The 57,671-nt window shown below is 38.2% G+C and carries 50 protein-coding genes; 25 read left to right on the forward strand and 25 right to left on the reverse strand.

Going from position 1 to position 57,671, the window contains the following annotated elements:
• Window positions 1–165: 165 nt before the first annotated feature.
• Window positions 166–879: a response regulator transcription factor NblR gene (nblR, locus tag IQ226_RS08865; protein ID WP_193894631.1), complete on the reverse strand. Its 714-nt coding sequence runs from the start codon at window positions 877–879 to the stop codon at window positions 166–168.
• Window positions 880–1,562: 683 nt separating this feature from the next.
• Entirely contained in the window at window positions 1,563–1,709 is a 147-nt protein-coding gene (locus tag IQ226_RS08870; RefSeq protein ID WP_157749952.1) for a hypothetical protein, read from the reverse strand.
• A gap of 373 nt (window positions 1,710–2,082) precedes the next feature.
• On the opposite strand from IQ226_RS08870, the gene IQ226_RS08875 reads away from it, so the two are divergent.
• A complete protein-coding gene (locus tag IQ226_RS08875) occupies window positions 2,083–3,324 on the forward strand; it encodes a lipid-A-disaccharide synthase (RefSeq protein WP_193894633.1) in 1,242 nt (413 codons plus the stop codon).
• Window positions 3,325–3,353: 29 nt separating this feature from the next.
• Window positions 3,354–6,398, forward strand: a complete 3,045-nt coding sequence (locus IQ226_RS08880; RefSeq protein WP_193894635.1) for an N-6 DNA methylase — start codon at window positions 3,354–3,356, stop codon at window positions 6,396–6,398.
• Between the two features lie 2 nt (window positions 6,399–6,400).
• Here the strand turns inward: IQ226_RS08880 and IQ226_RS08885 are convergent, their stop codons facing one another.
• On the reverse strand, window positions 6,401–6,778 hold the full coding sequence (locus IQ226_RS08885) for a hypothetical protein (protein ID WP_193894637.1): 378 nt from the start codon (window positions 6,776–6,778) through the stop codon (window positions 6,401–6,403).
• Window positions 6,779–6,984: 206 nt separating this feature from the next.
• Between IQ226_RS08885 and IQ226_RS08890 the strand changes: the two genes are divergently transcribed.
• Window positions 6,985–7,182, forward strand: a complete 198-nt coding sequence (locus tag IQ226_RS08890; RefSeq protein ID WP_193894721.1) for a hypothetical protein — start codon at window positions 6,985–6,987, stop codon at window positions 7,180–7,182.
• Between the two features lie 69 nt (window positions 7,183–7,251).
• Here the strand turns inward: IQ226_RS08890 and ftsH are convergent, their stop codons facing one another.
• Window positions 7,252–9,159 (reverse strand): ATP-dependent zinc metalloprotease FtsH, encoded by a 1,908-nt coding sequence (gene ftsH, locus IQ226_RS08895; RefSeq protein ID WP_193894639.1) that lies wholly within the window; start codon window positions 9,157–9,159, stop codon window positions 7,252–7,254.
• Window positions 9,160–9,422: 263 nt separating this feature from the next.
• Here ftsH and aroC point away from each other — a divergent pair, with 263 nt between their 5' ends.
• Window positions 9,423–10,511, forward strand: a complete 1,089-nt coding sequence (aroC, locus tag IQ226_RS08900) for a chorismate synthase (RefSeq protein WP_193894641.1) — start codon at window positions 9,423–9,425, stop codon at window positions 10,509–10,511.
• A gap of 323 nt (window positions 10,512–10,834) precedes the next feature.
• Window positions 10,835–10,984, forward strand: a complete 150-nt coding sequence (locus IQ226_RS08905) for a hypothetical protein (protein WP_027402426.1) — start codon at window positions 10,835–10,837, stop codon at window positions 10,982–10,984.
• 92 nt (window positions 10,985–11,076) lie between these two features.
• Here IQ226_RS08905 and IQ226_RS08910 read toward each other — a convergent pair whose 3' ends face one another.
• On the reverse strand, window positions 11,077–11,757 hold the full coding sequence (locus IQ226_RS08910) for a tetratricopeptide repeat protein (protein WP_193894643.1): 681 nt from the start codon (window positions 11,755–11,757) through the stop codon (window positions 11,077–11,079).
• Window positions 11,758–12,016: 259 nt separating this feature from the next.
• Between IQ226_RS08910 and IQ226_RS08915 the strand changes: the two genes are divergently transcribed.
• Together IQ226_RS08915 and IQ226_RS08920 are read left to right on the forward strand one after the other, a co-directional pair.
• Window positions 12,017–12,343 (forward strand): YbjQ family protein, encoded by a 327-nt coding sequence (locus tag IQ226_RS08915; protein WP_027402424.1) that lies wholly within the window; start codon window positions 12,017–12,019, stop codon window positions 12,341–12,343.
• 331 nt (window positions 12,344–12,674) lie between these two features.
• Window positions 12,675–13,310 carry a hypothetical protein gene (locus IQ226_RS08920; protein ID WP_193894645.1) on the forward strand — a complete coding sequence of 212 codons (636 nt, stop codon included), beginning with the start codon at window positions 12,675–12,677 and terminating at the stop codon, window positions 13,308–13,310.
• 8 nt (window positions 13,311–13,318) lie between these two features.
• On the opposite strand, the gene IQ226_RS08925 is transcribed toward IQ226_RS08920, so the two are convergent.
• The 10 genes from IQ226_RS08925 to IQ226_RS08970 form a co-directional block, all read right to left on the reverse strand.
• Window positions 13,319–13,867, reverse strand: coding sequence for a carbonic anhydrase (locus tag IQ226_RS08925; RefSeq protein WP_193894647.1), 549 nt, complete (start codon window positions 13,865–13,867; stop codon window positions 13,319–13,321).
• A gap of 24 nt (window positions 13,868–13,891) precedes the next feature.
• Window positions 13,892–14,131 (reverse strand): SulP family inorganic anion transporter, encoded by a 240-nt coding sequence (locus tag IQ226_RS25570; RefSeq protein ID WP_255539955.1) that lies wholly within the window; start codon window positions 14,129–14,131, stop codon window positions 13,892–13,894.
• Window positions 14,132–14,364: 233 nt separating this feature from the next.
• The gene (locus IQ226_RS08935) at window positions 14,365–14,625 is read right to left on the reverse strand and encodes a hypothetical protein (RefSeq protein ID WP_193894649.1); all 261 of its coding nucleotides are present in this window, start codon (window positions 14,623–14,625) and stop codon (window positions 14,365–14,367) included.
• Between the two features lie 143 nt (window positions 14,626–14,768).
• Complete coding sequence (locus IQ226_RS08940) at window positions 14,769–15,416, reverse strand: Uma2 family endonuclease (RefSeq protein ID WP_193894651.1); 648 nt, start codon at window positions 15,414–15,416, stop codon at window positions 14,769–14,771.
• Between the two features lie 252 nt (window positions 15,417–15,668).
• The gene (locus tag IQ226_RS08945) at window positions 15,669–15,827 is read right to left on the reverse strand and encodes a type II toxin-antitoxin system HicA family toxin (RefSeq protein WP_193894653.1); all 159 of its coding nucleotides are present in this window, start codon (window positions 15,825–15,827) and stop codon (window positions 15,669–15,671) included.
• Window positions 15,828–15,994: 167 nt separating this feature from the next.
• Window positions 15,995–18,460 carry an ATP-dependent DNA helicase RecG gene (gene recG, locus IQ226_RS08950; RefSeq protein ID WP_193894655.1) on the reverse strand — a complete coding sequence of 822 codons (2,466 nt, stop codon included), beginning with the start codon at window positions 18,458–18,460 and terminating at the stop codon, window positions 15,995–15,997.
• A 113-nt stretch (window positions 18,461–18,573) separates the two neighbouring features.
• Window positions 18,574–19,440: a hypothetical protein gene (locus tag IQ226_RS08955; RefSeq protein WP_193894657.1), complete on the reverse strand. Its 867-nt coding sequence runs from the start codon at window positions 19,438–19,440 to the stop codon at window positions 18,574–18,576.
• Between the two features lie 231 nt (window positions 19,441–19,671).
• Complete coding sequence (gene tsf, locus IQ226_RS08960) at window positions 19,672–20,616, reverse strand: translation elongation factor Ts (protein ID WP_193894659.1); 945 nt, start codon at window positions 20,614–20,616, stop codon at window positions 19,672–19,674.
• A gap of 447 nt (window positions 20,617–21,063) precedes the next feature.
• Window positions 21,064–21,837 (reverse strand): 30S ribosomal protein S2, encoded by a 774-nt coding sequence (gene rpsB / locus IQ226_RS08965; RefSeq protein ID WP_193894661.1) that lies wholly within the window; start codon window positions 21,835–21,837, stop codon window positions 21,064–21,066.
• A gap of 282 nt (window positions 21,838–22,119) precedes the next feature.
• A complete protein-coding gene (locus tag IQ226_RS08970; protein ID WP_193894663.1) occupies window positions 22,120–22,350 on the reverse strand; it encodes a hypothetical protein in 231 nt (76 codons plus the stop codon).
• A 258-nt stretch (window positions 22,351–22,608) separates the two neighbouring features.
• Here IQ226_RS08970 and IQ226_RS08975 point away from each other — a divergent pair, with 258 nt between their 5' ends.
• Both IQ226_RS08975 and IQ226_RS08980 read left to right on the forward strand, forming a co-directional pair.
• Entirely contained in the window at window positions 22,609–23,670 is a 1,062-nt protein-coding gene (locus IQ226_RS08975) for a D-alanine--D-alanine ligase family protein (protein WP_193894665.1), read from the forward strand.
• Window positions 23,671–23,761: 91 nt separating this feature from the next.
• On the forward strand, window positions 23,762–24,256 hold the full coding sequence (locus IQ226_RS08980) for a hypothetical protein (RefSeq protein ID WP_193894667.1): 495 nt from the start codon (window positions 23,762–23,764) through the stop codon (window positions 24,254–24,256).
• Window positions 24,257–24,927: 671 nt separating this feature from the next.
• Here IQ226_RS08980 and IQ226_RS08985 read toward each other — a convergent pair.
• On the reverse strand, window positions 24,928–26,079 hold the full coding sequence (locus IQ226_RS08985; RefSeq protein ID WP_193894669.1) for an alanine--glyoxylate aminotransferase family protein: 1,152 nt from the start codon (window positions 26,077–26,079) through the stop codon (window positions 24,928–24,930).
• Window positions 26,080–26,503: 424 nt separating this feature from the next.
• Here IQ226_RS08985 and IQ226_RS08990 point away from each other — a divergent pair, with 424 nt between their 5' ends.
• Entirely contained in the window at window positions 26,504–26,887 is a 384-nt protein-coding gene (locus tag IQ226_RS08990; protein ID WP_193894670.1) for a hypothetical protein, read from the forward strand.
• A gap of 158 nt (window positions 26,888–27,045) precedes the next feature.
• Here IQ226_RS08990 and IQ226_RS08995 read toward each other — a convergent pair whose 3' ends face one another.
• The gene (locus tag IQ226_RS08995; protein WP_193894671.1) at window positions 27,046–29,238 is read right to left on the reverse strand and encodes a recombinase family protein; all 2,193 of its coding nucleotides are present in this window, start codon (window positions 29,236–29,238) and stop codon (window positions 27,046–27,048) included.
• Between the two features lie 124 nt (window positions 29,239–29,362).
• On the opposite strand from IQ226_RS08995, the gene IQ226_RS09000 reads away from it, so the two are divergent.
• The 3 genes from IQ226_RS09000 (at window position 29,363) to IQ226_RS09010 (ending at window position 34,294) form a co-directional block, all read left to right on the forward strand.
• Entirely contained in the window at window positions 29,363–30,610 is a 1,248-nt protein-coding gene (locus IQ226_RS09000; RefSeq protein WP_370567109.1) for a proton extrusion protein PcxA, read from the forward strand.
• A 399-nt stretch (window positions 30,611–31,009) separates the two neighbouring features.
• A complete protein-coding gene (locus IQ226_RS09005; RefSeq protein WP_193894672.1) occupies window positions 31,010–31,333 on the forward strand; it encodes an RNA-binding protein in 324 nt (107 codons plus the stop codon).
• 354 nt (window positions 31,334–31,687) lie between these two features.
• Window positions 31,688–34,294: a chloride channel protein gene (locus tag IQ226_RS09010; protein ID WP_193894715.1), complete on the forward strand. Its 2,607-nt coding sequence runs from the start codon at window positions 31,688–31,690 to the stop codon at window positions 34,292–34,294.
• A gap of 112 nt (window positions 34,295–34,406) precedes the next feature.
• On the opposite strand, the gene IQ226_RS09015 is transcribed toward IQ226_RS09010, so the two are convergent.
• Complete coding sequence (locus IQ226_RS09015) at window positions 34,407–35,657, reverse strand: hypothetical protein (RefSeq protein ID WP_193894673.1); 1,251 nt, start codon at window positions 35,655–35,657, stop codon at window positions 34,407–34,409.
• 1,355 nt (window positions 35,658–37,012) lie between these two features.
• Between IQ226_RS09015 and fmt the strand changes: the two genes are divergently transcribed.
• Window positions 37,013–38,014: a methionyl-tRNA formyltransferase gene (gene fmt, locus IQ226_RS09020; RefSeq protein ID WP_193894674.1), complete on the forward strand. Its 1,002-nt coding sequence runs from the start codon at window positions 37,013–37,015 to the stop codon at window positions 38,012–38,014.
• An 83-nt stretch (window positions 38,015–38,097) separates the two neighbouring features.
• Here the strand turns inward: fmt and IQ226_RS09025 are convergent, their stop codons facing one another.
• On the reverse strand, window positions 38,098–38,448 hold the full coding sequence (locus tag IQ226_RS09025) for a DUF6464 family protein (RefSeq protein WP_193894675.1): 351 nt from the start codon (window positions 38,446–38,448) through the stop codon (window positions 38,098–38,100).
• 951 nt (window positions 38,449–39,399) lie between these two features.
• Between IQ226_RS09025 and psaC the strand changes: the two genes are divergently transcribed.
• Window positions 39,400–39,645, forward strand: coding sequence for a photosystem I iron-sulfur center protein PsaC (gene psaC, locus IQ226_RS09030; protein ID WP_015080270.1), 246 nt, complete (start codon window positions 39,400–39,402; stop codon window positions 39,643–39,645).
• Window positions 39,646–39,672: 27 nt separating this feature from the next.
• Here psaC and IQ226_RS09035 read toward each other — a convergent pair whose 3' ends face one another.
• On the reverse strand, window positions 39,673–39,876 hold the full coding sequence (locus IQ226_RS09035; RefSeq protein ID WP_193894677.1) for a hypothetical protein: 204 nt from the start codon (window positions 39,874–39,876) through the stop codon (window positions 39,673–39,675).
• Window positions 39,877–39,965: 89 nt separating this feature from the next.
• Here IQ226_RS09035 and glmS point away from each other — a divergent pair, with 89 nt between their 5' ends.
• Window positions 39,966–41,861 (forward strand): glutamine--fructose-6-phosphate transaminase (isomerizing), encoded by a 1,896-nt coding sequence (gene glmS / locus IQ226_RS09040; protein WP_193894679.1) that lies wholly within the window; start codon window positions 39,966–39,968, stop codon window positions 41,859–41,861.
• Window positions 41,862–41,974: 113 nt separating this feature from the next.
• Here glmS and IQ226_RS09045 read toward each other — a convergent pair whose 3' ends face one another.
• From IQ226_RS09045 to IQ226_RS09055, 3 genes are all read right to left on the reverse strand, one after another.
• Window positions 41,975–43,498, reverse strand: a complete 1,524-nt coding sequence (locus IQ226_RS09045) for a lipopolysaccharide biosynthesis protein (protein WP_193894681.1) — start codon at window positions 43,496–43,498, stop codon at window positions 41,975–41,977.
• 461 nt (window positions 43,499–43,959) lie between these two features.
• Complete coding sequence (locus tag IQ226_RS09050; protein ID WP_193894683.1) at window positions 43,960–44,523, reverse strand: glycosyltransferase; 564 nt, start codon at window positions 44,521–44,523, stop codon at window positions 43,960–43,962.
• A complete protein-coding gene (locus IQ226_RS09055; protein ID WP_228039334.1) occupies window positions 44,520–45,602 on the reverse strand; it encodes a glycosyltransferase in 1,083 nt (360 codons plus the stop codon). The genes IQ226_RS09050 and IQ226_RS09055 overlap by 4 nt, the downstream gene beginning before the upstream one ends.
• A 149-nt stretch (window positions 45,603–45,751) precedes the next feature.
• Between IQ226_RS09055 and IQ226_RS09060 the strand changes: the two genes are divergently transcribed.
• On the forward strand, window positions 45,752–46,852 hold the full coding sequence (locus IQ226_RS09060) for a glycosyltransferase family 1 protein (RefSeq protein ID WP_193894685.1): 1,101 nt from the start codon (window positions 45,752–45,754) through the stop codon (window positions 46,850–46,852).
• A gap of 107 nt (window positions 46,853–46,959) precedes the next feature.
• Here IQ226_RS09060 and IQ226_RS09065 read toward each other — a convergent pair whose 3' ends face one another.
• Complete coding sequence (locus IQ226_RS09065; protein ID WP_193894687.1) at window positions 46,960–48,540, reverse strand: B12-binding domain-containing radical SAM protein; 1,581 nt, start codon at window positions 48,538–48,540, stop codon at window positions 46,960–46,962.
• A gap of 243 nt (window positions 48,541–48,783) precedes the next feature.
• On the opposite strand from IQ226_RS09065, the gene IQ226_RS09070 reads away from it, so the two are divergent.
• From IQ226_RS09070 to IQ226_RS09085, 4 genes are all read left to right on the forward strand, one after another.
• Window positions 48,784–49,092 (forward strand): type II toxin-antitoxin system HigB family toxin, encoded by a 309-nt coding sequence (locus IQ226_RS09070; RefSeq protein ID WP_193894689.1) that lies wholly within the window; start codon window positions 48,784–48,786, stop codon window positions 49,090–49,092.
• Complete coding sequence (locus IQ226_RS09075; RefSeq protein WP_193894691.1) at window positions 49,067–49,474, forward strand: type II toxin-antitoxin system HigA family antitoxin; 408 nt, start codon at window positions 49,067–49,069, stop codon at window positions 49,472–49,474. Before IQ226_RS09070 ends, IQ226_RS09075 begins: the two co-directional genes overlap by 26 nt.
• A 176-nt stretch (window positions 49,475–49,650) precedes the next feature.
• Window positions 49,651–50,655, forward strand: coding sequence for a tryptophan--tRNA ligase (gene trpS / locus IQ226_RS09080; RefSeq protein WP_193894692.1), 1,005 nt, complete (start codon window positions 49,651–49,653; stop codon window positions 50,653–50,655).
• A 123-nt stretch (window positions 50,656–50,778) separates the two neighbouring features.
• Complete coding sequence (locus IQ226_RS09085; RefSeq protein WP_193894693.1) at window positions 50,779–51,693, forward strand: methylenetetrahydrofolate reductase; 915 nt, start codon at window positions 50,779–50,781, stop codon at window positions 51,691–51,693.
• 54 nt (window positions 51,694–51,747) lie between these two features.
• Here the strand turns inward: IQ226_RS09085 and IQ226_RS09090 are convergent, their stop codons facing one another.
• Complete coding sequence (locus IQ226_RS09090; RefSeq protein ID WP_193894694.1) at window positions 51,748–53,181, reverse strand: carotenoid oxygenase family protein; 1,434 nt, start codon at window positions 53,179–53,181, stop codon at window positions 51,748–51,750.
• Window positions 53,182–53,217: 36 nt separating this feature from the next.
• On the opposite strand from IQ226_RS09090, the gene IQ226_RS09095 reads away from it, so the two are divergent.
• The 4 genes from IQ226_RS09095 (at window position 53,218) to IQ226_RS09110 (ending at window position 57,406) form a co-directional block, all read left to right on the forward strand.
• A complete protein-coding gene (locus IQ226_RS09095) occupies window positions 53,218–54,531 on the forward strand; it encodes an AAA family ATPase (protein ID WP_193894695.1) in 1,314 nt (437 codons plus the stop codon).
• Window positions 54,524–55,006 carry a hypothetical protein gene (locus tag IQ226_RS09100; RefSeq protein WP_190383898.1) on the forward strand — a complete coding sequence of 161 codons (483 nt, stop codon included), beginning with the start codon at window positions 54,524–54,526 and terminating at the stop codon, window positions 55,004–55,006. The genes IQ226_RS09095 and IQ226_RS09100 overlap by 8 nt, the downstream gene beginning before the upstream one ends.
• Before the next feature lie 113 nt (window positions 55,007–55,119).
• Entirely contained in the window at window positions 55,120–56,637 is a 1,518-nt protein-coding gene (locus IQ226_RS09105) for a DNA cytosine methyltransferase (RefSeq protein WP_193894696.1), read from the forward strand.
• 10 nt (window positions 56,638–56,647) lie between these two features.
• Window positions 56,648–57,406, forward strand: coding sequence for a thioesterase II family protein (locus tag IQ226_RS09110; protein WP_193894697.1), 759 nt, complete (start codon window positions 56,648–56,650; stop codon window positions 57,404–57,406).
• The last annotated feature ends 265 nt before the right edge of the window (window positions 57,407–57,671 follow it).

Genomic DNA, 57,671 nt, shown 5'->3' on the forward strand with positions numbered 1-57,671 from the left:
GGAGTGGGGGAGTAGGGGAGAAATCTATCTTTACTCTTTACTCTTTACTCTTGCCTCTTGCCTATTGCCCATTAAATTATTTACTGCAATTTAGATTCTGACTATCTTACTTAATTTCTGCAAAATTGCCCACAAATTTAGATATTATTTCTGATTTTATGGATTTTAGGAGTCTCTGAGTACATAACCTACACCGCGGATAGTTTGAATTAGGCGTTTTTGACCTTCTTCTTCAATTTTGAGTCGCAGGTAACGAATATACACTTCAATAACATTGGACTCACCCATAAAGTCGTAACCCCAAACATTTTCTAAAATCTGTTCACGGGTTAATACTTCACGGGGATGTTCCATTAAGAACTTTAAGAGTTCAAATTCTTTCATGGTCAAGTCAATGACCTTACTGTTGTAAATAACCCGGCGGGTTCCTATATCCAAAATCAAATCACCAAAGCGTAATTGTTCGGTGGTATCAACATCTGGTTTGAGATAGAGACGAATCAGCTTTAAAAAATCTTCCGAACGGTAAGGCTTGAGGATGTAATCATCAGCACCAGCATCTAAACAAGCTATGCGATCATCTACGGTGTCTCTAGCCATCAAAACTAGTATAGGAGAACGATTACCAATATTTCTGAGATTTTTACATAAAGATAGTCCTGATTCACCGACAAGCATTCGGTCTACAACAATTAAAGCAGGTTGGCGATGGGTTGGATTACTGGAAGCACCGCCACAGTATTTTAATCCATTGGCTGCATCGTGAGTCACAATGGCATCATAGCCAGCTTCTTGCAAATCACCAGCTAATTGATGAGCTAAAGTTTCATCTGGTTCAATCACCAAAACAAAAACAGCGGGATTGTGGGTAGCTATCATAGCAGTTGGGCTAAAAAGAAAACAAATTTGGATTGGTAATTAGAAAAAACCCTCTCCCCTGAGTTATAACCTAGTATGTTAATTTTGTGTGTTTTGGAGCGATTTTCTGGGAAATTATTGGTGTTACCGTAGTTTACACCGAAAGCATCTGTTCCAGGCACTTTCTCATAAAAATATGCGACACATTTTGTGCATGAAGTCTTATGGGATAAGGGATTCAGAATTAACACACTAGTTATAACCTATTACCGTGTTACTGATATTTCAAACAATACTAACTCAAGTTACTAATTTTCCGGTTGTACTTATATACAAGTTGCTACAACTCAATCAGAACAATAATAATTTTTGCTTAAATGCTATTATACTCAAAATAATGCCAAACTACCTTTTTGCCCTGGACGGGTCGTCATAATTTTACCATTTGAGTGAATAAAATCAAGATAAACTCACCCAAACCCTCTTCACTTTTGCCTCTTGCCTTTTTACTCTCTGCGTCTCTGCGCCTCTGCGTGAGGTAAAATCATATTCTGCTGAATCAATTTTTTTTAGCTTAACTGATCAGTATGGAAATCAAATGGGATTATCCATGTATCATAGATAACCCCATTAAATCTGTCAAAAGCTGAAAGCCTAAAACCCCTATTATACCCTACCAGAAACTTTTATGAATTTGCTCTTGATTACTTACCTAAACCATCATATCTATTTGGGTCTTTTTTCTCTTTTTTGTCCTTGGGATCTTTCTTAGGCTTTTTAACTTCTTTATTACCTTTTTTTTCCTTAGACATCAGTATCACCCAACTAGGTTTACCCGTCAAAGCTGCCACATTCTGCTATGAGTAAATCAGGGCGTAGCTTACCTGATATCCTTTAAAAACAGGAAGGGAAGCATTGCACATTTACGCTACTAATTACTATGATACATTGTTATTTGATTTTGTTATGAATTTGATTAACTACGATACAAAACTTTAGATACCTTGTCACTATATCTAATTGAGATTTGTTGCCTTAATTCATTATATCAGTATAATCATATAGGAATAATATTTGATTTATGAAAAGATACGTAAGGTGCGTTAGATATTACAAATCTGTTTATTGATAGAATTTATGCAGTCTGACGCACCCTACAATAGCTAATTTTTTTCAAGAATCAAATATGAGTTCTATATTTTATAACTTATTGGTAATAATTAAATGACTACACCCGTAGATATTCTCATTCTTTCCAATGGACCTGGAGAGGTTACAACTTGGGTACGTCCTGTTGTTAAAGCATTGAGGGAAGAATTAGGACATGATGTTTCTCAACTGAGAATTTCTGTAATATTGTCACCTTGTCCCCATGCTAGTGGTAAAGAAACTGATATAGCGTTAGGTTATCCAGAGGTTGATAGAGTTCAAGCACCGGAATATTTTTGGCAATTTTTACTGTGGGGAAAAACCGCGCAAAATTGGGAATGGAGAAATCAAGGTGTAGTCATATTTTTAGGTGGTGATCAAATTTTTCCGGTAATTATTGGTAAAAAATTAGGATATAAAACTGTAGTTTATGCGGAATGGGAAGCGCGTTGGCACAATTTTATAGATAAATTTGCCATTATGAAAGCTCAAGTTGCGAAAAATGTCTCTGCTAAATATGCTGATAAATTCACTGTTGTTGGTGATTTGATGTTAGAAGCAGCAAAGAATGAAATCACACCTAAAATAGCAAATCCTCAATCTAAAGTTGAACTAATTGGAATTTTACCGGGATCAAAATCTGCAAAATTAACCCAAGGTGTACCTTTAATGTTAGCAATTGCTGAATATATTTATCGTCAAAACCCAAAAACGAAGTTTTTTATTCCCGTTGCACCAACTTTAGATTTACCAACTTTAGCTAGTTTTGCTAATCCTGAAACTAATTCATTTACAAAAGTTTTTGGGTTTCAAGGTGCATCTTTATCAGGTAATTTTCTGGCAACTACTACTGAATTAAGAGTGGAATTAAAACAAGAAAATCCAGTTTATGATTTATTATCCCAATGTTCTATTTGTTTAACTACGGTTGGTGCAAATACCGCAGAATTAGGTGCTTTGGCTGTACCGATGATTGTCCTATTACCAACTCAACAATTAGATGCAATGCGTTCTTGGGATGGTTTACCAGGAATATTAGCAAATTTACCGGGAGTAGGTTCTAGTTTTGCTAAATTAATTAATTGGTGGGTGTTGAGACGTAAGGGTTTATTTGCTTGGCCAAATATTTGGGCGCAAGCAGAAATTGTCCCGGAATTAGTAGGTAAATTGCAATCTGAAGAAGTGGGAGAAATGGTTTTAGATTTGTTAGCAAATCCAGAAAAATTAGAGGCTATGCGGGATAAATTACGCAGTGTTAGAGGTGAAGGTGGTGCTGCGGATAAGTTAGCAATTTTGGTAAAACAAGAGTTATTATAGATTTAGATAAAATTGGGATTTTTCTAGATATGAAAGCACCTGATAGCATTATTCAACTGGTTAAACATTTTCACTCTTCAATAGAATTGTATCGGGCGGGGGGAATTAATGAAACACAAACTAGAATTGAATTTATTAATCCTTTGTTTGCGGCTTTGGGATGGGATATTGGCAATGAACGACAAATTTCTGATATTTATAAAGATGTTGTTCATGAAGACTCTTTAAAAATTAGTGATGCAAATAAAGCCAAAGCACCTGATTATAGTTTTCGGGTGGGGGGAGTGAGGAAGTTTTTTGTGGAAGCGAAAAAACCCGCTGTTAATGTGGGTCAAAACATGAGTGCAGCTTTTCAAGTCAGACGTTATGGGTGGTCTGCAAAGTTAGCTTTAAGTATTTTAACAGATTTTGAAGAATTTGCAGTTTATGACTGTCGAATTATGCCAAATAAAAATGATTCAGCATCAGTGGCTAGAATCAAACATTTTAATTATACAGAATATATTGATAAATGGGCAGAGATTTATAATCTTTTTTCTAAGGAAGCTGTGTTAAATGGTTCTTTAGAAAGGTTTGCGGAAACTAAAGTTAAGTCTGGGATTACTGTTGATCAAAAATTTCTCCAAGAAATTGAAGTTTGGCGAGAAAATTTAGCTGCTAATATTGTTTGGCGAAATCCGCAAATTCAACAAAGAGAGTTAAATTTTGCTGTGCAAATGACAATTAATAGAATTGTCTTTTTACGCATTTGTGAAGATAGGGGAATTGAACCTTATCAACAGTTATATAATTTATTAAAGTTTGAAAATTTTTATCAAGAGTTAGGTCGGTTATTTATCAATGCAGATTATCGCTATAATTCTGGTTTATTCTATTTTCAAGATGAGAAAGGACGAGAGAATCCTGATGATTTTACTTTGAATTTAACTATAGATGATTCTATTTTAACCTTAATTATTAGAAAACTTTATCCTCCAGAAAGTCCTTATGAGTTTTCTGTGATTCCTGTGGAAATTTTAGGACAAGTGTATGAACAATTTTTAGGGAAAGTCATTCAAATATCTGCAAGTCGTCAAGCAGTTATTGAAGATAAACCGGAAGTAAGAAAAGCTGGAGGTGTTTATTACACTCCTAGTTATATTGTTGATTATATTATTAAACAAACTATTGGTAAGGTTTTAGAGGGTAAAAAACCAGAAAAAATCCAAGATATGACAATTCTTGATCCTGCGTGTGGTTCTGGTTCTTTTTTAATTGTGGCTTATCAATTTATCCTAGATTGGTATTTGGAACAATATCTGCAAAATCCCAAGAAATACAAAAATAAATTCTATCAAATTTCGGATCATCAATGGCGTTTAACTGCAAGTGAAAGAAAGCAAATTTTATTAACTCACATTTATGGTGTTGATATTGATCAACAAGCGGTAGAGACAACTAAGTTATCTTTGTTATTGAAGGTATTGGAGGGAGAATCAGGAGAAACAATTACCAGACAATTACAGTTATTTAAGGAAAGGGCTTTACCTGATTTAGATTATAATATTCAATGTGGTAATACCTTGATAGATGGAGAATTTTATCAACAGACTCAATTAGATTTTTTAGATGAGGATACGGCTTATAGGGTTAATATTTTCGACTGGGAATCAGCTTTTTCTGCTATTATGAAACGAGGTGGTTTTGATGTAGTTATTGGTAATCCTCCCTATATTAGAATTCAAGCTTTAAAAGAATGGGCTGCATTGGAAGTTGAATTTTATAAACAACAATATGTTTCTGCTAGTAAGGGGAATTATGATATTTATGTTATCTTTGTGGAAAAGGGATTGAAGTTATTAAGAAAAGATGGCTATTTAGGTTTTATTTTACCTCATAAGTTTTTTAATGCTCAATATGGGGAGTCTATCAGGAAGTTAATTTCTGAGGGTAAATATCTGAATAAAATAGTGCATTTCGGAGATCAACAAGTTTTTCCCAAGGTTTCAACTTATACTTGTTTGCTTTTTTTGAAAAAATCACAACAATCTGATTTAGAAATGGAAAAAGTAATTGATTTAATGGATTGGAAAATCAACAATAATAGTCAAACAGGAATTATTCATCATTCATTAGTTTCAGGTTCAGAATGGAATTTTATTTTGGGAGAAGATGCTAAAATATTTACCAAGTTACAACAAATTAAATCTACACTAGAAGATGTAACAGAGAGAATTTTTCAAGGAATTAAAACCAGTGCTGATAGAATATATATCGTAGAAGAATTATCACGGGAAGATAATTTAATTCAAATTTCTTCTAAACAAAAACAAATAGCATACTGGTTAGAGTCTAAGTTACTACATCCTTTAATCAAAGGTGGTGATAGTAAAAGATATTATTTGTCTAAAACCAATAAGTTGATTATTTTTCCCTATATGCTTAAAAATAATGGTTTAATGGAATTAATTCCTATGAATACCTTTGAGAAAGAATATCCTTTAACCTGGAATTATTTACTAGATAATAAAAATTATTTAGAAAATAGAGAAAATAGCAAGATGTTAGGAGAAAATTGGTATGGATATAGTAGATTTCAAGCTTTAAATGTCATGGCTTTACCAAAAATATTTACTCCTGATATTGCTACAGGTTCATCATTTACATGGGATAAAACAGGGGAAATCTTTTTTACAGGTGGTGTCGCTGGAGGATATGGAATTTTAGTAAAATCTAATTATTCATGGGAATACATTTTAGGGTTGTTAAATAGCAAAGTCCTAGAATTTTATCTCAAAAAATCATCTACATCTATGAGAGGTGGTTACTACAGTTTTGAATCTCGGTTTATTCGCAATCTTCCTATTAAAGTTATTGATAATTCTCAAATTTCAGAGAAGAAAAAACATGATTTAATTGTTAATTTAGTACAACAAATGCTTTCTCTGCATGAAAAAATCAATGAGGTAAATACACCCCCGTCCAAAAAAATGATTCAGCAACAAATACAAGCTACTGATAGACAAATCAATCAATTGGTTTATGAACTTTATGAATTAACTGATGCAGAAATAACTATGATTGAAAGGACATGAATTTACTCTTCCCCTTGTCTGCGTCCTAGTTCATACACACCTGCACCGATACAAGCAAGTATACCAATGCTAATCCCCCAGCTATTACCTAAGCTGATATCTAGAAGCCAGTTAGATAAACCACCAAATATCAAAAATGGGAAAATGCTAAATAGTGAAGCATAAAAGGAATTTTGTGATTCTCTGGCTTTGCGAGTTTTTTCAAATTCTGATTCACTGGTATAGAGGGAACGTTCAGCAAAATTGAACCAGCGGTTGAGTTGTGTCGTTATCCATTCTCTGGTTTGGGAAAAACTCAGATATAAGGCTAAAGCCCATAAACAAGCTCCAGCGATCGCTATTTTATCTAACTGAAAGTGAAAAGGCAATATGTCAAACATGGCATCTGTTAACTCTCCAATTGCTAATTTTAGCTTTTATCTGCCCCTAAATCCCACTATGGTGAGATTTTTGTTTTTACAGAATTATTGACCGCAGATAAACGCAGATAAACGCAGATAAATGCGGATGAACTCATGGATTTCATGATTCTGTGCAGCTTCACATATAATTGTTATTACCCAGGAAAAGCTTGGGGGATTGACTCATGATCAAAGTATTAGATTTAGGTATAACCGGAAAAGCTCGGATTTGGAATAACGAATCATTTGGGGAAATCGGATCTTCTAGATCATTTTTTCACGATCTTGCATATACAGTTATTGAGGTGATGGTGCGAGATAAAATTCCTACTAATTATAATGTTAAACCACCATTTAAAAAAGTTCTGGAACAATCTTTTTGATATTTTTATTAATCAGAAAGAAGTAGAGACATTACATGGAACGTCTCTACAAAGATTATGTAAACTCAACTAATAAGTTGCGGCTACTGGCTCATTAGTGACTTTAACGGCTGTATTATCAGCGACAATGGTGCGGAATACATCCCCTTCAATGGTTTCTTGTTCTATTAACAAATCAACGGCTCGTTCCAAGGTTAAGCGGTTTTCTTGAATGATTTCTTTAGCTTGAAGATAACAGCGGTTAACAATCTCCCGGACTGCGTGATCAATTTTCGCCGCAATGTCTTCGGAATATTCAGATTTATTCATCCAGTCCCGTCCTAAAAATACATCGTTGTTTTGATTTTCTAGGGAAACTGGACCTAAATCGGACATTCCAAATTTCGTTACCATTTGTCGTGCCATACTGGTAACTTGTTGCAAGTCATTTCCTGCACCTGTGGTAACTTCCGCTTTCCCAAACACGATTTCTTCAGCCGCGCGACCACCTAAAGTTGCGGCAATGCGGGCTAAAATTTGGGAACGGGAAATTAAACCCTGTTCTTCATTGGGAGTAAACCAAGTTAAACCTAGTGCTTGTCCTCTGGGAATGAGTGTAACCTTTTGTACAGGATCATGACCTGTAACTAATGTTCCTACTAAAGCGTGTCCAACTTCGTGGTAAGCAATCAGGCGTTTGTTTTTGCTGTCTACTAAAGCAGTCCCTTCCATACCGGCGACTACTCTATCTATGGCGTTATCAATTTCTAAGTCGGTAACGGCTTCTTTACGTCTCCTGGCGGTGAGAATGGCGGCTTCGTTGAGTAAATTGGCTAAATCTGCACCAGTAAATCCAGGAGTGCGGCGAGCGATCGCTTCTAAAGATACACTAGGATCAATTTTCTTATTCTGAGCGTGGACTGTCAAAATTTCCTGTCTTCCCTTCAAATCGGGAACATCCACAATTACCTGTCTATCGAAGCGTCCTGGACGTAATAGAGCCGAATCAAGGACATCTGGACGGTTAGTAGCCGCAATAATAATAATCCCTGTATTGCCTTCAAAACCATCCATTTCCGTTAATAGCTGGTTGAGGGTTTGTTCCCGTTCATCATTTCCACCCCCAATACCTGCACCCCGTTGTCTTCCTACTGCGTCAATTTCATCAATAAATATTAAACAAGGAGCATTTTCTTTGGCTTTTTTGAATAAATCGCGGACACGGGAAGCGCCGACACCAACGAACATTTCCACAAATTCTGAGCCAGACATACTGAAAAATGGCACACCTGCTTCCCCAGCAATGGCTTTGGCGAGTAAGGTTTTTCCTGTTCCTGGTGGTCCAATTAATAGTACACCTTTGGGAATTTTTGCCCCTACCGCTGTAAATTTTTCTGGTTGTTTGAGGAAAGTAACAACTTCTTCTAATTCTTCTTTGGCTTCCTTGACTCCGGCCACATCATTAAATTTTACGCCTGTTTTCGCTTCCATTTGAAACCGAGCGCGAGATTTACCAAAACTCATGGCTTGGTTAGAAGCATTGGCAGAACGCCGCAGGAATAATAACATGAGTGCCACTAGGGGTAAAATCCACATGAGATTAATTAATAAGCCTACAGCGGCTCTGTTACCAGCGGAGGAAACTTCGCCAAAATCCACGTTTTTTTCTTTAAGTTTGTTAATTAATTCCGAATTTTGATCTAAAAGGCGGACTTGTAAAGGTGGAGTGTCGGGTTTTTGTCCCACTAAATAAACTCTAGCTGTTTGTTCAGCTTGATCTAACTCTACTTTTTTAACTTCTCCTTTATTGGCTTTTTGAATTAATTCACCATAGGTTAAAGAATTTCGCTCAGTTTTTTGTTGCGCTAAAACGGGATTAGTGCCAATCACACCGGGTAATATCATCAACCCGGCAGCCATAATTCCTGTTAATACATGACGCGGAGAAGAACCTGGTAATTGCTGTTTGATCAAAGCTTTTTTGTGCAAATTTTTCATAATAGTTACGCTTTATGGCTGTTTTTGGCGGAAATTGTCAAATCTAGAAATTATAGTTTTCTTCTAACAGTTTAACTGTCAAACTCGATTATTAACAGGTGACAGTGAAGAAGGTGAGAGTCTTTAAGATAACTGATTGTCCTGGGGAATTTGGGATTTTTGATCAGGGATTTCTCGGTCATGCTTGGCGATTCCTACGGAGCGCTTCGCTATCGCCCAACCTCATGTAAAATGAATATTCCGGTCTGTATTTTCTCAACATCATGGGCAGCACTTTTGGTCATCTTTTCCGTATTACGACTTTTGGCGAATCTCACGGCGGCGGTGTGGGCGTTATCATTGATGGATGTCCCCCACAACTGGAAATTTCTGCCGAGGAAATTCAATTTGAGTTAGATAGAAGACGGCCAGGACAAAGTAAGATTACCACTCCTCGCAAAGAAGCTGACACCTGTGAGATTTTATCGGGTGTGTTTGAGGGAAAAACTCTGGGAACACCCATTGCCATTTTAGTCAGAAATAAAAATACTCGTCCCGAAGATTATGATGAGATGGCGCAGAAATATCGCCCTTCTCACGCAGATGCTACCTATGATGCTAAATATGGCTTGAGAAATTGGCAAGGTGGTGGCAGGTCGTCAGCCCGTGAGACAATAGGTAGAGTTGCTGCTGGTGCGATCGCTAAAAAGATTTTACATCAAGTTGCAGGTGTAGAAGTAATCGCCTATGTGAAGCGCATTAAAGATTTAGAAGGGGTTGTTGATACCAATACTGTCACTTTAGCAGATGTCGAAAGCAATATCGTCCGCTGTCCAGATGGCGAAATTGCCAACACCATGATTTCCTTAATCGAACAAACCGGTCGAGATGGTAATTCTATTGGTGGTGTCGTTGAATGTGTGGTGCGGAATGTTCCCAAGGGTTTAGGCGAACCAATTTTTGATAAATTAGAAGCAGATTTAGCAAAAGCAGTGATGTCATTACCTGCAAGTAAAGGTTTTGAAATCGGTTCTGGTTTTGACGGAACTTTATTAACAGGTTTTGAACATAACGACGAATTTTATATTGATGAACATGGGGAAATTAGAACAGTAACCAACCGTTCTGGCGGTATTCAAGGGGGAATTTCCAACGGTGAAAACATTATTCTCCGCGTGGCTTTTAAACCAACGGCTACGATTAGAAAGGAACAAAAAACCGTAACAAAGGAAGGGGAAGAAACGGTTTTAGCAGGAAAAGGAAGACATGATCCTTGTGTTTTACCCCGCGCTGTGCCGATGGTTGATGCGATGGTGGCTTTAGTTTTATGTGATCATCTATTAAGGCATTATGGACAGTGTAAGGTGTTGTGATCATACTTAATCAAGTGGAATTGCATCAACACTTATTATGAATACCGTGAATATGAACCAAAACCATCAAAAAAAGAGATTGAAACATTATTTTTTACTATCCCATCAACCAAGGAATTGAAGTTATCCGTGTTTTGCTTTGACGAACGCCTTGCGGTACTAGGCATAACATAATTCGTACCACAATTATAAAGTATTGCAAAGTTACTTAAAAAAAGATTGTGTTTAGTATAGATATATGAAGAATATGAGCAAAGTAGATCATCACAGTATTACAGTACGAATATCACCCATTAAAAGATTTAAAAAGGGGCTATAGTATTATGGCTATCTCCAAAATGTTTGCTGATATGGCTCAGTTTATTTCTGAAGCCTTCATGCGGATTTTCACCCCTGCTAATGATGCCTATCCTGTGATTGGGGTACAGCCTTTTACAGGGAAAATATATAAAAAAGGTAAAGCAGCTTGGTAGGTATTGAGTTAGTATCACTGAAGATTTTTCTCCATCATCAGAGTAGGGACAAGGTAAAAGTTTTGATAGCCTGTCCCTATTTTTAATTGATTCTAACCACCTATTTCTTGCAGCATGGTTTGGATTCTGGCAACGCCTTCTTGATCATTTCCCCGCTGATACAAATCTAATGCCTTTCTGAGAACTTTGTTTGCTTGTGTCGTTTGTCGTCGTTGTTTAAACATAGCACCGATTAACTCATAGGTGCGGGGATTATTTTTATCTAAATTAATAGCTTGTTCATAAGCCCACATAGCTGCTTGATAATCACCCAAACTAGTTTGAGCAACTCCTAATCCTAAATAGGCGTTGACATTATTGCGATTTAACTGGATAGCCCGACGGTAAGCTTCTTTTGCGCCTTTGTTATCTTTTGTGCTACTTTTAAGATAACCGACGGCATAGTAAAAATCACTATTATTAGGATTAATGGCAATAGCTCGACGATAAGCATCTAAAGCAGAGGTAAAATTGCCTTGTTGAGTATATAAGTAGCCAATCCCAGCAAAAATTCTGTCATTTTTGGGATCTAATTTTGCGGCTTGTTGATAGACTGCGATCGCTCCATGATAATCTTGAGCATCTACCAGTCTTTTTCCCTGATCTATCAAGTTTTTCAACTCTGGATTATTCACCTGTGCCACTAAGACCTCAGCTTTCGCTACTACAGGTGTGTTAGTAAATAAACATCCTAGTAATAAAGCAGTTAACAGGACTGATGTTTTTCTGTACATAGTAAATTTTCCTAAGTTTTCTTAAACCGTTTTTATTCGCACATTAAAACAAAAATATTGATCTTTGTAATCTGTATTTATTCACATTTACAGAATATTAATAATTTCTTAAAATTACTTGACATCCTCATAACTATAACAATAAATTGATCATTTCGCCAACCGATACGGATAAATTACACAAAATTACAGGTATAATGAAGTATCAGGCGATGTTTTTTCTGGAATTTGGCCATAATCACCTAATGTACATGAATGTATGCTGTTAACTACTACTGATGTGATTCAAGGTGCTGTAATTCAATCCTACTTAGGTATTGTCACAGCAGAAGTTGTCTATGGTAGCAATTTTCTCCGAGATTTCTTAGCGAGTATTCGGGATATTGTTGGTGGACGCACTGGCAGCTATGAACGTCTCTTTGAAGAAGGGCAGCGGAAAGCAATGGAGGAATTAGAACAAAGAGCGCAACGTTTAGGCGCAGATGCTGTTGTCGGTATTGCTGTTGATACTGGGACAATTAATGTTGATCAATCTGGTGTTTTATTAGTAATTACAGCCACAGGAACAGCCGTCAAAATTCGTTAATATTTTGATACTTTTGTCATTTTTTACCATTTCTCATCTAGCCAATTTATAACTAAAGAAAGGGTAAACAACTCTTTCTATTGATAGAGATTGAGAATTATAATTAGCGATTTAATTTTAAATATGAGCATACAAAAGATTTGATATAGCGGTATGCACTCTTGGTGAGATACAGTCAGCAAATCGTAAAGACTGTAGGGGTTTTCCCGCCCTTGATTGTATTGATCCCTAAAGATAACTGCTATAAGAAAAAATTCAAAACCAAAGATTTTTCAGGAAAAATATCCAATACGTCAGTAACTTTGCCACTATAGTAAGGGAGAAAATAGCTATGTCATACGTGAATCGAGTCGGTGAGGAAATAAGTCCTTCTGAGTCTTTGATAGCTAGTAGAGTTACCGAATATCGGGACAGAGTGCGCTGGGGCCCAATAGTTTCCGGTGTGTTAGTGGCTTTAGCAACTCAATTAATATTGAGTTCATTTTTTAGCGCCCTTGGTGCAGGGAGAATTGCTGAATCCTTAGCGCCGAGAACAATTGCTCCTACTATTATTAGTAATGTCGGAATTTGGTCAACAATTGCTTTATTACTATCTCTATTTATTGGTGCTTGGATAACAACCCGTGCTTGTGGACCTATGCACCGAGAGACAGCAATACTCAACGGGGCAATTCTTTGGGCGACAACTCTAGCACTTAGCTCTTTTCTATTAGCAAATGGAGTCTGGGGTGCTTTTGGTGTGGTGGCTTATAATGCAGCACAAGTGATTAATCAACTACAACAACAAGGGAACATTATAGCACCAAATGCGCCTATCTTAACTGCTGAACAAACTCGTGATGTTGCTGCTGCAACTTCGAGAACTTTGTGGTTTTATGTTTTTGGTTCTTTATTAGGTTTACTTGCTTCTTTAGTGGGAGCAGTGGCGGGGGCGCGAACTTCTCGAATTAATAATTACAATTCTTGACGGAAAAATCACAATTTCGGCAATATTTGTGAAAATTCTCCTTGATTGAGAGTTGCAAAATACAGTTCAACTTTAAGATCAGGATAGCGATCGCGAATTGATGAATAGGCACGACTTAAATAATCTGTATGTATTTGCAACTCTCGTTGAGGATCTTTACTTAAGTTAGGATCAATCATCATTGCATAAGCCCCACAATCTTGATGATCAATAATAATAACTGTGTTGATATGATGGAGTTTATAGGAGATATCTAACTGATCCCAAAATGCTTCAGCGTCAGATTTGTGGGGGAATCCTGTTAAAGCTAATGAAGCACCAGCTAAAGCTGTTAAATCATATTTATCTGTGAGGTTTTTATTCTTTAAAAAAGACTGTTCTGCTGTCAAAAACCGGAAGTCAATACAACTCAGAACTAAAGCTTGGGATTGATTGACTGTGGCTTTTGCTGGTGTCGCTGATTGCAGAACAGTAAATGCCACTGCTGCGGGAAGGAAAGATCTAAGAAAATGACGGCGACTAGAACAACAAAGACATTGATTGATATTTCTATTCATGTTTTACTTAGTCATTTAATTCCATTAATTCTTTTGATTTCGGGAATCTTCACCAAACTCAAATCGCTCATCCGTTTGATAAATAAAGCACCGCCAGCAATTAATCCTACCTCCACGAATTACGCCAGATAGTCGGGTTTTGCCCCCAGAACGGAAATTCACCGCAGTTCCCGCGATCGCCCCTGTGGCGGGAATACCACCAAAAAATTGATTCTTGGAGGGTATTTGCGATCGCCATATCGTTATTCCAACTCTTATACACAACTAGTTGATGCCCGCAGTTTGTGCTATTCGATTGTTAGTAAAGTTTAATTCTGTCCCCTAAAATATTGCTGCCTACCAGATACGCAATTTTTATTGCATTTATTTTAAGATAGTTCTTCCTTATCAAATCTACTATAACAAATTACAAATCCATTGTCAACCCCCAAATACTCTTTATTGGCGTTGAACAATGAAAAGATTACCGCCAGTCAGGATATTCTAGATACCACAACTTACCACTTCAAAACCGCTTCCTCAATTCCTTTCTCTCTTCTAACTTTGGCATCAGTTTCAAACCAAGTAATAATTTGCTTAGTTGTCAACTCCTCAATAGACACATCATATTCCTGAGCAATATGTTGTAAAATCCGCAAAGAAGAAATAGTCAGTCTAGTTAAAAACTTCTCAGGAGAAGATAACAAAGCTGCATCAACTTGTGCAGATTCGTCATGGGTTAAAAATTGAGTTGATGATTGATTAGGGGCGATATCCATAAAAATTCAAAATTCTGTTTAATCGAGAGGTTGCCTTCATACCATTAAATCATATTATTGTCACCCCTGAGCAATAAAAACCGAGCAATAAGTAACTCAACCTTAAAAAGCATAATACCCAGCTCACCGACTTCTTAATTTAATCAGGAAATTTGTGTTTTTAACCAACTCCGAAAATTTTTAATCATTGACACCTCACCCACTTGTAAACTAGAAGCTAAAAACCGAGGAACTTCTGTATTTAAAGGTAAATTCGCAAAGGTTGGTGAACCATTGCCAGGAATATATTTATCCTCAGATAAACTATAAATTTGCATTACAGGTTCATCATAACGCCAAACTTCAGGAACACCTAAAGCTAAATAAATCGGTAATTTATCAATAGAAGAACTAGCATAATCAACTTCTATGACTAAATCAGGTGGTGGATCTTGAGTTAAATCTAAACTGGTTTTATTTCTCATGATTGGTTCATTTTGAATATAGAAACTAGAATCAGGTTCTACACCTCTAGCTAGATCTTCTCTTTTACAAGTTAATGAACCAGTGCTTTTGACATTGAGATTTAACTCTTCAACTAAAACAATAATTAGATTTTGCAACAAACGGTTATTATGTTCATGGGGCATTAATGGAGTCATAATTTCTAAGATTCCCTGATTATAAGTAAACCTGTTATGGCGATCATCACCTGTTTCTAATAAAATTCGTTCAAAAGTATTCCAAGAAATATGATGGAGGATGACGCTATTGGTGTGAGTGTTGCTGTAAGTAGGTGCTAGAATTACCATAGAAATTTACTTTGCAGTTTTAATTGTTCTATTATATCACTTTAGGGAATAAAGAAAATTCTCCCTAAGAACTAATTTAAAACTTCGATCAATTCATCTTTAGTTAAATCTGCATCTCAAATTATTTTTACTAATAAGCCTTTTCCGATAGTTTTAAGTAATGGGACAGAATTAATTACACAACTGATTTTTCTGTTCCCAGTTAAGAGTTAAGAGTTCCCTCTCTCAACGAGTGAATTTAATTTTGTCCGACTACTTACCAATATGAGAAGGAATAGAAACAACTCGATTATCTTCATGTTTCATTCTTACATGACTTCCCTTTTGTCTGACCAAGTAGGGTGAACACAATAAAACCAATCTGTGTAAAGAAAAGTAAAATTTTTTATCAACCTCAAACCTTTGATTCATTTACGTTTTACGTTTTTTCGGCAAGCCCTACTTATATAAAAACCTGCTTTTTCTAAGAGGGTGTTGGAAAAGTTTTGAGGAGTCAAAATTTATGCCAATCGCCTAATCATAATACGGATCGTAAAAGTTATCGCCATTCCCGTTAACCAAGATATTACTCAGTTATTTTACGTCAAAATCGCGCCACCCATTAACCGCTCATACCTATACCTTAACTCATCCTGCATTAATGGCCAACGCGCTAAACTTGCATCCATATCAATCACCTTTTCCGCTGCTTGTCGCGCTAACAGCAAAATGTCCTCATCTTCCACCAAACTCGCTAAAGTAAAATCTGCTACACCAGATTGACGAGTTCCCATCACCTCCCCAGGACCGCGAAACCGCATATCCATTTCCGAGATAAAAAAACCATCTTGGGACTGTTCTAGCACCTTTAACCGTTGTTGAGCATCAGGACTTCGAGAGCTACTCATTAATAAACAATAAGATTGATCTGCACCTCGTCCCACTCGTCCCCGCAATTGGTGCAATTGTGATAAACCGAATCTCTCCGCGTGTTCAATCAGCATTACAGTAGCATTAGGTACATCTACACCCACCTCAATCACAGTCGTAGAAACAATAATTTGAGTTTCATTATCGCGGAATTTATTAATTGCTTCTTCTTTTTCTGCTGAAGTCATGCGTCCATGCAATAACCCAACTTGAACATCAGGAAACACACTTTCTTGTAACTTCTGATGTTCATCTACAGCCGAACGCAAATCTAATTTTTCCGATTCTTCTACCAAAGGTAAAACTATATAAACCTGTCTACCTTGAGCAACTTCTCGCCGGATTAAATCGTAAGCTTGGGGACGTTCTTTTCCACTTAACATCGTGGTTTGAATTTGTTGTCTTCCCGGTGGTAATTCATCAATTTGACTAACATCTAAATCCCCATGTACAGTTAATGCTAAAGTCCGGGGAATGGGTGTAGCTGTCATTGTTAAAACATGAGGTTGTTCGCCTTTTTGCTGTAACTTTGCCCTTTGTTCTACTCCAAAACGATGCTGTTCATCTATGACTACTAAACCCAACTGTTGGAAATTAACTTTATCTTGAATTAGAGCATGAGTTCCTACCAATAAAGGTAATTCACCTGTTTCTAATTGGGAATAAATTTCTCTTCTTTTAGCTACTTTTGTCGAACCTGTTAATAATTCAACTGGTAAATGGAGGAGATTAAACCAACTTACTAATTTACGATAATGTTGTTCTGCTAATACTTCCGTAGGAGCCATTAACGCCGCTTGATAACCTGATTGAATTGCTGCCAAAATAGCAATAACAGCAACAACAGTTTTCCCTGAACCAACATCACCCTGAACTAAGCGATTCATAGCTACAGGTTTTTGTAAATCCGTGAGAATTTCATTCACAACTCTCTGTTGTGCGCCAGTTAATTGAAAAGGAAGAATTTTGTCGAATTGTTCTAATAATTTGCCTGTGGGTGTCAGTATGGCACTGGTTTGAATTTCTCGCGCTTTTTTTTGTCGTTGCAGTAAGCCAAGTTGTAAATAGAAAAATTCATCAAATACTAACCGACGACGGGCAATTTTTAAAGAGTCACTATCTTTAGGAAAATGAATATTCGGAATTGCTTCTTTCAATTCCATCAAAGCATATTTTTTTCGTAAACCTTTAGGTAAAGGATCTTTTAAATTCACTGCTGCTGTTAAAGCTGTCATTACAGCCTGTCTGACTGTATTAGCCATTACTCCTTCAGTCAAGGCATAAATAGGGACAACTCGCCCAATAGTTATAGAATCAATAGGGTCTCCTGGATTTGCCAAAACTTCTAATTCTGGATTATCCAAAGTTAAACCATATTTACCACCTTTGACTAATCCACAAACCGCCAACATACTACCTACAGGATAGTTGCGTTTTAAACTTTCTTGCCAACCACGACTACTAAAACGCGCACCTGCGTAAAAACGGGTAACTTTAATTTGTCCGGTATTGTCTTTTAAAATTAATTCTAAAATTGATAACTTTTTATTTTTAGGACTGGTGAAAAAATTAAATCTTTTAACGGTCGCTATGATAGTTACTGTTTCCCCTCCTTCCAGTTCGCTAATATTTACCTGACGGGCATAATCAATATGATCACGAGGATAATAAAACAGTAAATCCCGAACAGTATGTAAATCCAGCCGCGCTAAACTATCAGATTTTTTAATGCCAATTTCTGGGACATCTCTAAGTTTTTTATCCAGTGTTAGTGGTAATTTTTTATTAATTTCGACAACAATTGGCGTAATGGGATGTTGGTTTTTAGATTCGTAATTTGTTTTGGGTTCTTCTGTTTCTAGTTCTTGTTGCAGTTGATTTAGATATCTTCTAATTTCTGCTACTAAATGTTGTCTTTCTGGTAATGTTAAATTTGGATAATTGGCAAATTGCGTTCCTACTTGATGCCAGCGGAGTCTTTCTTTTGGTGGTAAGGCAGTTGGGAAATTACCAAAAGTCAAACACAGAAATTCACTAAAGCGGTATTGCTTACCTACTAAATCTATAAAGCCTTTTTCAGCTTCAAATGCTAAGGCTTTATATAATCTTATCCAATCGGGCGTTTCATTAGTCATTGGTCAGTTGTCAGTTGTCAAGGGAGTATGTAGTGTTAATAGATAGATATTTTTAATAACCTATACAGGTTCTAATTTTTAATTTTGCATTTTTAATTTCCCTGCTCACCTACTTAATCCTCAAACCAACTGGCACGCCAAGCGGCTTCGGCTTCAGCAATTTTCAGTTCTCGTTGCCTTTTTTGATATTCTCGTCCTAGTTTATTCAATTGCATTAAAATGTTACGAATTCCTTTGCGTTCTGCCAATAGTGTCGCTTCAGCAAATTCTATTTCTCCTAGTCGTAAGTGAATAGCCATAATCTGAGTCAGGCTAGAATCTTCGGAATCTTCTTCATCACTAATTTCTATCACTAAGTTTAAGAGATTAGGGGGGCTAGGTATCATATTACTAGAACCCTCTGAGGAAGCAGCAGCAGCGGTGGCAGCGACTAAAATTGGTTCTGGTAGTTTTTTGGGTAAAACTCCGGTTTTTTGGATTAAAATATTAACCGCCTGGGAGACTTTTTTCAAAGTCTCCTGAATTGCCTCTTCTAGATCTTGTTGCCATTCAACTAGTTCTACGGGGTTAGAAGGATCTAATGCTTGAGGTTGTTGTTCCTTTTCTTCATTTTCTTCGTTCCCTTCATTTTCTTGATTTTCCGTTTCAATGTTCTCTTTTTCTTCAGTTTCTACAACTGCTTCCGCTTGAGTAATTTCTGGGGGTTGAATATAACTCATTAATTCTTGAGCAGCCTGTTGACTGAATTTACGAATGCCTTGTTGTAATTTTTGCCGCTGATTTAGTGATAAGTTCAGAAATTCATCAGGATATCCCTGGGTACAAAGGTAATAACCAGCTAAAATCAGTTGCTTTTGTAAGGCTGCCCCCAGTATATTTATATATCTAGCATAGGCTAAATTGAGTTCTTGAGCGATCGCCCTAACCGCCTCTTTTAAGTCATTAATATCTTTTTCTATCCGTTCAATTGCTCTTGCCATAAGTTTGTCAGTTGTTCCTTGTCAGTTGTTAATTGGTTTGTATAGTACAAATATAGGGAATTTTGAATAAATAATCATCATTTAAATAAAATACAGGCCAGCGTGTTTTACGTGGCCTGTAAATACATAGAGTTATTAGTCAAAGGTAAAAGTCCATAATCAACAGCTAACTATTAAGTGTATATTCTTAACAACTTACCACTGACCACTAACCACTGACTAATCACAAAATTACTTAGCGCCAATTTGGGCCGCAACTTCATCAGCAAAGCTCATTTCGTTCTTTTCAATGCCCTCACCGAGGACATAACGGACAAAGCGACTAACTTGAATTTCTTCGCCAACTATTTTTTGTATTTGCTGCACCAAGTCTCCTACGGAAATACTTTGATCACGGATATAAGGTTGATCTAGTAAAGTCATTTCTTTAAGACGTTTCTCAATTCTGCCTTGAACAATTTTTTCTTTGATGTTCTCTGGCTTATTACCCAAGTCATCCTTACCCATTTCGATGTCTTTTTCTTTGGTGACAACTTCGGCAGGAATGTGGTCTACGCTAACGTACTCAACATTAGGACAAGCGGCAACTTGCATTGCCGCGTTCCGTGCCAAGTTTTGGAAATCTTCCTGAGTAGCAGCCTCATTCGTTTGAGAATTTAATTCCAATAATACACCAACACGACCACCAGTATGAATGTAGCTATCTGCTATTCCTGGTGTGTCAGTGGTAGGAGAGAAATTCACAAAGCGGCGAACTTGAATATTTTCACCAAGAGTTGCAATTGTTTCTTTGATGAATTCATCAACAGTGACACTGGACTTTTCAATATAGGGTTGAGTTAATAAAGACTCAACACTATCAGCGGTTGCAGCTTGTTGTGCCAAGTTTTTAACTAAGGCTTTGAAAGCGTCGTTACGGGCAACAAAGTCAGTTTGACAGTTTACCTCTATAAGTACACCTACCTGACCACCGGGCTGAATGTAAGTCTCTACTAGACCTTCTGCGGCAATGCGAGAGCTTCCTTTATCAGCTTTGGCAATACCTTTTTGCCGTAGCCAAGTTGTGGCCGCCTCGATATCACCTTCACTTTCCTTCAGTGCCTTTTTGCAGTCCATCATGCCAGCACCGGTTTTTTGGCGTAGCTCTTGGACGAGTTTTGCAGATATTTCCGCCATATTGCCTCAATTCTTAACTTGACAGATACAAATATTATTCAAGATTATCAGACGATCAGGACTCATTTAAAAATCATTTACAGCAGGAGTCACCGAGTCAGGAGTCAAGAGTAAAACTGGCTTGATCTCTGACTTTGAACTTAGATCCCGTACCTAATTAATCTACAATCGGCTGTAAGGGACTTTCATTCAAAAAAATACCGCAATCTTTAGTAAAACGGGCGGTTAGAAACCGCGTCTACACAGGCAAAACCCACCTACGTGGGTTTCAATCCTTGATTTTTCCTTAGTCCGCGCAGGCGGACTTTGTTTGTGTAGCCGTGAATTCCATTCGCCAGGGCTTAAGTTGACACCATTAAGCTTTTGCTTTACCCCTACTTGTTTGCCAGACTACTAAAAAATTGGCTAATTTATTTTTTGGTATGCCTTAATCCCGATTATAGATGCTTATGCTTCGTCCTCTGAATCAGTGCTATCACTTTCATCATATTCGTAGTCTTCGTCAGCGTAATCATCGTAGTCTTCTTCCACTTCTAGCTGACCGTGACGACCTTCATAGATAGCATCTGCTAATTTACCAACAATTAACTTAATGGATCTAATTGCGTCGTCGTTGGCTGGGATAGGAATATCTACAACGTCTGGGTCACAATTGGTATCCAACATGGACACAATGGGAATCCCCAATTTTTCGCATTCTTGAACAGCATTATATTCCCGCTTCTGGTCAACAATGATCACGATATCGGGGACTTTCCGCATATTTTTAATGCCGCCCAGATATTTTTGTAGCTTCGTCATTTCCCGACGCAGCATGGAGGCCTCTTTCTTGGGTAATAAATCCAGAGCGCCACTTTCTTCTCTCCGTTCTAAATCTTTGAGACGCTCGGCTCTGGTTTTAATGGTTGCCCAGTTGGTGAGCATTCCACCCAACCAACGTTGGTTAATGTAGTGAGAACCACAACGGAGGGCTTCTTGGGCAATAATTCCGGCTGCTTGGCGCTTAGTGCCAACAAACAGGAATTTTTTACCTTGCTCTGATTGAGTCCGCATATAATTATACGCGTTATCCATCAACTGGGCTGTTTGTACCAAGTCAATGATATGTACACCATTGCGTGAGGTGTAGATATAAGGAGCCATTTTGGGGTTCCAACGTCTGGTCTGGTGACCAAAGTGAACACCTGACTCCATCATTTGAGCCAAGGAAACTACTGGCATATTTTGTTACTCCTATTCGGGTTAAACCTCCATCTAGGTGTATTTCTCAATTTTAAGAAACACCCGAATTCCCAGATGTGCGGATTTTAGACAACTATTCTAGGGTAACACATTATGGATTTTTTGTAAAAGGTAGGAGTCAGGAAGAAGAAGAAATTACCTATTCCCCAGTCCCCAGTCCCCACGACTCCATCATTTGAGCCAAAGAAACTACAGACTAACAACTACAGCTTGACCTAATTTTGTTGAAAAGATAAATTCCTATCCACCGTAATAAAAATATCAAACTCTTTTTCTACTAACGCTATCTGTAAGTTCTTGAAGTTCTTCATCTTGTGCATATAATTCGGTGTATAGCTGTGCGGATTGTTCTAATTGTTGCCGTTCTATTTCTTGGTGCAACTTATCTAGCGCTAAACGGACAATCGAGCTTTTATCTTTGAAGCCCATTGCCTTGAACTGTTCTAAAAAATCAATATGGGATTGTTCTAAGGTAAATTTTGCTGAAATCATAACGATTGAAATTAAGACCCTATATTAAGAACTATTTTACGCCCCTAATATCGGCACTTGCAATTTAGCATCATGATCACACCTGAGTTCGGAGTTATGATTTTTTCAACGAGAGAATAAGGGCTTGAGACTCCTACGTGGGGTGAGTTTTCCAGAAATTATCGTTATGTCGAACTCACGTGATCACAATTCTCCTCCACCCTGTTCCCTTTCTTTGGTGATAATGGAAATTGCGGATTTGTGGAGATAGAGAAGAAAATGACTAAGCTACGGGTGGGTTTGCTGTTTGGTGGACGTTCTGGAGAACATGAAGTTTCAATAATTTCGGCGCGGGCGATCGCTCATGCCCTCAGTTTAGAAGAAAATGCTCAGGAATACGAAGTTTTACCTTTCTATATTCAAAAAAATGGCAGTTGGCAAGCAGGAGTTACTGCACAACAGGTTTTAGCATCTGGTGTTCCCGATGAAATCCCCTCCACAACCCCTAATTTATGGCAATTTCCCCCAGAAACTCAAGAAGTTGATCTTTGGTTTCCCGTGCTGCACGGTCCAAATGGCGAAGATGGAACAATTCAAGGCTTACTAACTTTAATGCAAGTTCCCTTTGTAGGTTCTGGAGTCTTGGGTTCAGCAGTGGGAATGGATAAAATTGCCATGAAAATGGCCTTTGCCCAAGCGGGATTACCTCAAGTAAAATATAAGGCGGTGACGAGAGAGCAAATTTGGTCAAATGCTTGCGTATTTCCCAAACTGTGTGATGAAATTGAAGCCACATTGGGCTATCCCTGTTTTGTCAAACCTGCTAATCTAGGTTCATCGGTGGGAATTGCCAAAGTGCGATCGCGCCAAGAACTAGAAACAGCTTTGGATAATGCTGCCACCCATGATAGACGAATTATTGTCGAAGCTGGAGTTATAGCCAGAGAAGTCGAATGTGCCGTTTTCGGTAACGACAACCCCAAAGCCTCCGTTGTTGGTGAAATTACCTTTAATAGTGATTTTTACGATTACGAAACCAAATATACCCCTGGGAAAGCCGATTTATTCATTCCCGCCAATTTACCAGATACGGTGGCACAGCGAATTCAAGACATGGCTTTACAAGCCTTTGCGGCTGTGGATGCCGCTGGTTTATCTAGAGTAGACTTTTTCTATGTAGAAGCTACCGGAGAACTTTTTATTAACGAAATTAACACCTTCCCAGGGTTTACCTCCACAAGTATGTATCCCCAACTTTGGGCTAATACGGGTATACCCTTTGCCCAGTTGGTAGATCAGTTAATTCAACTAGCGATCGCCAGACATTCTCCCATTAATTAGGGGGATTAGGGATAGGAGATAGCGGATTAGTTAAAAGGGGAAAATATTTCTTTTTCCTCTTGTCATAAATATGATTTATGTGATTAATATAATGGACAATGAACAAGAGTTAAAAAGAAAGCGAAATCCTGGAAAAATTCTAGTAAACCTACTGAAAAATTACCCTGGAGTTTGGTTTTTAAGTTTGTTACTAATTCCTGTAGGAGTTGTAATTATTGCCTATAATCAATTGATTTATACTGGCTATGTGCCACAGGTAGAAAAAGCGGAAACCGCATATATCCCTGTACAATCAACCATTTCTAGATTTGCCGATACTAGTCATCCCCTACCTCTATGGTTGATCATTGCCGTCATCTTCTGCTGTTCCAGTGGTTCGTTGGTAATTTTCTACCTATTGCAAAATTCCAAAGAAAGCAGAAGAAGTAGTCAACGCCATCGCCATAGTCAAAAAATGTCCTCCCAGCAGCGTTATAAATCCACTAATAGCAAAAATTTGCTCATAATTTCGCCTCCAGAGAAAATTTATCCCCTCAATACCAATACAGCATTTATCAAAGACAGACAAGATTCAAGATTCCTCTAAAAACTTAGCAATACAAAACTTTCAATAAAATGCCAACTTGGCAACCAAGTTTTAATTACCTAAGTTACATTGATGCAAGATAAACAAATTCAATTTTGTGGTTATCAACGTTTACTAAATATTGACTATTTCAAACAATCCCTTAATTTATGCTCACGTTTTTCAGCATAAATAACAATAATTTATAAACACCTAATTGACCATTAATTGAATCAAAAATAATCACAATAATCAGATTTGACATTTGCTGCAAAGGGAATATTAACCGCATATCAATACTGTCGTTGTTAAATCAACCCCCCTAAATAACTGGCAGTGTTTATATATGTTCCCAAACGCTACAGCAGTAAATGTAGAGTGGGAGATTTTAGGCTTTTGGTATGCCTTCTCCCACTCTCTTTTTATTTATTTGAACAGGTAATTGGTAAGTAGGTTAGCATTGAAAATCGTCCTTATGGCAAGGCAAGAGGCAATCATGCAAAAGGCAAGAGTGAAGAGGGTTTGGGGGGATTTCACTTTTCTTTACATAGATTGGTTTTATTGTGTTCACCTACTTAATTGGTAATTGGTGAAAACTATTCTTCTTCCTCCTGAACTCCTGATAGTGCAGCGTGGCGTTAGCCATACTCCTGACTGGGCGCAGAAAAAAGCGCCCCTACCTCCTGACTCGCCTAATTATTAGAGATCATTGTTCCTAGTGCGGCTATCAACTTATCTACACTTTCAGGACGGCTATTAAAACCCATTAGACCTACACGCCAAACTTTACCGGCAAGTTCACCTAAACCGCCGCCAATCTCAATATTATGCTCAATTAATAACTGCCTAGCAACTGATTTACCATTTACTCCTTCGGGAATACAAACAGTGGTTAAAGTTGGTAATCTGTATTCTTTGGCAACGTGCATTTTTAAACCCATGTCTTCTAATCCTTCCCACAGATATTCGACATTTTTTTGGTGACGTTGCCAACAACTAGCTAACCCTTCTTCTGCTACTAAACGTAGAGCTTCCCGTAATCCATAATACAGGTTAATTGGTGCAGTGTGGTGATATGTGCGATCGCTTCCCCAGTATTTCCTCAACAATGTCATATCTAAATACCAGTTTGCCACCTTAGATTGACGCTTCTGTAACTTCTCCATTGCCCGCCCACTCATGGTAAACGGTGACGCACCAGGAGAACAACCCAACCCTTTTTGACTACAGCTATAAGCCAAATCAACGCCCCATTCATCCAAAAATATGGGAACACCACCTAAACTGGTAACGGTATCTACTAACAACAATGTGTCATGTTGACGACACAACTCACCCACACCTTCCAAAGGTTGACGTGCGCCGGTGGAAGTTTCAGCATGAACTAAAGCCAAAATAGCCGGTTTATGGGTAGCTACTGCGGCACTGATTTCCTCTAAATTAAAAACTTGTCCCCAGGGTTTAGTAATAGTTCGCACATCTGCCCCATATCTACCCGCCATATCTACCAAGCGATTACCGAAATAACCCGCTACCCCAATTAATACAACATCACCCGGTTCTACAGAATTAGCTAATGTGGCTTCCATAGCGGCTGTACCTGTGCCACTGACAGCAATAGTATGGGGGTTTTCTGTTTGCCATGCGTAACGCAACAGACATTGAACCTCATCCATGAGGTTTAAAAAAGCCGGATCTAAATGTCCTACAGGTGTGCTATTCATCGCCTGTAATACCGCTGGATGGGTGTTAGAAGGACCAGGTCCCAATAGGAGACGGTGGGGAATATTTAGGGGTTCAAGTCCTAACCGCTGACTGTCGTTAATGGAAATGGTAGATGTCATAAACTTAATTTATCTGAGATTAAATGGGAATTAATCGCATGATATAGCGGTATGTAGTCAATGTGTATGCCGAAGTGCAACTAATTAACTTATCTTACCAATGATCTCTTTTGCGATGAATCCCATGAAGCTAAACGTAAGTAAACCTTTGTGAATTATCCGTTGTTATTACGGCATTTTCTGACAAACATCTCATCATAAGTAATGGGACAAAATTAATTACACAACTGATTTTTCTGTTCCCTGTTAAGAGTTCCCTCTCTCAACGAGTGAATTTAATTTTGTCCGACTACTTATTGATGTCAGTCATCTAACTTAGGGTTAATTTAAAATATCTAACTTAGGATTAATTGAATTACTTTAATTAAAGCATAAGCTGTTTATAGCAGGTTAATTCCAACTATGTAATTGCGGAGATATTAAGATGATGTTGCAAGAAAATTTTACGACTTCTCAGACAGAAAAAGATACTTCTTTAATTGGTTTTGATGAAAATTGTCTATCGGAATTAAGTTCGGAACAAGCTTCTAATATTGTTGGAGGATTCACACTGAGAAATAATACGGAAGCACCAAGGACTTTCTATAATTTTGGGGAGAATTTACCCCTGAAACAGCAAACTTTACAACCCGGAGAAAGCGGTACTTATCAAGGAGAGTTTCTTTTATATAACTCTTCAGCATCAAAGCCGGGAATTAGCCCAGCCGTATTCAAAGCAGACCCTTCCGGTTCGTTTAGTTTAAATCAATCAGGAACTAAGATAATTCCTACTGATCTTAGTTCTTCTAATGGAAGTGCAGATTGCTAAAAGAGCCTGTAAATAAATTTTGCATAAACAGCCTCTAGAACCTAATCTGGAGGTTTTATTTATAAGTAGTCGTGCAAAATAAATTTTATATTTGGGACAGGTAATTGGTAATTGGTGAAAACGATTCTTCTTTCTTCCTCCTGAACTCCTGACTTCTGCTAAACTACTTCACAGGAATGAACTAAAGGTAATAATGGACCTATTTGTTCCTGTCCATTTATAGCTAAATCACTATGACATAAATACAATTTATCAGACACACGCGCCAGTAAGTCAGCAACAATTTTTTGTAATCTTTGTGCTTCCGCTAGTTGTTCATCTGCGGCTGTCCAAGGTTGTCCTAACCTATCTCGTAAAAATAAAGTAGCACCAAATAAAGTAGCTGCACCACCTTTCGCCCACAGTGGTGAACCAATATCTAACCAAAAATGCCAACGGTGATGTTTACGACTGGCACGGTACTGGAAGATAGTTGCTAAAGTTACGGCTTTTCTACTGCTACCGATAGGACGGATAGGATAGGGATTTGCAGTAATTGTTCCTCGTCGCAACAGTTGAATAAATATGGCTATCGCCACGCTATCGCTATCAGTAATGTTAATACTAAGGGTTTCTGGTGTATGCAGTGAAAGTAATAGAGTATTGTTTTGTTTTAAGCGGGTATCTACTTCCCAATAATGTTGAGCGGTTTCTATTAATTCTCTTAATGCTGCTAAGTCTTGATATGAAGGGTTTTTATCCTGACACAGAAACTCTTGAATGGCTTTGTAGAGGAGGAAAATGGGGGTGAGAAGAAGTCGCTGGTGATATTCCTCTCTCTGTGTCTCAATCCATTGTAATATATCTTCATACGCCCGAGTGGCAATATAGCCAATTCTATCCCAGCGTTCAAAGGTTTTCACTGGTAATAAATTGGGTGTGTCGGGGTGGGGAACGAAACAAGCATCAGCGATTAACCCAGCCCGCACCGGATCTATTTGAGAATGATGGAATTCTTTTTCCTGCCCATTTTGGGTTTGATATTGACTCAAAACCACCAACATTTCCGCCACTGCATCCCTATCTACTAACCGCCCCAAACCGGGGTAAACTAGAGCCATGAGGGTAAGTAATGCTCTCACCACTGAAGAACTGATTAAGGGGCGTTGTTCGTTGAGAGATTCTACCTCGATATTTTGCTTAGTTAATATTTCTACTAGAGTATAACGAGCGATCGCATCTAAACCCGGTGCAATAATTACTACTTCGTCCGCCCCTACTTCCCCGGACTGCACCCCAGCAATAATCATCTCGGCTGTTTGGCGTAATAATTGAGCGCGGGAATTAGTTTGAATAGGCTTGACACAACTGGGTAAACTCAACATCGTCATCGGCTGTGTTACCAATTCTACCATTTGCTTAGTCAGAGTATAGCCCAAACTATTTACAGGAGGTGAAGTTAAAGTTTCTACTTGACAACGTTTAGATATTTGGTATAAATACTCAGGATCTGCACCTAAACCCCAACGGACAGCCCCATGAGGATTATAGCTAAAAGCCCCCACAGCACCAGTATCTAACAAAAATGCAAATAAGTTAGCAGCGATCGCTGGATAATCATCCACATCATCTGCTATGATCCCTTGATAACGGTGTTGTAAATGCTGTTGATAGCTACAATCAGGTAATAATTTTTGGTGATACAATTCAGTAATTAGTGCATAAGTCAATAAACCTTTTTCTAAGCACCAATTCCGCCAATTTAGTAGTAAAAAACCCAAAAAATCTGCTTCTAAATTAAGAGAATTATCCTTTAGACCACTTTGTAATATCTGGGGAATATCTTCGCAGGATACACCGCTATAAGCCGCCAATTGCCATAAATCTAGAATCCTTCTGACCAAACGATTCTCATTCATCCCTACACGCCGCAAAACTTCTGAATTTAATTGAGAACTCCAGAGTTTCGTCGCCAATTCTTGTTCTGTTTCGGGACGTAATCTAACCGGAAATTGTGCTTTGATTGACAACGAGTCAATTAGTAAAGGCCAAAACAAAATTACTTCATCTTGAAAAAACCCCAAAGCTGTTTTGACACGAATAGGATATCTTCCCAGGGTTAAAGTAGTAACTCTATCAGCTAATTCCCGGCGATTATCATCATTAGCAGCTAACAATAAAATACCTAGTTCTTTTTGGTGTAAATTTAAATTTGGATCTATAGGTTGAGGTTGAGAATTGTTAATATTTTCATTATAAAATGAACTAGAAACTTGATTGTTAACTTGCAACCAAGCATCAAAATAGCTGACCAAGCGAGTAGTTTTACCACTACGACTAGTACCAAAAATCCAAAGAGAATCAGAAATCATGGTTTTTGCGTTCACTTAAGTTTAAGAATTTAGTAGATAATGCCAAATAATCATCTTGATGAAAAATACCGTGTTTAGCCAAAAAATATACCCTTTTTTACTAGCTGCTTATAAATGGTATCTAATGACACCAGAACGTTCTTTAAATACAGCCTATCAAGCGGCTATAAAAATTAAGGAAATAGAAGATCAACACTTTAATGGTAACAAAATAGACTCTGAATTTACCATACACAGCGCCAGTGTCATGGATTATTTTCAAGGAGATTTGCAAAAGTTATTAAAAACTGTGCAAATGCGGCTGACAGAATTTAAAGCCAGTCGGTGGTTTGCGAATGAATCTAAACAAAAAGCCGCCCTAAAACTGGGTATAGAATATTCTAGGCCCGCATTAATTTTAGAGAAACTAGAATTCATTGATCAAGTCACCTCCAAATATACTGATAATGATATAGATACAAATTATAACACCTCCAATCCTCCACCTGTCGCACCATCCAGAGATTTAGTTAATTCCCAACAATTTATCCCTAAAACATCAAATCAAGCTAACAAAAGCCTACCGAAAGGAAAAACTAATACAACAGGTATTTTACCACGCTCAATTTTAAGCACAATCACTCGCCTACAGGTAGAATTAGATCCAGAATCTGAGCAAAATGTAGTTCAAAATTTTCGTAAAGCCCAACAAAGAAGTATTATTTCAATTCGGTTTATACTTTTACTGATTATCGTTCCTCTTCTAACTCATCAATTATCCAAAGCTTTGATTGTGAGTCCATTAGTAGAACATTTCCGCCATGATAAAACAGGAGAAGTTTTCCTAAATGGAGAAATGGAAGAAGCAGGATTATTAGCCTTACAAAGATTTGAAGAAAGAACCAAATTTGAAGCCTTAATTAGTAATGCACCTCCTCTTACTACCGAAGAATTAGAACTCAAAATAAAGAAGAAAGCAGAGGAAGTCAAAGAGGAATTTCGTAAAGAAAGTGATAATGCTATTAAAAATGTATTTGCTGATATTTTCGCAGTAATTACTTTCACCATCTTATTACTTGTTAGTAAGCGTTCTATCGCAGTCCTCAAGGAATTTTTTGATAACGTAGTTTATGGTTTAAGTGATAGTGCTAAAGCATTTATTATCATTTTATTTACTGATGTTTTTGTCGGTTTCCACTCTCCTCACGGTTGGGAAGTTCTCTTAGAAGGAATATCACGACATTGGGGATTACCAGCCAATCGGGATTTTATTTTCTTATTTATTGCCACATTTCCCGTAATTTTAGATACGATCTTTAAATATTGGATTTTCCGCTACTTAAATCGGATTTCACCTTCTGCTGTTGCCACCTACCATAACATGAATGAATAGCCAGTATGAACAGTTTATGATTGGTCAATATCTAGAACAGCGGATACAAGCTAAGATGTGATGGCTGAAATACAGGGGATAGGGTTAATTAACGGGTGTAACTTACAGGATTATCCCGTCAGCGTAAAGCGCAGAGTCATGTCTTTGATTTAAAGAATCTCAGCGGCTTCAGCCCTGAGAGTGTCAAAGGTGGGAATGCCCATAAGCAACAAATATGACTTTTCACAACATTTTTTAAACTTCTTCCCACAATTATGATTTTTTGTGTAATCATTGGAAGGTGGGAATTAATTCGGCAGTAATGTTTGTGGTTAGTATTGACAGGCTTTCCCTTTTGGTATTTACAGACTTTTCTCCGAAATCTAAATCTCTACACTCCTATGATTTTGGAAATATTCTATGTCAATTTACGTGGGTAACCTCTCTTATGAAGTTACACAAGATGCGCTGAGTCAAGTTTTTGCGGAATATGGCGATGTAAAACGTGTTCAGCTTCCCACTGACCGTGAGACAGGTCGCTTGCGCGGCTTCGGTTTTGTGGAAATGGGTAGTGAAGATCAAGAAAAGGCTGCTATTGATGCCCTTGATGGTGCTGAATGGATGGGTCGTGATTTGAAAGTTAACAAAGCAAAACCCAAAGAAGACAGAGGTTCTTCAGGTGGTGGACGTGGTGGCTACGGCGGTGGCGGTGGCAACCGTGGCGGTGGCGGCAGTCGCTATTAAGCCAAATATAACTAAAGTTTTTTAGTTATTAAATGCTGAAAAATTACCTATTCCGTCAGCGGGGTGGGTAATTTTTTCATCTTCAAATCCAACACCCAAATAATCAAACTCCACGTTTTGTCACCCCATAACCGAAAGCGAAAACAAAACTTTTTGATGTTACCTGAGTTCGACATAAGATAATTTTTGGAAAACTGCCCCAAATATGAGTCTCAATGTTATTCAAAAATTAATTAAATTATACTTCACAAGGTCATAATTTGAGCTTTTACTTAAAGGGGAGATGTGGATGTAAAAACCCAAGTTATTACCTTCTCAAGTATAGCGATAGGTGGAGAAAACTTAAAATTTATGATGTCCTTGGCGTTGCTAACCCAGTATTTTCGGAACTTTTGGCAACCTCGGAGGGGATTAGCCATAGCAGAAGCTTCTGTAATTGGGATAGTAGCCGCTTTATCTGCGGTATTACTCAAACAAGGTTCAGGGTGGTTGGGAACATGGCGAGTGCATACAACTCACATTTTTCCTGTGTGGATAGCCTTACCAATTATTGGTCTAAGTTTGGGGTTTCTTTCTGGTTGGTTAGTGCAGAGATTAGCACCAGAAGCCGCTGGTAGTGGGATTCCCCAAGTCAAAGCCGCTCTAGCAAATGTGCCGATTCAACTATCATGGAGAGTGGCCTTTGTCAAGTTAATTTCAGCAATTATCGCCTTGGGTTCAGGCTTAACCTTGGGCAGACAGGGGCCTACAGTCCAGGTAGGTGCGGGGTTAGCGGCGGGTATGAGTCGCTTAGTTCCCACCTCTCCAGATCATCGCCGACAGATGATTGCAGCCGGCGCGGGGGCTGGTTTAGCAGCAGCTTTTAATGCACCTCTAGCCGGGGTTTTATTTATTATTGAGGAACTATTACAAGATTTATCCGGTTTAACATTAGGAACGGCAATAATTGCCTCTTTTATTGGTGGGGTAATTTCCCGGTGGTTAGGTGGTGGGAGTTTCCAACTAGACTTAAAACTGATTAATCACTCTAGCAGTTTCTCCCTATTAGAAATTCCAACTTTATTAATTTTAGGAATTTTAGCGGGTTTATTAGCAGCTTTATTTAATCGGGGATTAATTTTCAGTATTCAAGCTTATCGCCGTTTACATATTAGTTTACCTTTGCGGGTGGCAATAGCGGGTTTGGCTTCTGGTTTAATTATGTCTTTGCTACCAGAGTATTTTCGGGATAATACAGGTTTGCGGGAGTTTCTAATCGCCAGTGAACCAAATATTCCTTTAGCGGGAATTGCCTTTATTGCCCAATTTATTTTAACATTAATTGCCTTTGGTTCGGGCGCACCTGGGGGATTATTTGCACCGAGTTTAATTTTAGGTTCTTGTTTAGGACATATTATTGGCGTATGTGAATTGCAAGTATTTGGATTTGGTTCACCGACTACCTACGCATTAGCCGGAATGGGGGGATTTTTTAGTGCGGTTTCTAAAGTTCCCATTACTGCAATTGTGATTGTTTTTGAAATGACGACAGATTTCAATTTAGTCTTACCTTTGATGGTGGTATCGGTGACATCTTATCTGGTAGCGGAGAAAGTTGTTCCAGGTTCACTCTATGACAAACTTTTAAAATTAAATGGAATTGTTATTCAAAAAAATAGTCCAACCCAAGGGATATTAACTGAGTTAACTGCTAATGATGTGATGCAGTGCTTGGTGGAAACTTTAGAAGCAGAAATGACGGGAGATGAAGTGATTAAAGCTTTTTCTCGTTCCCATCATCGCGGTTTTCCGGTAGTAGAAAATAATAAATTAGTGGGTTTAGTTTCCCAAACTGATTTACAGAAGATTCCTAATCATCTTTTGCCCCATGAAACTCTTTTAAAAGAAATTATGACACCTAAGCCGGTGACGGTGACACCAGCAGATAGATTAAGTCATGTTCTCTATTTATTAGATAGATATCAAATTAGTCGTTTACCTGTGGTTGATGGGAAAAAATTAATTGGGATTATTACTCGCGCTGATATTATTCGTGCTGAAGCAGATCATTTGAATGGCGAAAATGGGGTGACAGGTCCCCAAGCAGAACCTTCTTATTTAGTTTACCAAACGCGATCGCCTAGTATTGGCAGAGGGAGATTATTAGTTACTATTGCTAACCCGGAAACCGCCCCGGCATTATTAGAAATGGCTGCCGCTATTGCCCGCGATCGCCATTATGAAATAGAATGTTTACAAATTATCCTTGTATCTCGTCATATTTCCCCCGCAGAAACCCCAGTCAACACCGCAAAAAGTCGTCGCTTACTCCGACAAGCTGAAAGTTTAGCCAAAAAGCTGCACATTCCCATTCATACCCAAATTCGGGTCGCCCATGATGTTGCCCAAGCAATTTTAGAAACCACTAAGGAACGATACATAGATCTAATTTTCATGGGTTGGAAGGGAAATACATCTACCCCTGGTAGAATTTTTGGCAATGTTGTAGATACGGTAATTCGTCAGGCAAATTGTGATGTTGTTTTAGTAAAATTAGGCGATAATTTTCGTTCCTACCAACAATTTAAACGATGGTTAGTCCCTATGGCTGGGGGACCAAATGCACCCATAGCTATCAAATTATTACCAGCTTTAGTCACTTTGGAAAATGAGATAGAAATTCGCTTAACCCAAGTAGTTAAACCTGGGGAAACAGCACCAGATATGACAGTTTTAGAAGCATCTACCCGGCAATTAATGCGTTACCGCAATTTACAAGGTAATGTTATTGCTGCATCCTTACAAGCTGAATCTGTCACCGCTGGAGTAATTAAGTTGGTGAAAACTAAAGGTTTCGACGTTGTAGTTTTGGGTGCTTCCCGTGAGGGATTATTACAACAAGCTATTCAAGGAAATATTCCCGAAGCGATCGCCTCTGGTGTTGATATTACGGTAATTTTAGTCAGCAGCGCAATGTCTTGACAGGGAACAGGGAATAGGGAACAGGGGACAGGGAACAGGTAATTGGTAAAAACTATTCTTCCTCCTGAACTCCTGAACTCCTGACTCGGTGACTCGGTGACTCGGTGACTCCTTATCGAGAAGCAAGCTGTGGATCTACCCAAATGCTACCTTTTTCACCAAAAGTTACTGCTTGATCCCCTTCTGCTGAAATATCTACAGTTCTACCATCATTAGTCACTTGCAACAGAGGCCAATTTTCCTCCCCTAATTCACCAGCACGGAATAACACATCATTAGGTTGCTTTTTACTCCAACCTAACAAAATGGCTATTTTTTCGTGATCATCTTCGGATTGCACAGGACTAACCACATTAAGATTATTCTGTTGACTATTCCAAATTACAGCCTGATCTGTGGCATCTGCTGTATTGAAAATAGCCACAAATTTCCGGGCTAAAAAGCGATCGCCTTTTTCAGACCAACTTACAGGCACTAATACACCCATATTTCCATCACTATCCGCTTCTGCTGACAAACTAGCCTGTCTCTTTAACAGCGGATCAATCACCACACTAGTTGATGTCATCACCCGTAACCGCTTAGTTTGTCTATCTTCCACAAACAACACACTATTAACTCGGCTGTTGTGCATTTCCGGTTTTACTTCCATCTGCACCCGACTATAAATCGCATACTTGCCATCAGGAGAAACCACAGGAATACTCCGATAGTAGCGGAGACCAGAACCACCTTTCCCTCCAATCGCTTCTTGAGTAGCCAAAATCCATTGCCAAGGGATGGGGTGGGGACTGCCTATAGGATCAGTTTGTGCTGTCTCTGACTCATTTTGCTGTTCACTAACAGGAATTTCTCCGACTTTAGGTGTAACTGTTGATGTTGCTAATTCCTTGGATTTAATGTTCTCACTGACTGGGGAATTTAAATCAGCCTTTTCTTTTGTATCTTGTAATTTTTGAATTAAATTAACTTGATTAACCAGTCTTGGTCTTGGAAATTGTGCCACATTAACTGATGGCACAGTTTCACTAACAACATTATTCCCCACTTGAGAATTTTCTCGTTCTACCCCTGAAATCATTCGATCTTTTGGTAATGAATGTATTCCTTCACCAACAGATATTTTTCCTGTTTGAGAGTTAACTTGAGCAAATTGGAAATTTAACTTTTTAGTAGCAGAACTTTCTCTCAATTTTAGATTAGATTTGCTACTTCCAGAACTCACAATTACTGTTTCTAATTGTTTCGCTAAGGTAGTATTAATAAATATGCCCGCGAAAGGTGAAATTATAATAACAATGGCAATGTACTTGAGAAATGGTTGAACACGGAACCATCCAGACACCAAAAGGGGTTTAAGCATGATGAGACTCTCTAGGGGCAGTTGCTAAGTGCGGGCAGTATTTATACAGGAACGGGAAAAAGCTATGATTATATGTATATCAACAAACCAAAAGCTTTTACGAGATAATTTATTCAAATGTTGCATCGCTTTACAAAAGTTTTAGTGTCACTATTTACCCCCTCATAATCTTTACATAATATACAATCATGACGGGATGAAAGTTAACAGTAAATTACATCTGTTAATAAATACCATCATTATTGTCAGTTCAAGCAACATCCATATTTAACACCAGTAGAATACAGGTATGTTGATCAGGAGTGTAAATTCAAGCGTTCAGCCGTTAGCAGTTCAGCAAGAATTGAATTAATCAAGATTCTGAATGTTAATTTACTGATGTCAGTCTCCCCCATTCAAAACCCCTAAAATCCGGTTTTGACTGAATACTTACCTAGCCAAAATCTAGAGATGCTATTAAAAACTGTCTTAGAGGTTGTTTTAAGTAGTGAGACAGAATCAATACATAATGCCATTCCGTAAGCGTTGCGTTAGCCACATGGAACAAAGCGAAATCAAGCAATTCCAAGGGTTGTGATTGCTTCCCTTCGCTGGCAATGACTGTAAATATTTTTGTCCAATTACTTAAAAGTCTAAATTCATACTAACTGAGGCGAATAAATTCGTCAAAAAGTTTTCAAACATCCTTTGAAATCAAGTAATTTCCCAATAATATACTTTGTTTCTGGCTGGATATAACCTGAGTTCGGTGTTAGGAGTTCAGAGTTATGATTTTTTCAACGAGATCATAAGGGTTTGAGAATCATATTTGGGGCAGTTTTCCAAAAATTATCTTATGTCGAACTCAGGTAATATGATAGCGCAGGACTTACCCAATCACAACCTATATATTGGCAAATCCAGGTTAACTGATGCACGATCAATAGTAAACAAAACATTAAATTCATACACCCGAACAACAAACTGTAATTTACACTCGTAACCGCTGCGATTAAGCAAACACAGTTTACTTTGAACTTGGGCAATTATCGAATAATTTTGATTTAGTAGATAAATGAACAACTCTAAAACACAGTCGGGCGCGCAAAATCCGTCAACAGTAGATGCAAATAATGATATGATTCCGAACCGAAAGCATCGCCGAACTAAGTACCTGGACTATTGATAGTTTATCGAGGCTGTTTTTACTCAACTAATAATAAACACTATACCATCAAACCATGAAAATTTATTTCCCATAATCAAAAATGATCAACATAATTTTATTAACATTCAGATGTGGCAGTTGTCAGTGATGGGGAAGACACTTACCATTGATCAGTGACTCATGACTTGTAATTAATAATTAATAACTAATGAAAGTAGTATTTTTTGGCACTCCAGATTTTGCAATTCCCACTTTAAAAAGACTCTTGGAAAACATTGATTTTCAGGTACTTGCTGTAATTACCCAACCAGATAAACGCCGAGAACGTGGGAATAAACTGACACCTTCCCCCGTGAAAGCCTTAGCTACAGATCATCATATTCCAGTATGGCAACCGGAAAGAGTCAAAAAAGATGTTGAAACCTTAACACAACTCAAGCAAATGGAGGCAGATGTGTTTGTAGTCATTGCTTATGGACAAATTTTGTCTAAAAAGATATTAGATATGCCAAAGTTGGGTTGTGTCAACGTACATGGATCAATTCTCCCTCAATATCGGGGGGCTGCGCCGATTCAGTGGAGTATCTACAATGGCGAAAAAGAAACCGGGATCACAACTATGCTGATGGATAAGGGCATGGATACAGGTGATATGCTGCTCAAGGCAACTACACCGATTGATTTACTAGATCATGCTCAGATTTTAGCGGAAAAGTTAGCGATCGCTGGTGCAGATTTACTCATAGAAACCCTATATAAACTGGAACGCCGAGAAATTACACCCATTCCCCAAGATCATACCACAGCCACTTACGCATCTTTAATTCAAAAGCCAGACTATGACTTAGACTGGTCCAAAAGTGCCATTCAATTACACAATCAAATTCGCGGCTTTTATCCTAACTGTATTACCAGCTTCCGCAATCAACCATTGAAAATCACTGCTACTGTTCCCATAGAGTCAGCGTACATTCAAGAATTACCAGAGCAGTTACAGGATAGAATAAACAAAATACCTAATTTGTCAACGATATCAGGTCAACCCGGAGAAGTAGTAAATATCACTAAAGGACTAGGGGCAATTGTCCAAACAGGGACAGGTTTACTACTGCTGCGAGAAGTGCAATTAACAGGTAAACGTCCCCAATCAGGATGGGATTTTGTCAATGGAACTCGATTAACTGTTGGAGAGGTAATTGGTAATGGGTAATGGGTAATGGGTGATTGGTGATTGGTGATTGGGCAACATTGTCTCTCCTCTCCACCTGTTCCCTGTTCCCTGTTCCCTGTTCCCTAATTTTCATAAAACCGACAGGATTTACATGGTCCTTCTGGGTTAACTGCACAACGGATAATTTCTGAAAGAGCATTATAGTTACAGGTAGCATCACCAATAACCCAACGTCCCTCTACTAAACTTCTTTCTTCCGGTCTTTGTGCTTTTTGGACATAAATAGCGATATTATGTAAACTATAGCGTCCTCCTCTAAGCTGATATCTATGGCAGCGCTCTAAAACTGCGTAGGTTTTTCCCTCAAAATCAAGATAGTTTCCCGGTTGGGGTGTCCAATCAAGTTGTAATTTACCAAGAGACTGACGCGGATGTGTCAAAATTATCTCAGTGGGTAAGGAATTTAGCTCCATAATCAGTTAATATGATGTGATTGACATATAGAATTTTAAACCCACATATCCCTTGCGGGACAGAAGAAATAGGTGGGTTCAAAAGCCTTGATTTTTCGTTAGTCCACGCAGGTGGACTTTGTTTGTGTAGTAGCGATTTCTAATCGCCGGAAACTTTTCAAACATCCTCTAAGGGTATGAATTTTAGTCTCACGCAAAGGCGCAAAGACGCACTGAGGTAAGAGTTTTAAAGATTCAATTTGGGAATTTCATACCTCGATTCAGCAACGCCTATTTCTTGTAGTACGGGCATCTTGCCCGCAAGAATTATACAAATTAAATGCACAACAGCTTATCCCTTGCGGGACAGAAGGAATAGGTGGGTTCAGAACCCTTAATTTTTCATTAGTCCACGTTTGTAGCGAATTAATTAGCCTGTATCGCTTATATCTCAGGTCTAAAGACACTGAGCTTTACGCTTACTGGGTAATCCTGTGAGGAACGCAAATTTAATAACCTGCAATTCTGATTTAACGTGGAATGGTGCGTTACGCTGTCGCTAACACACCCTACTTTTGCTACTTTTGCTACTTTTGCACCTTGTACTTTATTTAAGATTTAATTCAGATTCCTAGTAGTTCGTCAAATTTATTTTGACGGGTAATGATCGGAAAAAAACTTCTGTTCTTCCCTCCCCTACCCCCGGTGCCTCTCTTCTCCCTCTGCTTGCCTTCACCCGTCATTTTCGGGTTGACAGACTACTAGGGAACCATTTGGGTAAACACTAGATAGCCATGTTGCTGATTACAGCTAGATAACAGCGATCTTAGTAGATAAATTGTCCAAAGTGTCTATTACATTGTTTGAAGTTATGTAGCCTTTTACTTACAAGCTATCAAGCTCTGGGGTAAACTATGCCTTGATTATGATTATTTCACCTCAGAAGAACACCCGAAAGGAGCAGTTTTTTCAATGTCTCATACCGTAAAAATCTACGACACCTGCATTGGCTGTACACAATGCGTCCGCGCTTGTCCTACTGACGTACTAGAAATGGTTCCTTGGGATGGCTGTAAGGCTGCTCAAGTGGCTGCTTCTCCCCGCACTGAAGACTGTGTAGGTTGTAAGCGTTGTGAAACTGCTTGCCCCACCGACTTTTTGAGTATTCGCGTTTATTTAGGCGCTGAAACAACTCGCAGTATGGGCTTGGCTTACTAAGAATTTCATTTCTAAATTCTTGGTACTTTAGTGCTGGGGAATGAGAACGGGAGAAACATCAAAATTCTTTCGTAATTCCTCAGCATTTTTGTTGTCAGTTGTCAGTTGTTCGTTGTCAGTTGTCCGTTGTCCGTTGTTCGTGGTCAGGAGAAAGAAAGAAGTTACCAATGACCAATGACCAATGACCAATGACCAATGACCAATAACCAATAACCAATGACCAATGACCAATGACCAATTACTAATTTGCTAAAGTGGCTTATTCATTTCAGCAACTATACTTAAAATTTAATCATCCTGAAACTGGAGTGGTTTAAGCAATGTGTGGAATAGTTGGATATATAGGCACTCAGACAGCGACAGATATTTTATTGGCTGGATTAGAGAAATTAGAGTACAGAGGTTATGATTCGGCGGGAATTGCCACTATTTTAGAAGGTGACGTGCATTGTGTGCGGGCTAAGGGTAAATTACTCAATTTGCGTTCTAAACTGGAACAAATCGAAAATCCTGCCCAAATTGGAATTGGTCACACACGGTGGGCAACTCATGGTAAACCGGAAGAGTACAATGCCCATCCTCATTTAGATACGGCTCTGCGGATAGCAGTGGTACAAAATGGGATTATTGAGAATTATCGAGAGTTACGAGAAAGTTTAAAGGCGTTAGGACATGAATTTCGCTCGGAAACAGATACAGAGGTAATTCCTCATTTGATTGCTGAGTGTTTAAAAAATTCTTCTTCAAGTTCTACTTCCCCTTCGGTGTTTTTGGACGCGGTGCGAGAAGCTGTAAGTAAATTAGAGGGGGCTTATGCTGTTGCAGTTATTTCTGCTGATTACCCTGATGAGTTGATTGTCGTTCGTCAACAAGCGCCTTTAGTGATTGGGTTTGGACAGGGTGAGTTTTTCTGTGCTTCCGATACACCGGCGATCGTTCCCTATACCCGCGCTGTATTGTCCCTAGAGAACGGTGAAATTGCTCGGTTGACTCCTTTAGGGGTGGAAGTCTATAACTTTGCGGGAAATCGCTTGAAAAAGCATCCTCGGACTTTGAACTGGAATCCCATTATGGTGGAAAAACAGGGATTCAAACATTTTATGCTCAAGGAAATCTATGAGCAACCGGGGGTGGTGCGGGATTGTTTAGAGGCTTATTTCTCAACAGTGGAGAATGGAGAAATTACTGCGGAATCACCGGTGAAATTGGATTTACCAGCGGAATTTTACGCAGATTTAGAACAAGTTCAAATTGTTGCCTGTGGTACAAGTTGGCACGCGGCGTTGGTGGGTAAATATTTATTAGAACAGTTGGCAGGAATTCCCACTCAGGTACAATATGCTTCAGAGTTTCGATATGCACCTTCACCGTTAACGGCTAATACTTTGACTATTGGGGTGACACAATCTGGGGAAACTGCTGATACGTTGGCGGCTTTGGCGATGGAAAAAGAACGCCGACAAGGGAAAGAATCTAAGTATCAAGCGCGACTTTTGGGAATTACTAATCGCCCGGAAAGTAGTTTGGGTAATATGGTGGCGAATATTATTAATACTCATGGGGGAATTGAAATTGGTGTAGCGGCGACGAAAACTTTTATAGCGCAATTGATGGCGTTTTATGCTTTGGCGTTAGATTTGGCTTATCGTCGTCAGGAGATTAGTGATTCGAGATTTGAGGAAATTCTCACGGGTTTACGGCAGTTACCAGGGGAAATTGAGGCGATTTTGGAAACTCAAGAACGTTATATTGAACATTTGGTACATGATTTTTCAGAGACAAAAGATTTTATCTTTATTGGGAGAGGAATTAATTTTCCGATCGCGTTAGAAGGGGCTTTAAAATTAAAGGAAATTAGCTATATTCACGCTGAAGGTTATCCAGCGGGAGAAATGAAACATGGACCGATCGCTCTATTAGATGCTAAAGTGCCGGTGGTGGCGATCGCTGTTCCTGGTAATGTATATGAAAAGGTGATTTCTAATGCTCAAGAAGCTAAAGCCAGAGATTCTCGATTAATTGGAGTAACTTCTGTGAAAGATGGTGAAGCGGCGGAAATCTTTAATGATTTAATTCCGGTTTCGGAGGTTGAGGAAATTCTTTCGCCAATTCTCACGGTGATTCCATTACAGTTGTTAGCTTATCATATTGCTGCCCGACGAGGTTTGGATGTGGATCAGCCAAGGAATTTGGCGAAGTCAGTAACAGTTGAATAAATCATAATTTGTAGGGGTGGGGTTTCCCCGCCCTCGATTGTATTGGCATCCAACTATAAATTGAGGATGAACCCACAGAAATTATCGGCGTTTATTTTTCAGAGTCTGAGCTTTTACCATTTCCGCATTGAAAATAGCATTTTAAAGCGATCGCTCCACTGTTTACGCTCAGACTCGTTCAATACCAGTAACCAAGCTATAAGGAGGTAAATAAGAGCAGCTAAACTCATTTCTGTACCTAAGCCTATCCATCCCCAGGGTGTATGACTTTTGGCAATGTACCAAACTGCTAAACCATAAGGTATGCCCACTGCTAGGGGTTGAGCAACAGCTAAAAACAGTTGTTTTACAGATGTACCAAAAACCTCCCGCATTAATAGGGGTAACTGCCATAAACTAACGGTTGTCAAGGCAATAAAAGTACCTAATAGTGGTCCAATAATGCCAAAAAAGTGAGTACAAAGAATGCTGGCTAGAAAATTAATTCCCGCCGAAAGTGCAGTAGGGCGAACTAATTTAGGTTGGTTGCCAGTACCACTAAAACACCACCCCCAAAGCGATAAAAGCCCTAGTAATAATCCGTTATAAGCAGCTAGTAAAGTGACACCATCACCAGCAAAGCGATTTTCTCCCACCCATAATCTAATGAAGAGATGATTATAAGCTGCGATCGCTACCATAAAAGTTACTCCCATTACAGCTACTAATCGCGTTAGTTCAATCAGCCGAGCATTGAACTTTTCTGTTTCTCCTTTAGCATAGAGATCAGCAAGAGCCGCCCAAGTAGCATTTCCAATCCCTTGTATTTGTATTTGTGCTATTACCAGCAAACGTTGAGTCACAAAAAACGGTACAACTGTAGCGGGACTCAGACTATAAGAAATAATAATATTATCTGTAAATAAACCTAAACGACCTGAAAGATTGAGGATGAATGTAGACCAGTTTAGTCGCCAAAGTTCTTTCTCTATGGGAATTTGGGATTGGCGATCGCCCACAGCTAAAAACACATCTGGATAGCGTCGTAAGCCATCCCAGGATATCAAAACTTGAAAACAAATACCACCAATTAATACAGCTAGATATTGTCCAGTAATACCAAATCCGCGCCATGCCAGCAATAGGGACAAACCTGTAATAATCAGGCTTTGAAACATAAGAAAAAAATTGGCAACATAGCTGCGTTGACTCGCATCTGCTAACAAATGGAAGGGGACTAATGGTAATAAAAATATACCGAAAAATACCAACCAATAACCTGTTTGCAGTTCATTAACTAAAGAATCTGTAACTGGTACAAGCTGAGTAATAAACAAGCCTAATCCGACTCCTGCCAGTACCATCGCTATCATGATTTGTAGATAGGCTCGGATGCCTGTGGCTAGTATGAGGCGGATTTGTCCAGATTCCCCAATACCTACGGCTTTTGCCAACAGTGCCATTAAGGAGCCACCAATACCCAATTCTAGGAGATTGAGATAACTTCCCCAATCACTAGCAGCGCGAAATGCCCCATAGCGTTCATCACCTAGCCAATGGAGTAGTAGAGGTGTACTAATTACACTTATGCCCATCATAATTACCTGTAGTATAAGTCCAGAGGCATAGTTAACTACAGAACGTCCAGTTCGTTGCATTTTGAAATTATATATATTTACTTACTGATCCTAAGATAAAGTTAGGACACGAGGACAGAGACCGTAAATTAACCCTTGATTTTTGTATTATGTTTAAGCAGATTTATCAAGTTTATTTTCCCAAATCTGCCAATACTGACCATCTTGCAGAAGTTTCCAACCAGTATTAAGATATTCGGGTGGCTGAGTATTTTTTGATAAAGCTACATATTTTACTTGAAATTTTTTGAACGCCCTTACTGGATTGGCAAGAATTTCATCATAATATTTTTGACGGCTTTGAAAACGCTCCTCTAATTTTTTTGCATCTCGTACCCAAGGTCCCCAAACTGTAGTTTTTAGTTCTGTCTCTTGTTTGGTAATAAACTTTGAACGGTTTATACCTTGAAGATAATCATTGAGGGCAATTCTAGCATCCCATTCAGCATTATCAACTGCTGGACTAAAATCAACTGTATATCCTAAATTATTTCTATTGGTAATTTGGGTAGGGTAGTTTTCGCATCTTTAGCTACAGCTTCAGAAATAGCAATTCCTAGTTTAGCACCATAGCTGACCTGTTTTAAAACCCATGCCATGAATGGACGTGAACTATAAAAATCATGGATATGCCAAATAATTGGTATATCCTTGATTCCAGCCAATGCTATGAGTAAATGAGTTTTAATCCCGTTGGAGTGAATTAAGTCTGGTTGGAGTTGTTGGAGCGATCGCTGAAATTCTCGCAAATATTGGCCAATGTTTGGTAAAATTTTGACTAGTCTGAATAATAATACTAATCCCATTACAGCCCGATTACTACCTTTAAAAGCACTGTCACCCAGTTGGTTCAATTCTTCTGGTAATTTGACTAATTTTACTTGTACACCCAATTTTTCTGCTGCTTCTATCAATGGTCCATCAGTCCCAACAATGAGGAACAGTTGGATATTTGGCTTTGTATTCAAAAGTGCAGCTATGATAGTTAATAACACTCTCTCTGCACCACCAATTACTCCTACAGGGTTGACAAATACAATTTTCATATATTTTCAATACCCGCTAATTTTAAATAAGATTTGCCAATAATCTGAGCGTGATTAGACCAAGAATATTTCTGTGCTTGAGTTAGACGCGAATTAATAGTAGGAGTGCAATTTGGATTTGCTAATACTTGTTCTATTGTTTGCACCCAAGCTGATATATCTGTAATTGGACAATACATAACAACTTCTCCACCTACTTCCCGCAATACAGGAATATCACTAGCAACTACTATACCTCCACAAGCTAAAGCTTCAATCACAGGTAATCCAAATCCTTCAGCTTCACTTGTTAATAACACGGCTGAGGCTCTTTGGTAAAGAGCAGCGATAGTTGAACGTTGTAAACCTTGGAGATGAATAATTGAATTACCAATATTTAACTGCGTAATTTGCTGTTGTTGGCTTGATGTCCACTCACCACTCACTTTAACAAGTTGTAAATCTGGATGAATACTGCGGACTCGTGCAAATACTTCTAATAGAATATCAATGCGTTTGCGAGGAATACAGCTACCAACGTGAAGTAGAAAAGGCTGTTTAGGTATCTGCGGCGATAATATATCTGGTTCAGAATTCATACTAAACTCTGGGGCGATACCATAGGGAGCATGAACTAAGCGTGATGGTTCTACCAGTTGGTAATGCTCAATTTGTTTTCTGACTTCTGTGGTAGAATAAAATACCAGGCTGCATGATTGCAAACCTTGTAAAATCCTCCGAGACATGGCTTGATACCAGCCTGGACGAGGCTCTTTTGCTGGTTCTAGAAGAGAGCGAAAGGCATCAAGATCGTGACAATATACTCCCGTCCGTTCTGGCGGTAAGACATGGGCTAAATGGGCGTAGGAGTGGTCAGCAATGTGATAAAAATCAAAATCTTTCACCCTGTTTTTGAGATAATGAGGATAGTCCCAAAAGCGGTTAAGTAAGCGATCGCTATTGTAAGCAAGTTGCTTTTTACCAAGTTGAGGAATTTGTTGAAACCGTCTATTAAATGTTGGACAAATTTGGATAGTTTGAAGAGATGCCGAGTCTTCAGGTTGCAACTGTTTTAGTAACATTTGAGCGCATAAATCCATACTATGCCAGTTTTCTTCTGGGTAGTCGCAGATAATAGCGAGACGGACTGAATTTATGTGATTAATTTTAATTTTCTCCAGTATCTAATATGTGCCACCATCTAATATACTAAGTGATTTATAAACATCTTATGATGAGTTACAGAAATATGGAAATTACTACTATTGTTCCGCGTCTACCCCCGGCTGTTGATGGAGTGGGAGATTATGGGTTAAATTTAGCTCGACAAATGCGCGAAGATTTTGGCATCATCACCAATTTTGTGATTGGAGATGCGAATTGGACTGGAGAAGGTGTTATCGAAGGATTTGCAGTTAAACAGGTGGCAGATTGCTCACGGACTGCGTTACTAAAATTATTACTTAATCAAGATGATGTAAAACAGACCTTGCTACTGCATTATGTGGGCTATGGTTATGCCAGGAGAGGCTGTCCTGTGTGGTTAGTAGAAGCTTTAGAAAGGTGGCGAAAAGAGGGAAATAACCGCCGTTTAGTGACAATGTTTCATGAAATCTATGCTTTTGGTCCAATTTGGAATAGCCAGTTTTGGACATCGCCACTCCAAAGAAATTTAGCGACTCGGTTGATTAAGTTGAGCGATCGCTGTATCACCAGCAAAGAAGGATATGCTGATATTATCCGAAAATTTAGTCAAGGAAAACATTCGGATATTCCCACTTTACCAGTATTTTCTAATGTCGGTGAGCCGAAAAATCTCACTCCTTTGTCAGAACGACAGCGGCGTTTGGTAATATTTGGTAGTATTGGATCACGTTCTCGTGTTTATCAGCAATCTTTTTTAGCTTTACAGAAGACTTGTCAAGAATTGGAAATTGAGGAAATTCTGGATATTGGCTCTCCTGTGAATTTTCAAATTGAGCCTATTAATGGTATTCCTGTCAACTGTTTGGGAATTAAATCTAGTCAAGAAATTAGTAATATATTATCTAGCTCCTTAGTTGGTTTTTTCAATTATCATACTGACTATTTGAGCAAATCAGGAATTTTTGCTGCCTATTGTTCTCACAGATTGTTACCTATCGGTGTATGGTATAAAGGTAAAGATGGAGATGGTTTACAGGCTGGGAAACATTATTGGTTAGCAGACAGAAATGATCACACGCTGAATTTATTAGAGGGACAGGTAGTTGCAGATAATGCTTTCACCTGGTATCAACAACATCAATTATCTGTCCAAGCCAGTATTTTTGCCAGTTATTTATCCATCAACCGTTTATGCAGTGAGTGACTCTGTAAGCATTCAGATATCAGTGGTTAGCATTCTGGCAAGGCAAGAGTAAAGAAGTTTTCAGGAATTTGGCTTTTCTTGACACAGTTTGGTTTTATTTTGTTGACCTAATTACTCACAGTTTCTAATTGTAAACTTATGACTTCTTGTTCTTGTTGATGTTGCTGAAATTCGGCTAATTCTGATTCGATTTCTGCCTTGACTTCATGACGGAACTTGAAAAAATGTTCCCCTGTACCCAAAGCAATTAAATAATCATATAATAGATGAGGTTTACGCCATGCCATTACTATTAATTGCCACCAAAAAACAAACCGTGTAGAACGTAAAAATCCTTGTCGCCAACAAATAGACATTAAAAATTGAAACTCTGGTTTTGTTAAAGTTCGTTGATATTTAGCCCGCCAACCTTCCATCATCATAAAATGGCGAAAAGTCCGTTTTAGGTATGGCATGGGTTCATACAAATTCCAAAAAGCATCAATAAATTCCTCAGCAATTTCTGACATTGGCCGAGTGGGAACAAAATTCATTAAGGCTTTTTGAGAACCCACAAATTCACCTAAACCATCCCTTAACCGTCCTTCTGTTTGCAAGCGAGTCCACATGGCTGTATTGGGTAAAGCTTGCAATAAGTTAAGATGAGCTTGGGGAATACAAGTTGCTTCCACAAACTCTTGAATCCGTTTACCTGCTCCTGGTTTTTCACCATCAAATCCTAAGATAAAACCAGACATAATTTGCAATCCGGCTTTGGTAATTTTATGGCAAGATTCAACTAAGGAATTGCGGGTATTTTGTGGTTTATTAATTCCGACTAAACTATCTACATCAGGAGTTTCAATTCCCATGAATACCTGAACAAAACCAGCTTTTACCATCAATTCTAATAATTCGTCGTCTTCTGCTAAATTTAAAGAAGCTTCTGTTAATAAAGCAAAAGGATAATTACGTTCTTCCATCCAGGGAATTAATGCCCTTAAAAAGACTTTAGCATTGCGTTTATTGCCAATAAAGTTATCATCAACTATGAATACATAACGCCACCAACCCATTTGATATAAAGCATCTAATTCGGCGAGAATTTGTTCTGGGGTTTTCGTGCGGGGTTTGCGTCCAAAAAGGGTAATAATATCGCAAAATTCACATTGGAATGGACAACCCCGTGAAAATTGCACCGTCATGGCGATATAAGCATTTAAGTCTAATAAATCAAATCGAGGTAAGGGAGTTGTGGTGACATCGGGTTTTTCTGTAGCGCGAAAAATCCCTTTTTCTTCTCCCTTTTCTAAAGCCTCGACAAACATGGGAATTGTGATTTCCCCTTCATCTAAAATTAAATAATCTGCGCCGGCTTCGATCACAAATTCGGGTACAGATGTGGCAAATGGTCCACCCACTGCCACTTTTTTACCTAACTTTTTACCTTTTCTAATTAATTCACCAAAATCCTGTTGTTGAATGATCATTGCAGAGATGATGACTAGATCGCACCATTCCCAATCTGCATCTGTTTCTAGACGGACATTGCGATCGCTCAATCTGAATTCCCAATCACTCGGTAACATTGCTGCCACCGTGATTAACCCTAATGGAGGATTCGTAGATCGTAACCCAGCTAAATCAATGGTTTCCTGATAAGACCAAAAAGAATTAGGCATTATCGGCCAGATTAATAAAGCTTTCATTAAGTATATTTCCCTGAGTTGTTTTTGATCAAAACCTATTTAATTTGAACTATAAAAGCTGGGTTAGTTGGTTTTTATCTCTCTGGAGGTACAGATTCTTTTAGTTTTATATTTAAGAAAAGAAATAGATGAAGTAGGGATAAATTACAGTTCAGTAAACAAAATTTATTTGCATCTGAAATCTGAGACAAAATATGTGGTAAATTTACTTGAAAATAGCTATAATATTATTTTCTTAACTTGATGCGTGTTATTAGCAAAAAAATACTTAGGGACTTTTGGGAAAAGCACTCCCCAGCAGAATCAGGACTTTTACTATGGTATCAGCGCGTATCTGATTCTCAATTGGAAAAGTTTAATGATGTCAGACAAATTTTTCCATCAGCAGATTTAGTTGGTAACTTTACTGTTTTTAATATCAAAGGTAATCATTATCGTTTGATAACCTATATAGATTATGAGTATCAACTCTTATTTATACGTGCTGTACTCACTCATGCTGAATACGATAAGGAGAATTGGAAAAATGACGAGTGGTTTAAAAATTCCTAGTAACTACTATATAAAACTAATTACCACATTTCCTCCTCGACCAATTACCAATGAAGATGAATTAATTGCTACTCAAAATCAAATTAATTCTCTTTTGGATCAAGGAAACATTACACAAGATGATCGAGACTATCTGAAGGTTCTTGCTACTCTTGTTTATGATTATGAACAACAACATGAAATAATACCTACCTTAACAGGTATAGCACTCCTTCAAGCCTTGTTAGAAGAATCTAATCTGCAACCAAAAGATTTAGTTTCTATCTTAGAAAGTGAGTTAATAGTTTTAGATATTCTTAATGGTAAACGCCAATTAACAGAAAAACAAATTCAAGATTTAGCTATTTTTTTCCAAATTGATCCTACTTATTTAGTTGCATAACTGAGTTTTCCGCTTACCTGGTAACTCCAGAAACTTCTGGCAAAAGTCAGAAAAAGAGGAAAGATGCTTTTAATAACCTCATCACTAATCCCCAATCACTGCCAATGACTACTAAAATGAGTCTTGTAACCGCCCCATTTACAAAGCGGGGAAGAGGAGATAAATAACGGATAATTATGGGTAAGCAGCGCGTTTTGTCGGGAGTTCAACCAACTGGTAACTTACACTTAGGTAACTATTTAGGTGCGATTCGCAACTGGGTGGAAATTCAAGACCAGTATGAAAATTTCTTTTGTGTGGTAGATTTACACGCTATCACTGTACCGCATAATCCCGCAACTTTAGCGGCTGATACTTACAAGATTGCTGCTTTATATTTAGCCTGTGGTATTGATTTACAACACTCTCATATCTTTGTTCAGTCCCACGTTTCCGCACACAGTGAACTTACTTGGTTGCTAAATTGCATCACCCCCCTGAACTGGTTGCAAGATATGATTCAGTTTAAGGAAAAAGCCGTTAAACAAGGGGAAAATGTCGGTGTTGGTTTGTTAGATTATCCCGTACTCATGGCGGCGGATATTCTCCTTTATCAAGCTGATAAAGTGCCAGTGGGTGAAGACCAAAAGCAACATTTAGAACTAACACGGGATATTGTTAATCGGTTTAATCACCAATTTGCGAAAAAAGCACCTGTATTAAAACTACCAGATCCTTTGATTAGAAAGGAAGGTGCAAGGGTGATGAGTTTGACAGATGGGACAAGGAAAATGTCAAAATCAGATCCTTCCGAGTTGAGTCGGATTAATATTTTAGACTCACCAGAGGAGATTACTAAGAAGATTAAACGCTGTAAAACTGATTTGGTGAGGGGTTTAACCTTTGATGATTCAGAACGCCCAGAATGCCATAATTTATTGACCCTGTATACGCTGCTGGCTGGAAAAACGAAGGAAGAGGTAGCGGTTGAATGTGCAGATATGGGTTGGGGACAGTTCAAACCTTTATTGACAGAAACGGCGATTCATGCTTTAAAGCCGATTCAGGACAAATATCAGGAGGTAATGGCGGATCAGGGTTATTTAGAGTCAGTGTTGCGGGATGGTGGGGAGAAAGCCAGAGCGATCGCCAACTCCACTTTAGCAGATGTGAAAACGGCTTTGGGTTTCACAGTTCCATAAATAGATCCCCGACTTCTTTGAGAAGCCGGGGATCTGAGTGAGTGAGTAATATATAACTAAGGTTTAGTCTTTAATGTGTAATTTGTTTTACTCTTTAAGAAAACCTCAAGATAAATTTGAACTATGCCGGATACTTATAGCTTTAGTGCTTTTAACAACTTCCGCACAGCCGCCCAAAGGGGTGACTTTTTAATTACCGCCGAAGTTGCACCTCCCAAGGGCGGAGATCCTACCCATACCATCGAAATGGCAGCGACTCTTAAGGGAAGGGTTCATGCTGTCAATATTACTGATGGTAGCCGTGCCGTCATGCGGATGTCTTCCTTGGTAGCCTCGGTGATTTTATTGCAAAATGGCATTGAGCCGATTTGTCAATTTGCTTGCCGCGATCGCAATAGAATTGGATTACAAGCAGATTTAATGGGCGCTCATGCTTTGGGTATCCGCAACATCTTAGCTTTAACTGGCGACCCTGTAAAAGCAGGGGATAATCCTCAAGCAAAAGCCGTTTTTGATTTGGAGGCTGTACGATTATTGCAGTTAATTAGAAACATGAATCAGGGTTTTGATTTTAATGAAAAACCCCTCACTGATGGTGCATTAGACTTATTTGCAGGTGCAGCAGTAGATCCTCAATCGAAGAGTTGGTCAGGTTTGCAAAGTCGGTTTGAAAAGAAAATAGCAGCCGGGGCGCAATTTTTTCAAAGTCAATTAATTACTGATTTTGAAATATTAGAAAAGTTCATGAATAAAATTGCCTGTGGTTACAATAAACCAATTTTGGCAGGAATTTTTCTCTTGAAATCAGCAAAAAATGCCCAGTTTATTAATAAAGCTGTTCCCGGTGTAAATATTCCTGAACAAATTATTGAGAGATTAGCAAAAGCGAAACATCCCCTCGAAGAAGGCATGAAAATTGCCGCCGAACAAGTACAAACTGCGCGGGGATTGTGTCAGGGTGTGCATATTATGGCGGTGAAACGGGAAGATTTGATTGCACCGATTTTGGATTTAGCGGGAGTGGAGAAGGTTAGCTAGGAGGACAGTATAAGGGTGGGATTTCCCCATCCCTAGGTTGATTATGGGCCTTTTTTAAGCAGGTTTCCATGTCCCGTGGAAACTGTGGGGAATAACGCTGGGTAATCCCAGTTTACAAAGAGGTTCTTCATTTAATCTATCACTGGCAAATACCCAAACTTCGCTACTATGAGTATTCCCATCATAAACCACAGTTAGTAGCCAACCTTGCTCAGAGTTTTGCTGATTTTGTACATAGATAGGTTCGGAAGGATAGCAATTTTCTCCTATATTTGTTTGCGTTAAAGTTCCAGTTTGGTGATCAAAACCAGCAATACTATTTAAAAGTTCCTGTCCAACATTTGTCCCTGGTTGGAATCCTGACATATAGGTATAACGAGAAAATTGACCTATATTTTGTGGAGGAACACTAGGAAACTCACAATGTTGATTTGAAAGTTGTTCAATTTTAATTACTTTTCCAGTTAGAGGATTAAGTTGAACTTGTGAAAATGTACTATTGGCAATTGTATGAGTTTCCCCTGTAGCTACTTCCCGTAAATATTGATTAGTTTGAAAATTTTCATAACGGGCAATATCTACAATTACCGCACCACTATTATCTACATAACCATTAGCAAAATGCCACTGAAACCAAGGTTCAGTCTCTCCCTGACTGACTAAAGATAAACTTTCTCTGTCAAAAACTATCATCTGAGTTCCCAATTCAGGATGCCATTCTAGAGAATCACTATAATTACTTGTTCCGACTAAAACAGGCCAAAGATTTAACCTCACTGGGGAAATAAAAAAGATTAGATACTGTCCTGCTAAAACAAAATCATGTATTAATGGTACTCCTTCTAATTGATATGTTCCTGTGCGGATAATTTTGCCCCTAGAGTCACTTTTATAAACATTAAGTGTGGCGTTTAATCCAGGAGTCACACCAAAATTAAAAATTTCCCCTGTATTTGCATCCCGCTTATAATGGGCAGAATAACTTAATTCCTTGGTTAAACTGCCTAAATCATCTTCACCACAAGTTTCTAAAGTTTGCAAATCTAAAGCATAAGGTTTACCACCTTCCCACAATGCCAAAAGTTTATTAGGTAATGCTAAAACGGAAGTATTCGCCGCATTTTTTACAGGTTTTATCCATTGATTCCAGATAATTCCTGGTGCAGTCATGCCATAATTACCATAAAGCAATTTACCCGCAACCGTTTCTTCTTGATAACCTGTGGTTTGCACATAGCGATAAACTGCAAATGTTTCCGCATTGGTAAAATTAACCGCGAGAATTGCCCCATCTCCATCAAACCAATGTCCCACCCGGATACCATTTCGTTCTAGTCGTGCTGGTCCATTCCGGTACAGTGTACCCCGTAAACCAGGGGGGATTGTACCTGCGAGAATAGGTAATTGAGTGGCAGGAAATTCTGTTGCTGGTTGAGATATGGCTCTAGACCATGCTTTTTTAGTTGACTTTTGATCAATTGTTTGCATATAGGATTTATTCTGTGAATAATAGGTTGTTGTCTCATGCTAATCGAATTTACCCTCGCTAATTTTAAAAGTTACAGCACAGGCCACTTACCTTTGGGGTCTTTGACTGTTTTAATAGGTGCAAACGCCGCAGGTAAAAGTAACGCTTTGGAAGGTTTGCGCTTTTTGTCATGGCTTGCACAAGGGCAAAAACTTTCTAGTATTCAATATGCTGTGAATAGTGCCGAGGCAGTGGTGCGTGGTAGAGTAAATGATTTATGCTATCATGGGCAGTCAAGTTTTACCATCGGTTGCCGATTAGATTTACCTGAATGGAATGAATTAAATATAACTCTGAACGTGCGTGATGGAGAACTACACATCAGTAGTGAACGAATTACTGACTCAATCAATACAGTTCCCTTGTATGAATTAGATCAACCTTCCCAGGGAATAAATACTGATGTTAGTGTGGCTTATAACAACTTTACAAGGGGTCAAAACAAGCCAAGAATAACTTGTAGTGATCAAATGGCCATATTCGTGCAATTAGATAGCCCTGCGCGGTTTGATATCAAATATGAAAAGTCCCAAAAGATAATTCCTGAGATTGCCGGCGAATATCAACGAGTTTTGAATAATATCTTATTTTTAGATCCTGTTCCTGACAGGATGCGTGAATATAGCTTTAAGTCTGATAAAAGATTATATGAAGATGGTAAAAATCTTTCTAGCGTTTTATATTGTTTATGGGAAAACCAGCCTGAAAATCAACAGATAATTCTCAATTTCATCCAGAGTTTACCAGAACAGGCTATAGATGGACTAAATTTCCTGACTGGTCCCAGGGATGAAGTTATGGTGCAACTAAGAGAAACTTTTGGTGATCAACCTCGCTATTGTGATGCTGCATTATTATCAGATGGTACATTACGAGTGTTAGCGATCGCAGCAATTATGCTATCGGCTACCGAAGGAAGTTTAGTAGTCATTGAGGAAATTGACAACGGCGTTCATCCCAACCGTGCTAAACATCTACTGGCCAGCATCAGAGATATTGCTGAACAGCGTAAATTGCGAGTGTTGCTTTCTACCCATAACCCAGCTTTAATGGATGCCTTACCTGATGCTGCTTTAAATGATGTAGTGTTTTGTTTTCGAGATCCAGAGGAAGGGAATCAAGGGAATAGCCGCCTTGTTAGACTTAGGGATATGGATGATTTTCCGAGTTTAATATCTCAAGGACCACTGGGACACCTAGTAACTGCGGGAATAGTAGATAGGTTTGTCAAGTCACCACACACACCAGAAGACAGAAAACAGCAAGCCCTGGCCTGGTTGTCTCGCTTGCAGGAGTACAGTCATGAGTAGTATTTGCCTAATAGATACCAGCGTATTCCTCAATATACTTAATGTTCCCCGCTGTAATGAGGATAGGGAATCAGTGATGCAAAATTTTAAGGAGTATATTGAGTTAGGCTGTACTTTTCTGTTACCTATGGCAACGATACTGGAAACAGGCAACCACATTGCCCAGAATGGTGACGGTACAATACGAAGGAAAACAGCTATCCATTTTGTTGAACAAGTAAAGGCTGCATTCACAGGAAAAGCACCTTGGCGGACTACAGCATTTCCAGATACAACAGAGATATTAGTTTGGATTGACCAATTTCCGGATCTAGCAGGCAAAAATAAAGCTCCTGACAAACAAGAAGGAACAAGTTTTGGTGATCTCAGCATTATTGAGGAATTTAATAAACTGTGTACACGCTTCCCCATGAGTGAAGTATTTATCTGGTCACTAGACAGAGATTTACAAATCCATCATCAAACCATTAACTAAAGAAATTCAAGTATTAGGTAAAAATTACAAAGACGAGGATTTTTAGGAATTGAACCTCCTCAAGATTTTGAAGAAGGGGGTTTAAAATAATTGACTTAAATAAGAGATGTAAAATGCAGAATATACAATTTACTTTTATTGACCTTTTTGCTGGAATTGGCGGATTTAAAATGGCATTAAGCAATAATGGTGGTCATTGTCTAGGTTTTAGTGAAATAAATAAAGACGCAATCAATACATATTGCGAGAACTTTCAAATTGATCCTAGTTCTAACTTAGGAGATATTACCAAAATTAAAGAATTACCACCTCATGATTTGTTAACGGCTGGAGTTCCTTGTCAAAGCTGGTCAATTGCAGGTAGAAATCTCGGTTTTGATGATGATAGAGGTCAGTTATGGAACGATACAATTTATTTACTTCAACAATCTCAACCAAAAGCATTTATTTTTGAAAATGTCAAAGGATTGGTTGATCCTCGGAATAAAAAGGCTTTATCTTATATTTTAGAAAGAATTGAACAAGCAGGCTATCATGCCAACTATTTTGTTATTAACTCCTTTGATTATGGTGTACCCCAAAATAGGATTCGCATATATATAATTGGATTTCAGGAAAAAGAGTATTTCCAAAAATTCAACTTACCAAAACCAACAGATAAAAAACTAAAACTTAGCGATATATTAGGTATTCTACCACAACAACCAATAGATAATCTGATTATTCAGAGAGACATATTTGGTAATATTATTGAATCTAAAAGTATGAGTCTTTCCAATACCAACGGATTCAATGATTACTTTTTATTTAATGACTTGAGAAATGGTCATACAACAATACATTCCTGGGACATTATTGAAACTACTCAACGACAGAAAGATATTTGTTTATTATTACTTAAAAACAGACGAAGAAGTGATTATGGTGAATTAGACGGAAATCCATTATCATTAGAACATTTTCAAAACCTAGATTCATCAATTACACAAGCAGAAATTGATGAACTGGTGCAATTAGAAATTTTCAAATCAGAAGAATATCGTTTTGTTATCAAACAGGATAATATTCAAGACTTGACAAAGAATGAAGAGATTCTACTTTCATTTACCAATAATACAGAAATAATAATTGACAGCTTAAAAAGTCAAAAAGTGTTTAAATTAGAAAAGATATCAATCCAAAAAACAATAGAGTCTCTGAAACAAAAAGATATTATTGAGTGTACCGAAATTCGCTATGATTTTAAAAACACTAAAATAAGCACAGGATTATTTGGTGTCAGTCGGATATTTTTACCAAGTTCTGATATTTTTCCAACTCTAGTTGCCAGCGACACAAATGATTTTATCACTTTAAAGACAATTGAAGCACTAAATCATCATGATTTTAAAAACAAATTCATCAAAGAAGTTTACGAATCAAGAGAATTTAGAAAAATTACTAAAAGCGAGGCTTGTTTAATACAGGGATTTCCTCAAGATTTTAAATTACCAGAATCAAGACCAAGATGGATGAAACTAATTGGAAATAGTGTGTCAGTTCCCGTAATTGATAAATTATGCAAAGCTATTGTTGAGACTGGTGTATTTGAAAATCAAGAAAAGTCAATTAACCCCATAAAAACCCCATAAAAACCCCATTATGACCACTAAAACTACCTTCACAAATTGGATAACTTGCCCTCAACCTAATTCCCACGCCAAAATACGCCTATTTTGCTTTGCTTATGCCGGTGGTAGTGCTACGATTTTTCGGACATGGGCTGATGATTTACCAGCAACTATTGAATTATGCCCCATAGAAATTCCCGGAAGAGGTAAACAAATCAAATCACCTCCATATACAAAAATTCAACCTTTAGTTCAAGCAATAGCCACTAATATCATCCCCTATCTAGATAAACCCTATGCTTTTATGGGTTACAGTATGGGTTCATTAATTAGTTTTGAGCTAATTAGGCTACTGCGTTCTAAATATAATTTTCACCCTTTACATCTTTTTGTTGCTGCTCATCAAGCCCCACAATTATCTGCGGAAAAACCGCCAATTTCTCAATTACCAGATACCGATTTTTTGGTCAAAATATCTCAATTGAATGGAACTCCCCAAGAAGTGCTAGAAAATGCCGACTTGATGCAGATATTTCTACCGATTATCCGCGCTGATTTTACAGTTTTAGAATCCTATATTTATACTCCCCAACCTCCCTTAGATTGTCCTATTACTGCTTTTGGTGGGTTACAAGACCCAAGAGTTAGTTCTACTGCCATTGCTGCATGGGAAAAACAAACTGTCGCCCCTTTTTCATTAAGAATGATAGATGGTGATCATTTTTTTATCAATACTGCTAAGACTACTTTGCTTAATCATCTGATTCAATCCCTCCAATCCTATTTTTAAGGAATTTTTGTCCAAAAAAAGAGTGGATATTTCTATATTTATCTTCTAAAATACGAAAAATATACCTAGTACCGCAGAGCGGAAGTCAAAATTCAAAACCAAGGCAGTATAGGCTTTGTAACGATTTAGAATGGTTGCTTCACTTACGCCGCAGTGTACTAGTGATTGGGGAATCATTACCGACTCTATACTAATTAACAGGTTTGAAAATAATTGAGGATTTATATAGTACGGTTATCACGACGCTCCTATCTATAAAACCGAA

The sequence above is a fragment of the Dolichospermum sp. LEGE 00240 genome (assembly GCF_015207875.1).
Lineage (GTDB): Bacteria > Cyanobacteriota > Cyanobacteriia > Cyanobacteriales > Nostocaceae > Dolichospermum > Dolichospermum gracile.

Excerpts from the sequence above, each read along its gene's own strand:
- nblR (WP_193894631.1), bottom strand. The coding sequence starts at position 879 with ATGATAGCTACCCACAATCCCGCTGTTTTTGTTTTGGTGATTGAACCA.
- IQ226_RS08875 (WP_193894633.1), top strand. The coding sequence starts at position 2,083 with ATGACTACACCCGTAGATATTCTCATTCTTTCCAATGGACCTGGAGAG.
- IQ226_RS08880 (WP_193894635.1), top strand. The coding sequence starts at position 3,354 with ATGAAAGCACCTGATAGCATTATTCAACTGGTTAAACATTTTCACTCT.
- IQ226_RS08885 (WP_193894637.1), bottom strand. The coding sequence starts at position 6,778 with ATGTTTGACATATTGCCTTTTCACTTTCAGTTAGATAAAATAGCGATC.
- IQ226_RS08890 (WP_193894721.1), top strand. The coding sequence starts at position 6,985 with ATGATCAAAGTATTAGATTTAGGTATAACCGGAAAAGCTCGGATTTGG.
- ftsH (WP_193894639.1), bottom strand. The coding sequence starts at position 9,159 with ATGAAAAATTTGCACAAAAAAGCTTTGATCAAACAGCAATTACCAGGT.
- aroC (WP_193894641.1), top strand. The coding sequence starts at position 9,423 with ATGGGCAGCACTTTTGGTCATCTTTTCCGTATTACGACTTTTGGCGAA.
- IQ226_RS08905 (WP_027402426.1), top strand. The coding sequence starts at position 10,835 with ATGGCTATCTCCAAAATGTTTGCTGATATGGCTCAGTTTATTTCTGAA.
- IQ226_RS08910 (WP_193894643.1), bottom strand. The coding sequence starts at position 11,757 with ATGTACAGAAAAACATCAGTCCTGTTAACTGCTTTATTACTAGGATGT.
- IQ226_RS08915 (WP_027402424.1), top strand. The coding sequence starts at position 12,017 with ATGCTGTTAACTACTACTGATGTGATTCAAGGTGCTGTAATTCAATCC.
- IQ226_RS08920 (WP_193894645.1), top strand. The coding sequence starts at position 12,675 with ATGTCATACGTGAATCGAGTCGGTGAGGAAATAAGTCCTTCTGAGTCT.
- IQ226_RS08925 (WP_193894647.1), bottom strand. The coding sequence starts at position 13,867 with ATGAATAGAAATATCAATCAATGTCTTTGTTGTTCTAGTCGCCGTCAT.
- IQ226_RS08935 (WP_193894649.1), bottom strand. The coding sequence starts at position 14,625 with ATGGATATCGCCCCTAATCAATCATCAACTCAATTTTTAACCCATGAC.
- IQ226_RS08940 (WP_193894651.1), bottom strand. The coding sequence starts at position 15,416 with ATGGTAATTCTAGCACCTACTTACAGCAACACTCACACCAATAGCGTC.
- IQ226_RS08945 (WP_193894653.1), bottom strand. The coding sequence starts at position 15,827 with ATGAATCAAAGGTTTGAGGTTGATAAAAAATTTTACTTTTCTTTACAC.
- recG (WP_193894655.1), bottom strand. The coding sequence starts at position 18,460 with ATGACTAATGAAACGCCCGATTGGATAAGATTATATAAAGCCTTAGCA.
- IQ226_RS08955 (WP_193894657.1), bottom strand. The coding sequence starts at position 19,440 with ATGGCAAGAGCAATTGAACGGATAGAAAAAGATATTAATGACTTAAAA.
- tsf (WP_193894659.1), bottom strand. The coding sequence starts at position 20,616 with ATGGCGGAAATATCTGCAAAACTCGTCCAAGAGCTACGCCAAAAAACC.
- rpsB (WP_193894661.1), bottom strand. The coding sequence starts at position 21,837 with ATGCCAGTAGTTTCCTTGGCTCAAATGATGGAGTCAGGTGTTCACTTT.
- IQ226_RS08970 (WP_193894663.1), bottom strand. The coding sequence starts at position 22,350 with ATGATTTCAGCAAAATTTACCTTAGAACAATCCCATATTGATTTTTTA.
- IQ226_RS08975 (WP_193894665.1), top strand. The coding sequence starts at position 22,609 with ATGACTAAGCTACGGGTGGGTTTGCTGTTTGGTGGACGTTCTGGAGAA.
- IQ226_RS08980 (WP_193894667.1), top strand. The coding sequence starts at position 23,762 with ATGGACAATGAACAAGAGTTAAAAAGAAAGCGAAATCCTGGAAAAATT.
- IQ226_RS08985 (WP_193894669.1), bottom strand. The coding sequence starts at position 26,079 with ATGACATCTACCATTTCCATTAACGACAGTCAGCGGTTAGGACTTGAA.
- IQ226_RS08990 (WP_193894670.1), top strand. The coding sequence starts at position 26,504 with ATGATGTTGCAAGAAAATTTTACGACTTCTCAGACAGAAAAAGATACT.
- IQ226_RS08995 (WP_193894671.1), bottom strand. The coding sequence starts at position 29,238 with ATGATTTCTGATTCTCTTTGGATTTTTGGTACTAGTCGTAGTGGTAAA.
- IQ226_RS09000 (WP_370567109.1), top strand. The coding sequence starts at position 29,363 with ATGACACCAGAACGTTCTTTAAATACAGCCTATCAAGCGGCTATAAAA.
- IQ226_RS09005 (WP_193894672.1), top strand. The coding sequence starts at position 31,010 with ATGTCAATTTACGTGGGTAACCTCTCTTATGAAGTTACACAAGATGCG.
- IQ226_RS09010 (WP_193894715.1), top strand. The coding sequence starts at position 31,688 with ATGTCCTTGGCGTTGCTAACCCAGTATTTTCGGAACTTTTGGCAACCT.
- IQ226_RS09015 (WP_193894673.1), bottom strand. The coding sequence starts at position 35,657 with ATGCTTAAACCCCTTTTGGTGTCTGGATGGTTCCGTGTTCAACCATTT.
- fmt (WP_193894674.1), top strand. The coding sequence starts at position 37,013 with ATGAAAGTAGTATTTTTTGGCACTCCAGATTTTGCAATTCCCACTTTA.
- IQ226_RS09025 (WP_193894675.1), bottom strand. The coding sequence starts at position 38,448 with ATGGAGCTAAATTCCTTACCCACTGAGATAATTTTGACACATCCGCGT.
- psaC (WP_015080270.1), top strand. The coding sequence starts at position 39,400 with ATGTCTCATACCGTAAAAATCTACGACACCTGCATTGGCTGTACACAA.
- glmS (WP_193894679.1), top strand. The coding sequence starts at position 39,966 with ATGTGTGGAATAGTTGGATATATAGGCACTCAGACAGCGACAGATATT.
- IQ226_RS09045 (WP_193894681.1), bottom strand. The coding sequence starts at position 43,498 with ATGCAACGAACTGGACGTTCTGTAGTTAACTATGCCTCTGGACTTATA.
- IQ226_RS09050 (WP_193894683.1), bottom strand. The coding sequence starts at position 44,523 with ATGAAAATTGTATTTGTCAACCCTGTAGGAGTAATTGGTGGTGCAGAG.
- IQ226_RS09055 (WP_228039334.1), bottom strand. The coding sequence starts at position 45,602 with ATGGATTTATGCGCTCAAATGTTACTAAAACAGTTGCAACCTGAAGAC.
- IQ226_RS09060 (WP_193894685.1), top strand. The coding sequence starts at position 45,752 with ATGGAAATTACTACTATTGTTCCGCGTCTACCCCCGGCTGTTGATGGA.
- IQ226_RS09065 (WP_193894687.1), bottom strand. The coding sequence starts at position 48,540 with ATGAAAGCTTTATTAATCTGGCCGATAATGCCTAATTCTTTTTGGTCT.
- IQ226_RS09070 (WP_193894689.1), top strand. The coding sequence starts at position 48,784 with ATGCGTGTTATTAGCAAAAAAATACTTAGGGACTTTTGGGAAAAGCAC.
- IQ226_RS09075 (WP_193894691.1), top strand. The coding sequence starts at position 49,067 with ATGACGAGTGGTTTAAAAATTCCTAGTAACTACTATATAAAACTAATT.
- trpS (WP_193894692.1), top strand. The coding sequence starts at position 49,651 with ATGGGTAAGCAGCGCGTTTTGTCGGGAGTTCAACCAACTGGTAACTTA.
- IQ226_RS09085 (WP_193894693.1), top strand. The coding sequence starts at position 50,779 with ATGCCGGATACTTATAGCTTTAGTGCTTTTAACAACTTCCGCACAGCC.
- IQ226_RS09090 (WP_193894694.1), bottom strand. The coding sequence starts at position 53,181 with ATGCAAACAATTGATCAAAAGTCAACTAAAAAAGCATGGTCTAGAGCC.
- IQ226_RS09095 (WP_193894695.1), top strand. The coding sequence starts at position 53,218 with ATGCTAATCGAATTTACCCTCGCTAATTTTAAAAGTTACAGCACAGGC.
- IQ226_RS09100 (WP_190383898.1), top strand. The coding sequence starts at position 54,524 with ATGAGTAGTATTTGCCTAATAGATACCAGCGTATTCCTCAATATACTT.
- IQ226_RS09105 (WP_193894696.1), top strand. The coding sequence starts at position 55,120 with ATGCAGAATATACAATTTACTTTTATTGACCTTTTTGCTGGAATTGGC.
- IQ226_RS09110 (WP_193894697.1), top strand. The coding sequence starts at position 56,648 with ATGACCACTAAAACTACCTTCACAAATTGGATAACTTGCCCTCAACCT.